39 protein-coding genes, 4 tRNA genes and 2 pseudogenes are annotated in these 44458 nt (G+C 68.7%); 26 read left to right on the forward strand and 19 right to left on the reverse strand.

All coding sequences use genetic code 11. The features are described from left to right. Positions 1–212: 212 nt before the first annotated feature. From ACEU5R_RS20765 to ACEU5R_RS20785, 5 genes and pseudogenes are all read left to right on the forward strand, one after another. A complete protein-coding gene (locus ACEU5R_RS20765; RefSeq protein WP_392411463.1) occupies positions 213–857 on the forward strand; it encodes a hypothetical protein in 645 nt (214 codons plus the stop codon). A gap of 136 nt (positions 858–993) precedes the next feature. After that, positions 994–2577 carry a TerC family protein gene (locus ACEU5R_RS20770; protein WP_392411464.1) on the forward strand — a complete coding sequence of 528 codons (1584 nt, stop codon included), beginning with the start codon at positions 994–996 and terminating at the stop codon, positions 2575–2577. Positions 2578–2596: 19 nt separating this feature from the next. Next, a complete protein-coding gene (locus ACEU5R_RS20775; protein ID WP_103275501.1) occupies positions 2597–3460 on the forward strand; it encodes an undecaprenyl-diphosphate phosphatase in 864 nt (287 codons plus the stop codon). A gap of 732 nt (positions 3461–4192) precedes the next feature. After that, positions 4193–4462 (forward strand): annotated as a pseudogene (locus tag ACEU5R_RS20780) (hypothetical protein); the annotation flags it as partial. A 414-nt stretch (positions 4463–4876) separates the two neighbouring features. After that, positions 4877–5920 (forward strand): annotated as a pseudogene (locus tag ACEU5R_RS20785) (YadA family autotransporter adhesin); the annotation flags it as partial. Positions 5921–5969: 49 nt separating this feature from the next. On the opposite strand, the gene ACEU5R_RS20790 reads toward ACEU5R_RS20785, so the two are convergent. The 3 genes from ACEU5R_RS20790 to ACEU5R_RS20800 all read right to left on the reverse strand — a co-directional run bounded on the left by ACEU5R_RS20790 (position 5970) and on the right by ACEU5R_RS20800 (position 8063). Further along, positions 5970–6743 carry a UDP-2,3-diacylglucosamine diphosphatase gene (locus ACEU5R_RS20790; protein WP_392411465.1) on the reverse strand — a complete coding sequence of 258 codons (774 nt, stop codon included), beginning with the start codon at positions 6741–6743 and terminating at the stop codon, positions 5970–5972. Then, the gene (locus ACEU5R_RS20795) at positions 6736–7245 is read right to left on the reverse strand and encodes a peptidylprolyl isomerase (protein WP_392411486.1); all 510 of its coding nucleotides are present in this window, start codon (positions 7243–7245) and stop codon (positions 6736–6738) included. Before ACEU5R_RS20795 ends, ACEU5R_RS20790 begins: the two co-directional genes overlap by 8 nt. A 134-nt stretch (positions 7246–7379) precedes the next feature. Further along, the gene (locus ACEU5R_RS20800; protein ID WP_392411466.1) at positions 7380–8063 is read right to left on the reverse strand and encodes a tetratricopeptide repeat protein; all 684 of its coding nucleotides are present in this window, start codon (positions 8061–8063) and stop codon (positions 7380–7382) included. 294 nt (positions 8064–8357) lie between these two features. Here ACEU5R_RS20800 and cysS point away from each other — a divergent pair, with 294 nt between their 5' ends. From cysS to ACEU5R_RS20840, 8 genes are all read left to right on the forward strand, one after another. Continuing rightward, the gene (gene cysS, locus ACEU5R_RS20805; RefSeq protein ID WP_103275498.1) at positions 8358–9812 is read left to right on the forward strand and encodes a cysteine--tRNA ligase; all 1455 of its coding nucleotides are present in this window, start codon (positions 8358–8360) and stop codon (positions 9810–9812) included. Positions 9813–9836: 24 nt separating this feature from the next. Next, positions 9837–10481, forward strand: coding sequence for a DNA-3-methyladenine glycosylase (locus ACEU5R_RS20810; RefSeq protein ID WP_103275497.1), 645 nt, complete (start codon positions 9837–9839; stop codon positions 10479–10481). Positions 10482–10517: 36 nt separating this feature from the next. Further along, positions 10518–11483: an acetyl-CoA carboxylase carboxyltransferase subunit alpha gene (locus ACEU5R_RS20815; protein ID WP_103275496.1), complete on the forward strand. Its 966-nt coding sequence runs from the start codon at positions 10518–10520 to the stop codon at positions 11481–11483. 152 nt (positions 11484–11635) lie between these two features. Continuing rightward, entirely contained in the window at positions 11636–12607 is a 972-nt protein-coding gene (gene tilS, locus ACEU5R_RS20820; protein ID WP_392411487.1) for a tRNA lysidine(34) synthetase TilS, read from the forward strand. A gap of 201 nt (positions 12608–12808) precedes the next feature. After that, positions 12809–14074, forward strand: coding sequence for an aspartate kinase (locus tag ACEU5R_RS20825; RefSeq protein WP_103275495.1), 1266 nt, complete (start codon positions 12809–12811; stop codon positions 14072–14074). 90 nt (positions 14075–14164) lie between these two features. Continuing rightward, positions 14165–14257: transfer RNA gene (locus tag ACEU5R_RS20830), tRNA-Ser, on the forward strand. Positions 14258–14599: 342 nt separating this feature from the next. Then, positions 14600–14676 (forward strand) — tRNA-Arg (locus ACEU5R_RS20835). A 156-nt stretch (positions 14677–14832) separates the two neighbouring features. Then, positions 14833–14909 (forward strand) — tRNA-Arg (locus ACEU5R_RS20840). A 162-nt stretch (positions 14910–15071) separates the two neighbouring features. On the opposite strand, the gene ACEU5R_RS20845 is transcribed toward ACEU5R_RS20840, so the two are convergent. Next, on the reverse strand, positions 15072–15296 hold the full coding sequence (locus tag ACEU5R_RS20845; protein ID WP_392411468.1) for a DUF3079 domain-containing protein: 225 nt from the start codon (positions 15294–15296) through the stop codon (positions 15072–15074). A gap of 197 nt (positions 15297–15493) precedes the next feature. Here ACEU5R_RS20845 and ACEU5R_RS20850 point away from each other — a divergent pair. Both ACEU5R_RS20850 and ACEU5R_RS20855 read left to right on the forward strand, forming a co-directional pair. Next, positions 15494–15570: transfer RNA gene (locus tag ACEU5R_RS20850), tRNA-Arg, on the forward strand. A gap of 209 nt (positions 15571–15779) precedes the next feature. Next, positions 15780–16235: a GNAT family N-acetyltransferase gene (locus ACEU5R_RS20855; RefSeq protein WP_158658465.1), complete on the forward strand. Its 456-nt coding sequence runs from the start codon at positions 15780–15782 to the stop codon at positions 16233–16235. A gap of 29 nt (positions 16236–16264) precedes the next feature. Here ACEU5R_RS20855 and ACEU5R_RS20860 read toward each other — a convergent pair whose 3' ends face one another. Then, entirely contained in the window at positions 16265–16861 is a 597-nt protein-coding gene (locus ACEU5R_RS20860; RefSeq protein WP_392411469.1) for a short chain dehydrogenase, read from the reverse strand. Positions 16862–16987: 126 nt separating this feature from the next. Here ACEU5R_RS20860 and ACEU5R_RS20865 point away from each other — a divergent pair, with 126 nt between their 5' ends. After that, positions 16988–17872 carry a LysR family transcriptional regulator gene (locus ACEU5R_RS20865; RefSeq protein ID WP_392411470.1) on the forward strand — a complete coding sequence of 295 codons (885 nt, stop codon included), beginning with the start codon at positions 16988–16990 and terminating at the stop codon, positions 17870–17872. A gap of 12 nt (positions 17873–17884) precedes the next feature. Here ACEU5R_RS20865 and ACEU5R_RS20870 read toward each other — a convergent pair whose 3' ends face one another. After that, positions 17885–18112 (reverse strand): hypothetical protein, encoded by a 228-nt coding sequence (locus tag ACEU5R_RS20870; protein ID WP_103275490.1) that lies wholly within the window; start codon positions 18110–18112, stop codon positions 17885–17887. Positions 18113–18200: 88 nt separating this feature from the next. Next, complete coding sequence (locus ACEU5R_RS20875; RefSeq protein WP_103276588.1) at positions 18201–18800, reverse strand: helix-turn-helix domain-containing protein; 600 nt, start codon at positions 18798–18800, stop codon at positions 18201–18203. Between the two features lie 281 nt (positions 18801–19081). Between ACEU5R_RS20875 and ACEU5R_RS20880 the strand changes: the two genes are divergently transcribed. Further along, positions 19082–19717, forward strand: coding sequence for a hypothetical protein (locus tag ACEU5R_RS20880; RefSeq protein ID WP_392411471.1), 636 nt, complete (start codon positions 19082–19084; stop codon positions 19715–19717). A 105-nt stretch (positions 19718–19822) separates the two neighbouring features. Here ACEU5R_RS20880 and ACEU5R_RS20885 read toward each other — a convergent pair whose 3' ends face one another. Further along, positions 19823–20686: an NAD-dependent deacetylase gene (locus ACEU5R_RS20885; RefSeq protein WP_392411488.1), complete on the reverse strand. Its 864-nt coding sequence runs from the start codon at positions 20684–20686 to the stop codon at positions 19823–19825. Between the two features lie 262 nt (positions 20687–20948). Between ACEU5R_RS20885 and ACEU5R_RS20890 the strand changes: the two genes are divergently transcribed. After that, positions 20949–21572, forward strand: a complete 624-nt coding sequence (locus ACEU5R_RS20890; RefSeq protein ID WP_392411472.1) for a cysteine dioxygenase — start codon at positions 20949–20951, stop codon at positions 21570–21572. Positions 21573–21657: 85 nt separating this feature from the next. After that, complete coding sequence (locus tag ACEU5R_RS20895) at positions 21658–22422, forward strand: IclR family transcriptional regulator (RefSeq protein WP_103275486.1); 765 nt, start codon at positions 21658–21660, stop codon at positions 22420–22422. Here the strand turns inward: ACEU5R_RS20895 and ACEU5R_RS20900 are convergent. Together ACEU5R_RS20900 and ACEU5R_RS20905 are read right to left on the reverse strand one after the other, a co-directional pair. After that, positions 22322–23977, reverse strand: coding sequence for an FAD/NAD(P)-binding protein (locus ACEU5R_RS20900; RefSeq protein ID WP_392411473.1), 1656 nt, complete (start codon positions 23975–23977; stop codon positions 22322–22324). The genes ACEU5R_RS20895 and ACEU5R_RS20900 overlap by 101 nt on opposite strands. Further along, entirely contained in the window at positions 23974–24942 is a 969-nt protein-coding gene (locus tag ACEU5R_RS20905; protein WP_103275484.1) for a tripartite tricarboxylate transporter substrate binding protein, read from the reverse strand. The genes ACEU5R_RS20900 and ACEU5R_RS20905 overlap by 4 nt, the downstream gene beginning before the upstream one ends. 277 nt (positions 24943–25219) lie before the next feature. Here ACEU5R_RS20905 and ACEU5R_RS20910 point away from each other — a divergent pair, with 277 nt between their 5' ends. From ACEU5R_RS20910 to ACEU5R_RS20930, 5 genes are all read left to right on the forward strand, one after another. Further along, positions 25220–26386, forward strand: a complete 1167-nt coding sequence (locus ACEU5R_RS20910) for a CaiB/BaiF CoA transferase family protein (RefSeq protein ID WP_392411474.1) — start codon at positions 25220–25222, stop codon at positions 26384–26386. After that, positions 26383–27120, forward strand: coding sequence for an enoyl-CoA hydratase/isomerase family protein (locus ACEU5R_RS20915; protein WP_392411475.1), 738 nt, complete (start codon positions 26383–26385; stop codon positions 27118–27120). Before ACEU5R_RS20910 ends, ACEU5R_RS20915 begins: the two co-directional genes overlap by 4 nt. A gap of 30 nt (positions 27121–27150) precedes the next feature. Continuing rightward, the gene (locus ACEU5R_RS20920) at positions 27151–27984 is read left to right on the forward strand and encodes a CoA transferase subunit A (protein WP_392411476.1); all 834 of its coding nucleotides are present in this window, start codon (positions 27151–27153) and stop codon (positions 27982–27984) included. Beyond that, positions 27977–28711, forward strand: a complete 735-nt coding sequence (locus tag ACEU5R_RS20925) for a CoA-transferase subunit beta (RefSeq protein ID WP_392411477.1) — start codon at positions 27977–27979, stop codon at positions 28709–28711. Before ACEU5R_RS20920 ends, ACEU5R_RS20925 begins: the two co-directional genes overlap by 8 nt. Positions 28712–28815: 104 nt before the next feature. After that, positions 28816–30297 (forward strand): class I adenylate-forming enzyme family protein, encoded by a 1482-nt coding sequence (locus ACEU5R_RS20930; RefSeq protein ID WP_392411478.1) that lies wholly within the window; start codon positions 28816–28818, stop codon positions 30295–30297. Positions 30298–30328: 31 nt separating this feature from the next. Here ACEU5R_RS20930 and ACEU5R_RS20935 read toward each other — a convergent pair whose 3' ends face one another. Then, positions 30329–32182: an ABC transporter ATP-binding protein gene (locus ACEU5R_RS20935; protein WP_392411479.1), complete on the reverse strand. Its 1854-nt coding sequence runs from the start codon at positions 32180–32182 to the stop codon at positions 30329–30331. 136 nt (positions 32183–32318) lie between these two features. Next, the gene (locus ACEU5R_RS20940) at positions 32319–32837 is read right to left on the reverse strand and encodes a MarR family winged helix-turn-helix transcriptional regulator (protein WP_103275477.1); all 519 of its coding nucleotides are present in this window, start codon (positions 32835–32837) and stop codon (positions 32319–32321) included. Between the two features lie 219 nt (positions 32838–33056). Between ACEU5R_RS20940 and ACEU5R_RS20945 the strand changes: the two genes are divergently transcribed. Together ACEU5R_RS20945 and ACEU5R_RS20950 are read left to right on the forward strand one after the other, a co-directional pair. After that, positions 33057–34037 carry a tripartite tricarboxylate transporter substrate-binding protein gene (locus ACEU5R_RS20945; protein ID WP_392411480.1) on the forward strand — a complete coding sequence of 327 codons (981 nt, stop codon included), beginning with the start codon at positions 33057–33059 and terminating at the stop codon, positions 34035–34037. A 14-nt stretch (positions 34038–34051) separates the two neighbouring features. Continuing rightward, positions 34052–35620, forward strand: a complete 1569-nt coding sequence (locus ACEU5R_RS20950) for a sulfatase-like hydrolase/transferase (RefSeq protein WP_392411481.1) — start codon at positions 34052–34054, stop codon at positions 35618–35620. A 67-nt stretch (positions 35621–35687) separates the two neighbouring features. Here ACEU5R_RS20950 and ACEU5R_RS20955 read toward each other — a convergent pair whose 3' ends face one another. The 7 genes from ACEU5R_RS20955 to ACEU5R_RS20985 form a co-directional block, all read right to left on the reverse strand. After that, complete coding sequence (locus ACEU5R_RS20955) at positions 35688–37379, reverse strand: AMP-binding protein (protein ID WP_103275474.1); 1692 nt, start codon at positions 37377–37379, stop codon at positions 35688–35690. Between the two features lie 17 nt (positions 37380–37396). Continuing rightward, positions 37397–37987 (reverse strand): chalcone isomerase family protein, encoded by a 591-nt coding sequence (locus ACEU5R_RS20960; RefSeq protein WP_392411482.1) that lies wholly within the window; start codon positions 37985–37987, stop codon positions 37397–37399. Next, positions 37951–38496: a DUF4442 domain-containing protein gene (locus ACEU5R_RS20965; RefSeq protein ID WP_103275472.1), complete on the reverse strand. Its 546-nt coding sequence runs from the start codon at positions 38494–38496 to the stop codon at positions 37951–37953. The genes ACEU5R_RS20960 and ACEU5R_RS20965 overlap by 37 nt, the downstream gene beginning before the upstream one ends. A 15-nt stretch (positions 38497–38511) precedes the next feature. Next, positions 38512–39708, reverse strand: coding sequence for an acetyl-CoA C-acyltransferase (locus ACEU5R_RS20970; protein ID WP_392411483.1), 1197 nt, complete (start codon positions 39706–39708; stop codon positions 38512–38514). Between the two features lie 136 nt (positions 39709–39844). Next, positions 39845–42235, reverse strand: coding sequence for a 3-hydroxyacyl-CoA dehydrogenase/enoyl-CoA hydratase family protein (locus ACEU5R_RS20975; RefSeq protein ID WP_392411484.1), 2391 nt, complete (start codon positions 42233–42235; stop codon positions 39845–39847). A 223-nt stretch (positions 42236–42458) separates the two neighbouring features. Next, entirely contained in the window at positions 42459–43787 is a 1329-nt protein-coding gene (locus ACEU5R_RS20980; protein ID WP_103275469.1) for an OmpP1/FadL family transporter, read from the reverse strand. Positions 43788–43880: 93 nt separating this feature from the next. Next, positions 43881–44458 (reverse strand): 3-hydroxyacyl-CoA dehydrogenase family protein (locus ACEU5R_RS20985; RefSeq protein ID WP_392411485.1); only part of this gene is annotated, 578 nt, incomplete at its 5' end.

Here is a 44458-nt window from a genome sequence, read left to right on the forward strand (position 1 = left end):
GCCCCCCCCCCCCCCCCCCCCCCCCCCCCCCCCCCCCCCAACCCAGCCGGGCCCGGCCGCCGTCGGGCAAAGTGAACCACGCGCGCAGCCCCAGGCTGCGCGCGATTTTTTTGGGATCCTCCAGCGGTATGTGGGAAAAGGCGGTCGACAAAGCGCCGCCCGCGCGGGCTTTTTAGGTACGATGGCCCGCTACGCGCATGCGGGAGGAACTGATGGGGTGGATGACTCCGATGGAGTGGATGGGCGGACTGCAAGCCTGGGTGGGCGTGCTGGGGCTGACCGCGATCGAGGTCCTAGTGGGGCTCGCCAACGTGGTCTTCATCGCCATCCTGGCCAATGAGTTTCCCGCCGCGCAGCGCAACCGCGCGCGCCTGTTCGGCCTGGGCCTGATGCTGCTGATGCGCCTGTGGCCGCTGGCCCAGGGGCTGGACTGGCCGGTCAAGTTCCTGAACCGGTCCCAGCTGTCCGTCGGACCGTATGACTACACCGGACAGCATCTGGTGCTGATGGCGGGCGGCGTGCTGGTGCTGTCGCTGCTGTTCCAGGGCGCTAGGTCCGGATGGCGGATCTGGACGGGCGCGCCGGATCCGGCGGATTCCGGCGGGGGCGCCGGGTTGAGGGCGGTGCTGGTCCTGTTCCAGATCGTGGCGCTGAACGCGGTGTTCGCGGCCCGGTCGATCGTTACCGTCTCGGCCATGACGCACCGGGTCGAGATCGCCATGGCCGCGATGCTGGCCGCCTTCTGGTTCTTCCTGCGCCTGTCCCGGTCGCTGGCGCGCATCGCCGAGACGTCCCCGGGGCAGATGATGGCCTGGACCGCGCTGCTGGTGTTCGTCAATCGGATGGACTGGGCCTGACGTCCAGAGATGGCTCCGGGTATGGCATGCAGGTATGGCATGCGGGCCCGGCGCCTTGCCGGGCGGGGGTTTCATGACCGGCGTGTCATGGATTTTCCAGGTACGATTGTCGGCTGAGTAACTTTTGGAGCTCCTGATGGAGTGGCTGCTGGACCCCGCTGCGTGGGTCGGCCTGCTTACCCTGGTCGTTCTTGAGATCGTCCTGGGCATTGATAACCTGATTTTCATCGCCATCCTGGCGGACAAGCTGCCCCCCTCGCAGCGCGACCGCGCGCGCATCCTGGGGCTGAGCCTCGCGCTGGTCATGCGCCTGGGCCTGTTGTCCGTCATGTCCTGGCTGGTCACGCTGACCACGCCGCTGTTCTCCATCGGCCCCCTGGCGCCGTCCGGACGCGACCTGATCCTGATGGCGGGCGGCTTCTTCCTGCTGTTCAAGGGCACCATGGAGCTGCACGAGCGGCTCGAGGGCGGCGGCCACGGCTCTTCGTCGGGGCCGCGCGTGTACGCCAGCTTCTGGGTCATCGTGACGCAGATCGTGGTGCTGGACGCGGTGTTCTCGCTGGACTCGGTCATCACCGCGGTCGGCATGGTGGACCACCTGGCCATCATGATGATCGCCGTCATCATCGCCATCGGCATCATGCTGCTGGCGTCCAAGCCGCTCACCCGCTTCGTCAACGCGCACCCCACCGTGGTGGTGCTGTGCCTGGGCTTCCTGTTGATGATCGGCTTCTCGCTGTTGGCGGAAAGCTTCGGTTTCAAGGTGCCCAAGGGCTATCTGTACGCCGCCATCGGCTTCTCGGTCGCGATCGAGGCGCTGAACCAGCTGGCGCGGCGCAATCTGCTAAAGCTGGATGCGCGCCGCCCCATGCGCGAGCGCACGGCGGCCGCCGTGCTGCGCATGCTGGGCAAGCGTCCGCCCGCCGACGAGCCCGATCTGCCCAGCGCCAACGCGCCGGCCATTCCGGCTTTCGGCGTGGAGGAGCGCAACATGGTCAGCGGCGTGCTGACGCTGGCCGAACGCTCCATTCGTTCCATCATGACGCCGCGCACCGACGTGTCGTGGATCAACATCGACGATGACGCCGACACCATCCGAGGCCAGTTGATCGAGGCGCCGCACAGCTTCTTCCCGGTGTGCCGGGGCTCGCTGGACGAGGTGCTGGGCATCGGCCGCGCCAAGGACCTGATCGCCGATCTGCTCACCGAGGGCCGGGTGCGCCGCAACCGGCTGCGCGATCCCATCATCGTGCACGAGGCCATCGGCATCCTGCGCCTGATGGACACGCTCAAGCGCTCGCGCGGCCAGCTGGTGCTGGTGGCGGACGAGTTCGGCGCCATCGAGGGCCTGGTGACGCCGATCGACGTGTTCGAGGCCATCGCCGGCGAATTCCCCGACGAGGACGAGCTGCCCGACATCGTGGCCGACGGCGAGCACACCTGGAAGATCGATGGCGCGGCCGACCTGCACCATGTCGAGCAGGTGCTGGAAACCGAGGGCCTGATCGACGAGGCCCAGGACTTCTCCACGCTGGCCGGCTACCTGCTGTCGCGCTTTGGCCATCTGCCCAAGCCGGGCGACGCCTGCGAGTATGAAATCCACCACGATCATTTCCGCTTCGAAGTGCTGGAGATGGACGGACGCCGCATCGCCCTGGTGCGGGTCGAGAAAAAGCCCCAGGAGCCGCTGTCCGACGAAGCGTCCCTGACCAACGACTAACCCCGGACCCGCCCATACCGTGACCGAAAACACCCTGTATCTGATCAAGGCCTTCTTCCTGGGCATCGTCGAAGGACTGACCGAGTTCATTCCGGTGTCCAGCACCGGCCACCTCATCCTGATCGGTGACTGGATCAACTTCGAATCCAGCCAGGGCAAGGTGTTCGAGGTGGTGATCCAGCTCGGCTCCATCCTGGCCGTGATGTGGGTGTTCCGCGCGCGGCTGCTGCAGCTGATCCGCGGCACGCTCACCGGCGTGCCCAGCGAGGTCGCCTTCACGCGCAACCTGCTGATCGCCTTCCTGCCGGCGGCGGTGATCGGCGGCATCTTCATCAAGTCCATCAAGCAGGTCTTCTACCACCCGGGCGTGGTGGTGGTGACGCTGGTGCTGGGCGGCCTGATCATGCTGTGGGTCGAGCGCAAGACGCGGCATACGCCCGGCGACGTGCCGGGCGCGGCCGACGACACCGCTTCGGACGAGCGCGCCACCGCGCGCAGCCTGGAGCAGATCACCTGGAAGCAGGCGCTGGGCGTGGGCGTGGCGCAATGCCTGGCCATGATCCCGGGCACCTCGCGCTCGGGCGCCACCATCATCGGCGGCATGATCGCCGGCATCCAGCGCAAGACCGCGACCGAGTTCTCGTTCTTCCTGGCCATGCCCACCATGCTGGGCGCGGCGGTGTACGACATGTACAAGAACTTCGGGCTGCTGACCCAGCACGACCTGTCCGGCATCGCGGTGGGCTTCGTCGCGGCCTTCCTGAGCGCGATGGTGGTGGTGCGGGCGGTGCTGCGCTTCGTGGCCAACCACACGTACCGCGTGTTCGCCTGGTATCGGATCGTGTTCGGCGCCATCGTGGCGGCGTGGATCTGGATGGCGTGATCGCCCGTCCGGCAAGGCGCCTCGCGGGCGCGACATCGCCGCGCGCTCGCTGAATCGTTCGCTGAATCGTTCGCGCATTGCGGCCCAAGGGTGGGATATCAGTCCAGCCCTTGGGCTTTTTTACGCGCGCGCGCTCGGCGTCGCCGCGCTTGACCGTTGTCGCGCCGCGATGCCCCGGAAGCCTGGAATCCCGGGCTCCGTCCTAGGACATCCGGTACGCCAGCATGGCGGCAAGCCGATGGAAAAGGTGATTTCCGTGTCATTACGCGCAACGCTTGCATGGAAATATGCCTTTTGACGACGCACTGTTGCTCGGCGCCGTCAACAACTGTCAAGAGGAAAAAATCCAACACGAACTGCGCTGTATTGTCCGGGCGTTCATGGCGTGCCAGGCAGGTTTCCATCGCTTGGCATGCGCTGGACGGAATGGGCGATAGCGCCGCGCGAGCCTTGCCGGACAGGCTGCGATGCGCATCGGTGAACGGCTTGAATCAAGGCGGCGGGCATGGCCCGCGTCGACGCCAGTCTGGCGTCCGTCGCGGGGCGCGTGCCCGGCATGCGGGATTCGGCATTGCGGATGTCTCGGGGTCTTGCCGCGTGGCGACAACAGAGCTTCCAAATCGATGTTGGAGAGTAAGGATGAAGTCAGTGTCTAGAGCGGCCCAGGGCCGCGCGGGCCAGCCGGCTGTTGGCGTCCCGGTTTCGTCGGCGACGGGCGGCAAGGCCGGCCCGATGCGGGTCGCGGCCTGTGCGCTGGCGATCACGGCGGCGATCGCGGCGAGCCCCGCGCATGCGCAGTACTACAGCGTGGACGACGGCGGTACGCCGAGCGGGAATAGCACGAATAACGGCGCGACCGGCGCCGGCTCCCTGGCCGCCGGGACGGACGCGACCTCGACCGGGCGTGCGGCGACGGCGGTGGGATCCAAGGCGCAGGCATCGGGAGACCATACCATCGCCATCGGCTATCAGGCGCTGGCGATTGGCGAGGATAGCGTGTCGATCGGAACAGCCGCCGGCATCAACTCGCTTGTTGGCTCCGCGGGCAACGTCGCGGTGGGCGCGATGACGGGTAACTCGGTGCAGGGCATAGGCAACGCGGCGGTTGGCACGGGCGCTGGGGCGCTCGTGCAGGGCAACCACAACACGGCGACGGGCAACACCAGTGGCGTCTCGGTGACGGGCAACCACAACAGCGCCTTTGGACTCAGCGCGGGGATATCCGTCATCGGGGATAGCAACACGGCGATAGGCACGAGTGCCGGCATCGGCGTTGGTCGCATCGGGGCGCCGGTACTCAACAACGCGGCGTTTGGCGCCCTGGCTGGCAACGGCGTATCGACCAGCGCCAACGTGGCCATTGGCTACGTCAGTGGCACTGCCGTCTCTGGCGGAGACAACAACGTCTCGATCGGTACCTATTCCGGTACAGCAGTGGCCGGCGGCAACAACGTGAGCATCGGCTCCCGGGCGGGGCTGTACGCGACGGGCAACAACAATATCGCGATCGGCATGGACGCGGGCAGTTCCATAGGCTCGTCGGCCGCGCCGGTCAACGACGCGATTGCCTTCGGCAACGCGGCCCAGGCCACGCAGAGCACCGGCGTTGCGCTGGGTTATCAATCGAGCGCGACGACGGTCGGCGGGGTCGCGCTGGGGGCCGGCTCGGTGGCCGACCGGGCTGCCGGCGCCTACGTGGATCCGGTCAGCGGCAACGGCTTCACGACGACGGCCGGCGCGGTGTCGGTCGGCGCGGCAGGCGGGGCGCGGCAGGTCATCAACGTCGCGCCCGGCGTGCAGATCACCGACGCGGTCAACCTGGGCCAGCTCCAGAGCGCGGTCAGCACGCTGAACCAGACCATCAACGGACTGCCGCCGGGTGGCGGCGGCAGGACCTGGGCCACAGGCAATCCGACGACCTACACCGCGCCATCCGCAAGCGGCCGGAACGCGACGGCGACGGGCAGCGGCGCGGTGGCGTCGGGCGACGCCAGCACCGCGATAGGCGATCACGCCTACGCCAGCGGCGCGAATTCGGTCGCGGTGGGGGCGAATTCGGTGGCGAGCGCGCCCAACACGCTGTCGGTGGGCTCGGCCGGCAATGAGCGCGGCATCAGCAACGTGGCGCCGGGCGTGAACGGCACCGATGCCGTCAACCTGAACCAGTTGAACAACGCGGCGGCGCAGTCGAACCGCTACACGGATCAGCAGATCAAGGGGCTGAAACGCTATGTGGACGGCGGCGTCGCCGCGACGATGGCGGTCGCGGGCCTGCCGCAAGCGACGGAACCGGGCAAGAACATGGTGTCGATGGCCGGTTCGACGTGGCAAGGGCAGCAGGGCATGGCGATCGGCGTATCCCGGGTGTCCGAGAGAGGCCGCTGGATCTACAAGGGTTCGCTCGCGACCAGCACCCGGGGGCACGGCGGCGCGGTGATAGGCGCCGGCTATCAATGGTGAGATCGGGCGCCCGCGCCACGCAGTGGCGCGGGCGGATGCGGCTGCGCGTTCAGTCCTCGGTATCGAGGTCGTAGAACGTCAGGCCATCCTGGTCGATCACCAGCCAGCCGCCGCGCGGCGGCTGGGCGTGGTCGCAGTCCCAGTCGGGCAGCACCCAGCGCTCGCGCTTCTTGCCGTCGACCTCCAGCACGTGGCGGGCCGGGCGGTGCGTGTGGCCATGCACCAGCAGGCTCACGCCCGTGTCGCGGAAGACGGCTTCGATGGCGTCGGCGTTGACGTCCATGATTTCCTGCGACTTCATCTGGTTGGCGGCCTGGCTTTCGCCGCGCGCCTGCTGGGCCATGGCCAGGCGTTCCGGAATGGTCTTGGCCAGGAAGGCGGCCTGCCATTGCGGATCGCGCACCATGGCGCGGAACTGCTGGTAGGGGGCGTCGTCCGTACAGAATTCGTCGCCGTGGGTCAGCAGCACCGTGCCGTAGTCCGTTTCCAGCAGGGCCGGTTCCGGCAGCAGCTTGGCGCCGATCGCGGCCGCGAGTTCCTCGCCCATGAGGAAATCGCGGTTGCCGCGCCCCAGCCAGACCGGAATGCCGGCGGCCGTCTCGCGCAGCGCCTTCAACACCGTCGCCAGCCAGGGCGGGGCGACGCGGATCGCGTCGTCGCCGATCCAGGCGTCGAAGATGTCGCCCGGCAGCAGCAGCGCGCCCGCTTCCTCGCGCGCGGCCTGCAGAAAGGCCAGGAAGGCCTCGGACGTGGCCGGCGTGGCCGGCCCCAGGTGCAGATCAGAGGCCAGCCAGACCGGGCCGGTCAGGGCGATCTTATTCAAGAACTTCGGCCTTCTCGATGATCACGTCCTCGTTCGGGACGTTCTGGTGGAAGCCCTTGTTGCTGGTCTTCACGCCCTTGATCTTGTCGACCACGTCGGTGCCTTCGGTCACGGTGCCGAACACGGCATAGCCCCAGCCATTGGGCGTGGGGGCGGTGAAGTTCAGGAAGTCGTTGTTGGACACGTTGATGAAGAACTGGGCGGTGGCCGAGTGCGGGTCGCTGGTGCGGGCCATGGCCAGCGTGTACTTGTCGTTCTTCAGGCCGTTGTTGGCCTCGTTCTCGATCGGGGCGTGGGTCTGCTTCTGCTTCATGCCGGGCTCGAAACCGCCGCCCTGGACCATGAAGCCGTCGATCACGCGATGGAACACCGTGCCGTTGTAGAAGCCTTCCTTGGTGTAGGTCAGGAAATTGGCCACCGTCTTGGGCGCCTTGGCGGCGTCCAGGGTGATGACGATGTCGCCTTGGTTGGTGTGCAGCTTGACGCGGGGATTGGTGCTCATGGATTTCGTGCCTTCAGTGGTGGAGGGGGTGGAGGAGGCCGCGGGCGCGGCGCTGGCGAGCGCGGGCGCGACAGCGGCCAGCGTGAATGCGCAGGCCGTCAGGCGCAGCAGGCGCAGGGGAGAATAGCTCGACATCATTTGCCTTGTTTTTCCTTCAACATGGTTTCGACTTCGCGGGCCTTGTCCTGCATGCCCGGCACGCCATCGCTGGCGGCCTGCTTGTAGGTGCGCAGGGCCTGCAGCAATTGCAGGTCGCCCAGGTTGGCGCGCGCCGCGGCGTAGCCGGGATCGGCGCGCAGCGCCATTTGCAGGGCGTCCTGCGCTTTTTCCAATTCACCGCGACCCGCATATAGAGCGGCAAGGTTGTTCCAGGGTTCCGGCAATTCGGGGTAGCTGGTGGTCATCTCGGTGTAGACGTCGATGGCCTCCGCCGTGCGGTGCAGGGCGGCCAGGGCGCGCGCGTGCTGGAACATCAGTTGTACGTCGGTGCCGCGCTGGCCCTTGGTCTCGGCCAGGCGCTTTTCGATCATGTCCAGCGCGGTGGCGTTGTCGCCACGGTTGAGCAGGCGCTCGATATGGTCGGTGACCTGCGACGCGGTCGGCGTCAGGCGGGTGTCGACGCCGGGTTGGACGGCCTTGAGCACGTTGGCCAGGCCTTCCCAGCCGCCTTCGGGGGGGATGGGATCCAGGGTGGTGCGGCTGGCGTTGGGATTGGCGGCGCCGCCGCCGGACATGGATTGGGCGAACGAGGGACCGGCCGATCCGCCGGCCAGGGCCAGGGCGATCAGGGCGACGCAGAAACGCGGCTTGAGAGTCACGTGGGCATCCGTTAAAAGTCGCGAACCGGCCGCGCTTACGCGCGCGGCCGGGCCGCTTGCTATACTTGTCGGTCGCCATTTTAGCCCCGGAACCGTTTCTTGCCGGAAGACCGGGCGGATATGGCGGACAGCCTCCTGGAGATGATCCTCCCGGCGACCTGGAGCACAGGCCGGGGCAGGAGCCGGCGGCTTGCGGCGCGAGATTCTCGAGCGTATCCGTGCCATATGGGGATGCCGCGCCGGAGCGCAAGACCTCGCGGCCATCCCGGAAACCCACACGAACCCAATAGCGCCATGCTGCAAATCTACAACACGTTATCGCGTACTAAAGAACCGTTCAAACCGGCCCAGGCCGGCCAGGTGCGCATGTACGTGTGCGGCATGACCGTGTACGACTTCTGCCACCTGGGCCATGCCCGCATGCTGGTCTCCTTCGACGTGGTGCAGCGCTGGCTGCGCGCCAGCGGCCTGGCGGTCGACTACGTGCGCAACATCACCGACATCGAAGACAAGATCATCCGCCGCGCCGTGGAAACCGGCCGCCGCATCGGCGAGGTCACCGAGTTCTACATCGACGCCATGCACGCCGACGAGCGGGCGCTGGGCGTGCAGAAGCCCGACCGCGAGCCGCGCGCCACGCAGTATGTCGGCGACATGCTGGACATCATCGGCAAGCTCGAACAGAAGGGCCTGGCCTACCAGGCCGATGACGGCGACGTGAACTACGCCGTGCGCGGCTTCGAGGGCTACGGCAAGCTGTCGGGCAAGTCGCTGGACGACCTGCGCGCCGGCGAGCGCGTGGCGGTCGGCTCGGCCAAGCGCGATCCGCTGGATTTCGTGCTCTGGAAATCGGCCAAGTCCGAGGAGCCCGAGGACACCAAATGGGAATCGCCCTACGGCCTGGGGCGTCCGGGCTGGCACATCGAGTGCTCGGCCATGAGCAAATCCTTGCTGGGCCTGCCGCTGGATATCCACGGCGGCGGTCCCGACCTGAAGTTCCCCCACCACGAGAACGAGATCGCCCAGACCGAGGGTGCTTTCGGCGGCGTGCTGGCCAACGTCTGGATGCACTGCGGCCCGCTGATGGTGGACTCGGACAAGATGTCCAAGTCGCTGGGCAATTTCCGCACCATCCGCCAGACCATCGCGCTGGACGACGCGCCCGCCGACCAGGCCGGCTATCGCGTCAATCCGCGCGAGGCCGAAATGGTGCGTTTCTTCATCGTGCGCAACCACTACCGCAGCCCGCAGAACTACACGCCCGACAACCTGGTCGACGCGCAGAACGCGCTGGACCGGCTGTACCAGGCGTTGCAGAACGTGCCCGCCGACGGCCAGGGCGTGGACTGGAACGAGCCGCAGGCCCAGGCATTCAAGGCCGCGATGGACGACGATTTCAACAGCTCGGGCGCCGTCGCGGCGCTGTTCGAGCTGGCCTCCGAGGCCAACCGGACCAAGAGCGCCCGCAGCGCCGGCCAGCTGAAAGCGCTGGGCGACCTGCTGGGCCTGCTGCAGCAGGAACCGGCCGCCTATTTCCAGTCGCCCACCCGCTATTCGGCCGTGGGCATGGAGCAGGGCGGCCGCCCGGCGCTGGACGCCGAGGCCATCCAGGCCCGCATCGACGCCCGCGCCGCCGCCAAGGCCGCGCGCGACTTCGCCGAAGCCGACCGTATCCGCGCCGAGTTGCGCGATGCCGGGATCGAGCTCGACGACAAGCCCGGCGGCGTGACGCAGTGGCGCCGGGCCTGATGAGCCGGCAGGAATAAGCCCGACATGTCCACCGCAGATACCCCGATTCCCAAGCCCGACTATTGGGAAGCCGCCGTCGCGCACCTGATGCGCCGCGACCGCATCCTGAAGAAAATCATCCCGCAGCACCCGGACGCCTGGCTGACCTCGCGCGGCACGCCGTTCGTGACGCTGGCGCGCGCCATCATCGGGCAGCAGGTGTCGACCAAGGCGGCCGACGCCGTCTGGGACAAGTTCATCGAAGCCGCTGGCAAGCGCCCCACGCCGGTGGCGGTGCTGCGCGTCGGCATCGACGGCCTGCGGCAGGCCGGCCTGTCGCAGCGCAAGGCAGAGTACGTGCTGGACCTGGCCGCCCATTTCGGCGAGCGCCGCGTGCATCCCGAGCGTTGGGCGGACATGGACGACGAAGCCGTCATTTCCGAGCTGGTCGCGATCCGCGGCATCGGACGCTGGACGGCGGAGATGTTTTTGATTTTCAATCTGCAGCGACCCGATATCCTGCCACTGGATGATCCTGGGTTGCTGAAGGCAATCTCGTTACACTACTTCAGCGGCGAGCCCGTCTCTCGCTTCGAGGCCCGCGAGGTCTCGTTGGCGTGGCAGCCCTGGCGTACCGTGGCGACCTGGTATCTGTGGCGCAGTCTGGAACCGGATCCGGTTCAATACTGACGTTCATCAGGCCGCCCATCTACGGAACCACACTACATGCGCAATACTTTCCTGGAATTCGAACAACCGCTCGCCGAGCTTGAGAACAAGATCGAGCAGCTGCGCTACGTGCAGGCCGATTCCGCCGTGGACATCTCCGATGAAATCGGACGTCTGCAGCAGAAGAGCCAGACGCTGGCCAAGGAGATCTACGCCAAGCTGACGCCGTGGCAGACGGCGCTGGTGGCGCGCCATCCCCAGCGTCCCTACACGCTGGACTACGTGCGCGAGATTTTCACCGACTTCCATGAGCTGCACGGCGACCGCATGTACGCCGACGACCAGTCCATCATCGGCGGCCTGGCCCGCTTCAACGGCATGCCCTGCATGGTCATCGGCCACCAGAAGGGCCGCGACACCAAGGAACGCGCCGCGCGCAACTTCGGCATGCCCCGGCCCGAGGGCTATCGCAAGGCGCTGCGCCTGATGCGCCTGGCCGAGAAATTCAACCTGCCCGTGTTCACCTTCGTGGACACGCCCGGCGCCTATCCCGGCATCGGCGCCGAAGAGCGCGGCCAGTCCGAGGCCATCGGCCACAATCTGTACGCCATGGCCGAGCTGAAAGTGCCGGTCATCGTGACCATCATCGGCGAGGGCGGCTCCGGCGGCGCGCTGGCGATCGCCGTGGGCAACGCCGTGCTGATGCTGCAATACGCCACCTACGCGGTGATCTCGCCCGAAGGTTGCGCGTCCATCCTGTGGCGCAGCGCCGACAAGGCGCCCGAGGCCGCCGAGGCGCTGGCCATCATCGCCCCGCGCCTGAAGGACCTGGGCCTGGTCGATCGCGTCGTCAACGAACCCGTGGGCGGCGCGCACCGCGACCCCCGCGTCATGGCCCGCCTGCTGCGCCGCGCGCTGGGCGACGCCCTGCGCCAGCTGCAGGGCATGACGCCCGAGCAGCTCGTGGAGCAGCGCATCCAGCGCCTGCTGTCCTACGGCGCCTTCCAGGAAGTGCGCGCCTGATCCGCGCGGGCGCCGGCCTTGTCGCCGGCGCCGCGGCCGAGGTCCACGCGCCCCGTTCCGCCATGAACACGCCGACCGCGCCCGACGCCATGCCCTCGGGCGCGCCGGCTGGTTGCCATTCCCATGTGCTTTCCCCGGCCCTGGCCGAGGCGCTGCGACAGGCGCTGGCCGGCCTGCCCGCGCGCCCGCCGCGCATGGCCGTGGCCGTCAGCGGCGGCGCCGATTCGGCCATGCTGGCGCTGCATGCGGCCGCCATCGCCCGGGAGCAGGGTATCGACCTGCTGCTGTTCCACGTGCATCACGGCTTGCAGGACGCCGCCGATGCCTGGAGTGAACAGACGCGGGCGCTGGCCCGGCTGCTGGGCCTGCCGGCGCACGAGGCGCGCGTGACCGTGGCCGAAGGCGCCGGCAAGGGCATCGAGGCGGCGGCGCGCGATGCGCGCTACCGCGCGCTGGCCGGGCTGGCCCGCGAACACGGCGCGCCGCTGGTGCTGCTGGCGCATCACCGGGGCGATCAGGCCGAGACCGTGCTGCTGCGCCTGTTGCGCGGCACCGGGCTGGCGGGCATGGCCGCCATGGCGCCGCTGTCGCGCCGTGACGAGGTGGACTACCTGCGGCCCTGGCTGGACCAGGACCGCGATGACATCCTGCGAGCCTGCGCCGCCTTCGAGGCGGCCACCGGCTGGCGCGCGGTGCAGGACCCGACCAATTCCGATCCCCATTACACCCGCGCGGCGCTGCGCGAGTTGCTGGCGCCGGCGCTGGACGCGCGCTGGCCCGGCTGGCGCGGCATCGTGGCGCGGCATGCGCGCCACATGGCCGAGGCCGCGTCCATCCTGGACGAAGTGGCGCGCGAGGATTTCACCGCGCTGGAGCCGGGCCCGGACGGCGCCAGCTTTTCGCTGCGCGCGTGGCGCGAGCTGTCGCCGGCGCGGCAGGCGCAGGTGTTGCGCTGGTGGCTGGACGCCAATGGCGCGCGCATGCCTTCGGAAGCGCGCATGCGCGACCTGCTGCGCCAGCTGCGCGGCCTGCACAGCCTGGGCCATGACCGCCAGCTGCGCGTCGAGCAGGCCGGCCATGCGATCCGCTGCCACCGTGGCCGGGTCTGGCTGGAGCGTCGCTGAATCCAGGTCGGGCTTGGCTGGAACGCCGCTGAATCTCCAGGTCGGGCCTGGCTGGAACGCCGCTGTCTCCGGGGCGGGCAGGGCGGTGTTGCGGGTAAACCCGAGGGAAAGCCCCAGGCTGCGCAAATTTTCACCGTGGCGCTAGAATATGAGGTTTTGCCCGTCAACATACTTGGGGCGGGTTCCCAGCCAGAGTACGAGATGTCCCTCATCGTTCACAAATATGGCGGTACTTCGATGGGCTCGGTCGAGCGCATCAGGAATGTGGCGCGTCGCGTCGCGAAGTGGCACGCCGCAGGCCACCAGGTTGTCGTGGTGCCGTCGGCCATGGCGGGCGAGACCAATCGCCTGCTGGGCCTGGCGCGCGAGATTTCGCCCGTGCCGGACGGCCGCGAGCTCGACATGATCGCCGCCACCGGCGAGCAGGCCAGCAGCGGCCTGCTGGCCATCGCGCTGCAGGCCGAAGGCGTGGCCGCGCGCAGCTACGCCGGCTGGCAGGTGCCCGTGCGCACCGACTCGTCCTACACCAAGGCCCGCATCACCTCGATCGACGACGCGCGCATCCGCGCCGACCTTGACGCCGGCCGCGTGGTCATCGTGACGGGCTTCCAGGGCGTGGACGCCGACGGCCACATCACCACGCTGGGCCGCGGCGGTTCCGATACCTCGGCCGTGGCCGTGGCGGCGGCGATCAAGGCCGATGAATGCCTGATCTACACCGACGTCGACGGCGTCTACACGACCGACCCGCGCGTCGTGCCCGAAGCGCGCCGCATGGCGGTCGTGTCGTTCGAGGAAATGCTCGAGATGGCCTCGCTGGGCTCCAAGGTCCTGCAGATCCGCTCGGTCGAATTCGCCGGCAAATACCGTGTGCCGACGCGGGTGCTGTCCTCGCTGACCGACCCGCTCATCCCGCTCGAAGAAGAAATGCATTCGGGCACGCTGATTACTTTTGAGGAAGACGAAAAAATGGAAGCCGCCGTTGTCTCCGGCATCGCCTTCAGCCGCGACGAAGCCAAGATCACCTTGCTGGGCGTGCCGGACAAGCCCGGCATCGCCTTCTCCATCCTGGGTCCGGTCGCCGCCGCCAACATCGACGTCGACATGATCGTGCAGAACCAGTCCGTGGCCGGCACGACCGACTTCTCGTTCACCGTGAACCGCAACGAGTTCGCGCGCGCCGTGGACCTGCTCAAGCGCGAGGTCATCCCGGCCGTGGGCGCCCGCGAGCTGTCCACCGACGAGAAGGTCGCCAAGGTCTCCATCGTCGGCATCGGCATGCGCTCGCACGTCGGCGTGGCCAGCCTGATGTTCCAGACCCTGTCGCAAGAGGGCATCAACATCCAGATGATCAGCACCAGCGAGATCAAGACCTCGGTGATCATCGACGACAAGTACATGGAACTGGGCGTGCGCGCGCTGCACAAGGCCTTCGGCCTGGACCAGGCGCCCGCCGCCAAGGCCTGAGGAACAAGGATCCGGCGCAAATTTTTTTTGTGATTCGTACCCGATTCCGGGCAAGGTCCAAAAAAGTCGTGCTAGAATCTCGTTCTCTTCGGAGACGTGCCCGAGAGGCTGAAGGGGCTCCCCTGCTAAGGGAGTATGTGGCTAAAAACTGCATCGAGGGTTCGAATCCCTCCGTCTCCGCCAGACGCCTCTTCGGTCCAGTCTGACTGGATCGAAGACAAAAACCCGCAACAGTGCAAGCTGTTGCGGGTTTTTCTTTTTCAGGCGGCGTTTGCCTGTCCGGCCTGTGGTTCGCGTGTGCCGCGCATGCCTGGGGTTGATGCCGTTGCCAAGGGATCATTCCGCATGCGCCAGTGAGTAGATCGGAATCTGCGTGGCATGTGCGACGCATGCGCGGAGCGCTTGTACGAACCTGTCTGCGCGGCTGTGCGGGTCGCCGTTCCTGCGTCATGACATTGTGCGGCGGAACCAGTCGACTTGCGCAGTTTCCGAAACAACGCTATTATTCAAGGCTTGCTTTGAAACGCGCCCGTAGCTCAGCTGGATAGAGTACCTGGCTACGAACCAGGGGGTCGTAGGTTCGAATCCTGCCGGGCGCGCCAAGCTCTTGAAAAAAGAACCTGGATGCCGAAGCAAGCGCAAGTAGCATGCAATTCGTAGTATGCAATGCGCAATATGCAGTTCGTAGTATGGCAATGCCGTGACGAATTGCCAGAAGTACGGCGAATTATCTGATATAATTTTGCCTCTTTACCGGAGCGCCCGTAGCTCAGCTGGATAGAGTACCTGGCTACGAACCAGGGGGTCGTAGGTTCGAATCCTGCCGGGCGCGCCAAGTCTTGAAAGAGACAGATGAGAAGGCCTTTGATCATTGATCGAAGGCCTTTTTGTTTTGGTTCCTGTCCTTGTCCTTGCGCTGCTCTTACCAGCCCCGGAGCGCGCGCAGGCGGCGATAGTCAGCTTTCGCGGGCCTCGCGTCCGGAAGGCCGGCCCGAGCCTATCGCTCCAGCGTCTTGCCGTTCGCATCGCGCGATGCCGCGTCGGCTTCCACTTCCAATCCCCAGTTGCCCACCGTGTACCAGTCATCGCCCAGCAGTTCGGCCGGATGCATGCTGCGGTCGGAGCCGTTGCCACAGGCCATGGCGTCGGCCGCGCAATAGCGGTCGCAGCCCCAGCAGATGCGCTCGGGGTGTTTGGGATGGAGCGGAAATTTCTTTGCCATGGGGTCTCCTCGTGCTTCATGCGAGCCTGGGGCCGCGCGCGCGTTGCGCCATGGCATCCCGGCCTGCTTGTCCCCAGACTACGCCTGGCCCGTGGCGCGCCATTTGCGCTGGCGCAAGGCCGCGAGGTTGTGCGTGGGCCTTATGCGTTTCATTTGCGAGCCCTGCTTTATTCATGGTATAAACACGCCTCTTTAGCGCGCCCGTAGCTCAGCTGGATAGAGTACCTGGCTACGAACCAGGGGGTCGTAGGTTCGAATCCTGCCGGGCGCGCCACCAATACGCGGCACCAATACGAAAGCGGCTTGATGACATTGCGCATCAAGCCGCTTTGCTTTGGGCATTTTGCTTTAGGGCCCAGTCACGGTGATTTACTTCTGACACGCGCTCTGCCTATAGTGCGCGTCTTGCCGCCGGCTTGCGCAGGGATTCGACATCGCGCCGGCGTTTTTCATCGCCTCCATGACAGGATCGCCGCTACATCCATGAGCCAGCTCGACATCCGCCACGCCAGCGTCGCCGACGCCGCCCGCATCGCGCCCTTGTTCGATGCGTATCGCCAGTTCTATGAGCAGCCGGCGGACGCCGCCGCCGCGCTGGCCTTCATCAGCGCGCGCCTGGAACGCGGCGAATCGGTGATCCTGCTGGCCAGCGTGGACGGCGCGCCGGTGGGCTTCTGCCAGATGTACCCGTCGTTCTGCTCCGTGATCGCCGCGCCCATCTACGTGCTGTACGACCTGTTCGTCGCGCCGGCCGCGCGCCAGAGCGGCGCGGGCCGGGCCTTGCTGCGCGCGGCCGAGACGCATGCGCGCGAGCGCGGCTGCAAGCGCATGGACCTGACCACGGCCCGGAACAACGCCACCGCGCAGTCGCTGTACGAATCGCTGGGCTGGGTGCGCGACGAGGTCTTCTACACCTACACCCGCGACCTGGCGGCCTGACGCCGCGGCGTTGTGTCCGGCCCCGGCGCTTACCAGACCTGGAATACGCGTCCGGTCTGCGCGCCTTCCACGCTGCGGCTGTAGGCCAGCGCCACGCGCTGGGCAGGCACCGCCTCGAAGCCCAGGAAGTATGGGCCGTAGCTGCCCCAGGACTCTTGCAGCACGCTGGGGCTGACGGCGTTGATGCGGCGGCCTTGCAGTTCCACCGCCGCGCCGCGCACGAAGCCGTCAATGGCCGAGTTCACGGCCGAGGCGTTGGCGCCGTAGCGGATCGGTTCAGCGCTGACGATGCCGCTGGTCAGCGTGATGGAGCCGCCTTCGTTGAGGTAGTGCTGTCCGATCAGCGCCAGGTCCACCTGGCCCAGCAGCTTGTCGTGCAGGCCGATCTTGAATTGTTCGGCGGTCATTTCCGACAGGGGGCCGAAATGCAGGCCGCCCGCCGCCGATACGATGGCGTCGACCTTGCCGATGCGCTCGAACAGCGCGCGGATGCTGTCGCTGCGGGTAATGTCGACCTGATGCTGGCCGCTGTTCCTGCCGACCGCGATGATGTCGTGGCGCTGGCCCAGTTCCTGGACGATGGCGCTGCCGACGGTGCCGCTGGCGCCGATGAGTACGATTTTCATGGGATCTCCGTGAGTGTGGTTGCGGGCGCTGGCGGAAGGCCGGCGCATGCAAGCATTCTGGCCGCCCGATTCCTTTCGAAAAATCCTAGAATGGTTGGAATACTTCATACCTGGAGTCAGTAATTCATGGACCGCCTGCTCAGCATGGAAGTGTTCGTGGCCGTCGTGGAGCTGGGCAGCCTGACCGCCGCGGCCGCGCTGCACGAAATGTCGCCGGCCATGGCCGCCAAGCATTTGAAGAACCTGGAGACGCGTCTGGGGCTGCGGCTGATGGTGCGCACCACGCGCCGCCAGAGCCTGACCGAGGCCGGGCAGGCCTACTTCGCGCGCTGCAAGGACATCCTGGCCGAGATCCGCGATGCCGAGCAGGGCGCCGAGGCCATGCGCGAGGCGCCGCGCGGCAATCTGCGCATCACCTCGACCGTGTCCTTCGGTTCGTTCGCCCTGACGCCGGTCATCGCCGACTACCTGTCCACCTATCCGGACGTGAGCGTGGAACTGTCGCTGAGCGATCTGGTGGAAGACTTGGTCGCCTCGCGCTACGACCTGGCCGTGCGCATCGGCGAGCCGGCGGATTCAGGGCTGATCGCGCGTGGGCTGGGCCGCTATCAGATGATGGTCTGCGCGGCGCCTTCGTATCTGGAGCGCTACGGCACGCCGGCCACGCCCGCCGATCTGGTCCGGCATCAATGCCTGGATTTCTCGTACTGGAGCCGTCGCACCGGCTGGCGCCTGGGCAATGGCGATGGCGGCGAGACGGGCTATCCCAGCGGCCGTTTCGTGTCCAACAATGGTCAGGCGCTGCGGCAGGCGGCGCTGGCGGGATTCGGCATCGTGCTGCAGCCCGAGCTGCTGCTGGCCGATGATGTGCGCGCGGGCAGGCTGACGCCGATATTGCGGCCCTATTGGCCGGCGGCGCGGCCGATCTCGTTGCTCTATCCGAAGGACAGGCAGGCGCTGCCCAAGCTCACCACTTTCGTGAACTTCGTGGTGGCGCGTTTCACTCCCTAGCAGGACCGGGGGTCAGCCGCGTCGTCGGTCGACGGCGGTCAGCGAGGTGCCGCTCTTGAGCAGCTGGTAGGTTTGTCCGCCCAGCCAGGCGACCTTCTCGCCGGAGCTGGTGCGGCAGACGCAATGCGTCCGGGGGTCGAAGCGCGAGGTGCCCATGGCCGAGTAGGCGTCGGGGTCCGAGACGAAGCGCTCGATCCGGTATAGCGTGCCGTCTGGCGCGGTGGCCAGGACGTCGGTCAATCTTCTTGCTGTTCCGAGCATTTTTTCCATCCCCCTCATGCGCGGGCCATTTCCTGCTACGGCGCCGAAACCGTCCCGCCAGCGGACATCAATGCATGTGTCCGCCAAAAGACGAGTCGTCGAGCTGTTCGGGCGATACCCCCAGCGCTGCCGATACCCGCTCCAGGATGATCTGGCGGGGGCGCGGCCGCGGCCGTTCCAGTTCGATATAAATGGAGTGGTCCACTCCCAGCCGGGCAGCCATGTCAGCGGTGCTGATGTTCAGGTGCTCGCGCCAGGCGCGGATCAGGCTCCAGTCGTTGCCGGTTTTCAGGTTGATCACAGCCAATGGTAACTCGGTCCTGGGCGGAGGCGACGCAGCGGGACCCGCCTGCGTGCGGCAGGCGTCCAGCGCGGGCTCGGCGTCAGGATTCTGCTTGCGGGCGTCGCCCTGGGCTTGTTGGGGCCGCACCGCCGTGTAGACCTTGCCACCATCGACCTGGCGATAGCGGTTGTCGCCGATCCAGGTCAGGGCTTCCCCATTGTCGAGCATGCACTGGCAATCCAGGTGATAGTCGCTGGGAATGCTCTCAAGCTTGGCAATGGTCTCCGTGGTCGTGGCATGCCGCACCACGCGGTGCAGGGCACCGTCGGGCGAGCGCACGAACACGTCGGGAAGTCTCCAGGAAAATGGAATGATGCTCTCCAGGGCCGGATGGTGTCTTGCCACTTTAAGTCCATCGCGAGCGCCCTGGAATTTGGGGTTTCCCCTCGTTTCGTGGCGGCGCGCGCGTAGCGCTCACAGGACTCGGCTACAACTTCACAAATCTTCACCGGCGCGAGGGCTATCATCCCCCGGTCGCCCGTGGAATCGGGCTTGTCAGTCGAGTATTGCAGATGGTCCCGATGCTTGCCGCCGGCCATGTCAACGGCCTGGGCTGGGATGGCGGGAATGCGCGCGGCAGGCGCGCAACGTCGTGGATCGCGGCCTTGCTGGCCTGCGCCTTGCATGTGGGCATCGGAAGCCTGATCTGGCGCGGCATGACGCCGTCGCCGATTCCGCCGGCCATGCCGTCTGATTCCGAATCCATGTTCGTGGAGCTGCTTGCGCCGCCGACTCCACGCGTCGAGCGCAGCGCGTCGCCACGCGGCGAGAGCGGGCAGGTTGCGGCGCCCGCGCGGGGTTCCGTGGAGACGCCGGCGGCGAAGGTGCCGCGAGCACAGCCCGAGCGCGCCGAGCCATCGCGTGCGCAGCCGTCGCCCACGCAGACGAATACTCAAAAAAACATGCAGACAGACACGCAGCCAGCGGCAGCGCGACCTCGCGTCCAGTCCGAGCCTCGCGCGGGCAAGCCGGCTGATGCGCCGTCCGCCGGCGCGTCAGCGCCTGCGTCGCGCGATTTCGGTTGGCAGCCGTCGGACTCGGCCGCGCCCGGCGAACGGCGCGCGCGCGGCGAACCCGTGCCCAGGCTCGCGCCCAAGGCGCCGGCCGAACGCACCGTGCTGTCGCGCGAGATGGAGAAGGCCGCGCGTCCGCCTTGCCGCGATGCGCATGCATCCAAGGGCCTGCTGGCGCTGCCCTTTCTTTTGGCTGATACGGTCACGGACAGCGGCTGCAAGTGGTGATCGCCGCAGGCGCGGCAGGGCACGCATGATGCGCGTGGCTGATAGCCATGCGGGCGCCATGTGCGGATGATGCGCACGGCGTGGCTCGCGTTCGCGGTCGCCGGTTCAGATCCCCGCGCTTTGCAGCAACCTGGGCAGCACGTCGGCGGCCTGGCCGCGCAGATTGAACTTCACGCGCGCATCCATTGGCGTGGTGGCCGGATTGACCTGCGCGACGACGGCGCCCGCGGCCAGCGCGCGTTGCGGCAGCTCCGCGGCGGGATAGACCAGGGCCGAGGTGCCGATGCTCAGCAGCAGATCGCATTGCTCGGCGGCGAGCTGGGCCGCGCGCCAGGCGTCGGCGGGCAGGCTTTCTCCGAACCAGACGACGCCTGGCCGCACGGGACCGCCGCAAGTGGCGCAGCGCGGCGGCTCGATGCGGCGGCCTTCGTCCTGTTCCCCGCTCGGCGCGCCGGACGCGGCCGCGCTGGCGGTCGCGGCGTCGGCTGTCCGGATATCGGCTGCCGTTGTGCCGGCTGCCGCGGCGTCAGCGCTCGCGGGCTCGGCGCGGCTCCAGGGCGCGCGGCAATCGGCGCAGCGCGGCGCGTGCAGGCTGCCATGCAGATGCAGTACTTTCGGACTGCCCGCGCGCTCGTGCAGATCGTCCACGTTCTGCGTGATCACGGTGAGCGCCGGCGCATGCGCGGCCAGTCTGGCGATGGCCAGGTGCGCGGTGTTCGGCCGGGCGCGCAGGGCCTGCTCGCGTCGCCATTCATACCAGCCCCAGACCAGGTCGGGATGGGCGCGGAAGGCCTCGGGCGTGGCCAGGGCCTGCGCGTCGAAGCGCGACCACAGCCCGGTGAGCGCGTCGCGGAACGTCGCGATGCCGCTTTCGGCGGAGACGCCCGCGCCTGTGAAGACCACGGGCCGCCTGCTTTGCCGCAGGGCCTGCGCCAGCGGGGCGGGGATGTCGTGCCGCGGGCCGGTCATCGCGGACGGGCGCAAGCGGGGCGCGTGGGGAAGTCGGTGGCGTGATGCATATTCAACCTGATCGATGGTTCACTACGCTGCCTGTACGCGGGCATGCCTGTCAAGCGGGGGAGCAATCGCCATGTTTGTTGCAATCGCCGCGAGCGGCGCATGGGCATTGCGCTTGCGGGGTCCCGAATCGTGGATACTGGCGCCAGGATTTTGGGAACATCAACGGGGCCAGGGCGGATTCGCCCGCCGCGCCCGACCTGGGAGACTAGCAATGCCTGAACCGATCGCGGGCCTGGACCGGCTTCGTTCCTTCATCGCCACCGCCACGCGGCTGGCCGGCCCGGCGGGACTGGCGCAAAGCCCGGCGCTGGAGTCCGCGTTCGCGGAGCTGCTGCGGCATGATGACTGGCTGCCCGAGGCCTGTACCGTGCCGCATCCACAGTATTACCAGCAGTACCTGCTGCATTGCGACCCGCTGGAGCGTTTCTCCATGGTCAGTTTCGTCTGGGGGCCGGGCCAGAGTACGCCGGTGCACGATCACGAGGTCTGGGGCTACGTGGGCATGCTGCGCGGGGCGGAGATCAACCAGCGCTACGTGCGCGAGGCCGATGGCGGCCTGCGGCCGGCGGGCGCGGCATCGACCCTGATGCCGGGCGACGTGGAGCGGCTGGCGCCCGAGGAAGGCGATATCCATCAGGTATTCAACGCGCATGCCGATCGCGTGTCGATCAGCGTGCACCTGTATGGTGGCAACATCGGCGCGGTATCGCGCCATGTCTATGATCCGGCCACCGGCGTGGCCAAGCCCTTCGTGTCGGGCTATTCATCGGCCAGCGTTCCCAATCTCTGGGACCGTTCGCTAGCGGTGCGGGCCGGGCTGGCCGCCTCGGCCTGACAGGCGCGACCCCAGGGCGCGCGGACCTGTCCGCGCTTGACGTCTCATGCTATGGTCTCGTCCTAAATATTAGGAAATAGACGATATGGACAAGACGCTGCTCAAGGGGCTGATGGTGCTGGAGGCGGTCACCGACGTGGACAATCCGCCGCGCACCATCGACGCGCTGGCCGCCCGCGTGGGACTGACCCGCAGCAATACCCATCGCACGCTGCAGACGCTGATCCATGCCGGCTATGTGATCAAGGACGACGAGGGCGGCGGCTATCGCGGCGCGGTGCGGCTGTTCGAACTGGCCGCGCGGCAGCTGGCGCAGCTGGACGTGCGCAAGCTGGCCGCGCCCTACATGCGCACGCTGGCCGACCAGACCGGCGAAACCGTGCACCTGTCGGTGTTGGATGGGTTCGACGTGGTGTACGTGGACAAGATCGACAGTCCGCAGCCCATCCGCGCCTATTCCATGATCGGCGGACGCGCGCCGGCCTACGCCGTGGCCACCGGCAAGGCGCTGCTGGCCTATCAGTCCGACGGCTATGTCGAGCGCTATGCGGACCAGTTGCAGCGGCACACGCCGGCCACCATCGTCACCATGCCGCTGCTCAAGGACGAGCTGCGCAAGGTGGTGCGCGCCGGCTACGCCATCAATCGCGGCGAATGGCGCGAAGGCGTGGGCGGGCTGGCCGTGGCGCTGTTCAACAGCCTGGACCAGCCCGTGGCGGCCGTGGGCATCTCCGGGCCGCTGGACCGCCTCAGCGCGGCCCGGATGAAGCAGCTGGCGCCGGACGTGGCGGCCTGTGCGCAGGCGATATCCCAGGGCATGGGGTATCGCGGCGGCTTCCTGGGACAGTAGCGCCCGCGTCCGCCAGCGCGGCGGCGATGCGCCGCGCCTGGTCCCGCGCCAGGCGGGCGTTCACGTCCATGGACGTGGTCCAGAAGTAGGTGCCGCCGGCCAGGCTGCCCAGCACGGTGATCGCGGGTTGCACGACGCCGTAAGCGTCCAGCAGGCTGCCGGTGGCGTAGTCCAGCGCCAGCCCGCCATGCGGGTGCGCCTGCCCGTGGCCGTCGCGCAGCAGCGCCGACACCAGGGGATCGGCGGCGCCGGCCGCGTCCACAGAGAAACTGGTGGCGTTGATCAGATAGCGGCTGCGCAGCTCGCGCTCGCCCGCCGGCGTGCGCAGGCGGGTCACGAAGCTGCCGGCGGCGTCATGGCGGCTGTCGACGTAGCCGCTTAGCACCTCGAGCTGGCCGGCGCGGAACAACGCCTGCAGCTTGCGCGCGTTGCGCATCGGAAAGTTGGCGCGGCGCGCCATCCACAGCGCGCGCCATTGCGACTGGAAGCGCGCGCGCTCGGCGTCCGGCAGCAGATGCCAGATCAGGTCCACGGCCGCGTTGGTCGCCGCGGCCACCGCCTGCCATGGGCGCGCGTCGTGTTCGGAACGGCGGATTTCATCGTCCAGCGCGGCCCGCGCGTCGCCATCGACGCCCAGGATGTCCTCGGCGTCGACCGCGCCGCCCAGCGCCCGCACCTCGCGGCCCAGCGCCGCGGCGATCCGTTCCAGCGTCAGCGCGCCGCCGTGCGCGTGCGCCAGCACCTGCGCGCCATCGCGGCTCAGTTCGGTCAGGCCCCGCGGCGGCCGGTTATGCGGACTGCGCACCGAGGGCAGCCGGCCATTGCGCGACACGCAGATGAGCGGACCGCGATGCCCGGCCTGCTGCAGCGCGACCACGGCGTCGACCGCGCTCAGGCTGGTGCCGATCACGCAGACCGTGGCGTCGGCGGCGATGCCCGCCGCCAGCTCGCTGACCGGATAGGGGCTGTTGAAGTAGCCGGGCGCGGCTGCCAGCGCTGGGAAGGCGCGCGAGGGCAGGTTGCCGTTGCACAACGCCACGCGGCGCGCCACACAGGGCTGCCCCGATTCCGCCAACACCCGCACGCGTCCGTTGGCCAGCGGCGTGACGCCGGTGACGCGCGCGCGCACGTGTTCCAGCGTCACGCCCCGGCTTGGCGCCAGCGCGCGCGCCCGCTCGTAGGCGTCGGCCATGTAGGCGCCGAACAGCGGCCGGGGCAGGAAATCTCCCGGATCGATCGCGCCTTCCACCCCGTGGCCGGCCAGCCAGGCGGGATCCTGCCGGCGCAGCCAGCCCACGAAGTCCAGGCGCTCGTCGGCCAGCGACGACATATTGCCGGCCGGGATATTGAGCAGGTTGCTGCGCAGGTCGTCCTGGTAGGCGCCGCCCGGCCCGGGGCGCTCCTGCGGTTCGTACAGCCGCAAGCTGAGCGGCCGGCCGCCGCCGGCGGGCAGCGACAGCAGGAACTGGAGCAGCAGGCTGACGCCGACCGATCCGCCGCCGATGATGGCCAGGTCGACGGCCTGCGCGTCATGCGTGTCGGGGGCGGCCGTCATTTGGCCGCCGACAGGCGCACGACCTCGGCCCAGCGGGCAGTCTCCTGCTGCAACATGCGGCGGGTGTCGGCCGGCGACGTGGCGACGGCGTCGGCGCCGAGCTTCTGCGCCGCCTGCTTCACGGATTCCATCGCGGCGGCCTTTTGCATGCCGGCCGAGAGCTTGTCCACGATGGCGGCCGGCGTGCCAGCCGGCGCCAGCAGGGCATAGGTGGTGGCCACCGAGTAGTCCTTCACGCCCTGTTCGATCAGCGTGGGCAGCTCGGGCAATGCGGCGGCGCGCGTGGGCGTGGTCACGGCCAGCAGCCGGATCTTGCCGCTGGCGGCCTGCGGCAGCAGCGCGGGCAGGGTCTCGATGACCATGTCGATCTGGCCGCCCAGCAGGTCCGTGATGGCCGGCCCGCTGCCGCGGTACGGCACGTGCATCAACCGCGTGCCGGTGACCACCTGGAACAGTTCGCCGGCCATGTGCTGCGAGGTGCCCGGCCCGGCCGAGCCGTAGGTGATGGACCCAGGCTTGGCCTTGGCCAGCGCGATCAGCTCCTGCACGTTGCGCGCCGGCACCTTGCTGTTGACCGCCAGCGCCATGGGCATGCTGGTCGCCATCGACACGCCGACGAAGGCCGTGCCGAAGTCATAGCCGGGCTTGTCGGGCATGGCGGCGTGGATCGCATGGCTGCCCACCGCGCCCATCAGCAGCGTGTAGCCGTCGGGAGCCGACTTGGCCACGTACTCCGCGCCGATCTCGCCGCCGGCGCCGGCCTTGTTCTCGACCACCACGCTCTGGCCCAGATAGTCGCCCAGGTGCTGGGCGTAGATGCGCGCGGCGGCGTCGGTGGCGCCGCCGGGCGGGAAGGGCACGACCATGCGCACGGGCTTGCCTGGCCAGGCGTCGGCCGCCTGCGAGGGGCCGGCCGCCAGTCCCAGCGCCAGGGCGGCAGCGGCGAATACGGCGAGTGTTCTCATGACTGTCTCCTTGGGGGATGCGGACCTGCCTGCTCGGGGTGGGTCCTTATATGTCCTAAAAAATAGGACTTGAATTCCAATAAATGGTTTACCTAGAATTCCACACGGTGATATGCTGGTCAACAATTAAGCAATGGACCTAGGGAATGTTCTAGGTTTCATAGGGACGCCCGGCACGGCCAGGCAAGCGGGACGCTCATGGTGCCATTGCCGGATTCGCCGCTATAGATTATTTTTCGTATCCCAAATATTGAATTTTCATAACGAGAGGTCAGACATGACACCCAGCTCGGCACTGGCCGGCATCACGGTGCTGGAGATTTGCAATGTGGCGGCGGGGCCGTTCTGCGGCATGCTGCTGGCGGACATGGGCGCCGACGTGATCAAGGTCGAGAACCCGGACGGCGGCGACACGCTGCGCAGCTGGCCGCCGATCTCCGACGGCTACAGCGAGAACTTCGCCTCGCTCAATCGCAACAAGCGCTCCGTGACCTTGAATCTGAAAGACCCCGGGGACCTGGAGCTGGCGCGCGAGCTGGCGCTCACCGTCGATGTGCTGATCGAAAACAACCGTCCCGGCGTGATGGACCGCCTGGGCCTGGGTTACGAGGCATTGAAGGCGCGCAATCCCCGGCTGGTGTATTGCTCGATCTCGGCCTACGGACAGTCCGGCCCGCGCGCGCAGGAAGGCGGCTTCGACCTCACCATCCAGGCCATGAGCGGCATCATGAGCGTCACCGGCGAGGCCGGCGGCGAACCCGTCAAATGCGGCGTGCCGCTGGCGGACTTCTCGGCCGGGCTGTACGGCGCCTTCGCCATCGCCTCGGCGCTGCGCGCCGCGCAGGCCAGCGGGCAGGGCGCGCACATCGACGTGCCCATGCTGGGCGCCACGCTGGGCATCGCCGCGCTGCAGACCTCCGAGTTCTTCGGCAGCGGGCGCGATCCGGTCAAGCTCGGCTCCGCCCATCCGCGCAACGCGCCCTACCAGGCGTTCCGCTGCAAGGGCGGGTACTTCGGCATGGCCGCCGGCAACCAGGCGCTGTGGAAGAGCGTGTGCGCGGTGGTTGGCCGCGATGACCTGCTGGCCGACGCCCGTTTCGCCGACACCAGCCTGCGCGCCCGCAACCAGGACGCGCTGCGCGAGATCCTGGAAGCCATCTTCGCCGGCGACGAGGCCGCGTCCTGGCTGGCGCGCTTTCGCGAGGCGGGCGTCCCCTGCGCGCCGATCAACACCTATTCGGAAGTGCTGGCCGATCCGCAGGTCGAGCACATGGGCTGGGTGCAGCCGCTGGAACTGCCCAACGGCGTGCGCACGCGCACCTTCGGCCTGCCGGTGCGCTTCGACGGCCAGACCACGGCGCTGCGTCGCCGCCCGCCAGCGCTGGGCGAGCACAACGAGGAAGTGCTAGGCGCGCTGCGCGCGCGGCGCAAGGAGCCGGCATGAGCGACATCACGGAAACGGACGGCCTGCGGGTCGAGCGGCGCGGCGCGCTGCATCTGCTGACGCTGGCGCGGCCCGACAAGATGAACGCACTGTCGGCCGGGCTGGTCGAGGCGCTGATCGCGGCGGTGGATCAGGCGCAGGCCGAGCAGGCGCGCGCCATCGTGTTCCAGGGCGAGGGCCGCAATTTCAGCGCGGGCTTCGACTTCGGTGATTGGGAATCGCACAGCGAGGGCGACCTGCTGCTGCGCTTCGTGCGCATCGAGATGCTGCTGCAGCGCGTGGCGGCCACGCCCTGCCTGACGGTGGCGCTGGCGCATGGCCGCAATTTCGGCGCCGGCGTGGATCTGTTCGGCGCCTGCAAGTGGCGGCTGGCCACGCCGGACGCCAGCTTCCGCATGCCGGGGCTGAAGTTCGGGCTGGTGCTGGGCACGCGGCGCTTCGCCGCGCTGGTGGGCGCCGAGCGCGCGCGGACCATCCTGGAACAGGCCGCGACCTTCGACGCCGAATCGGCCTTGCGCGACGGTTTCGTCAGCCGGCTGGCGGCGCGGGACGAATGGCCGGCGGCGGCGGACGAGGCGCTGGCCGTCGCGTCCGCGCTGACCGATGCGAGCCGCGCGCAGCTGTACGCCGCGCTGTCGCTCGAAGCGCCGGACGCCGACCTGGCGCGGCTGACGCGCTCGGCCGCCGAGCCGGGGCTCAAGGCCCGCGTGGCCGCCTATTTGCAGGCCCGTTAGCCGCGCGGCGCGGCGGGGCAAGGAGACAAGATGGGTTCGGGATACAACCAGAAGAACAAGCAGCGCACGCTGGCGGAACTGGCCGCCATGGTGCCGGATGGCGCCAGCATCGCGCTGGGCGGCAGCTTCCTGCATCGCGGGCCGTTCGGCTTCGTGCGTGAACTGATCCGCCAGGGCAAGCGCGACCTGGAACTGATCAAGCAGTCGCCCGGCTACGACGTGGACATCCTGTGCCGCGCCGGCGCGCTGCGCCGCGTGCGCGCGGGCATCGTGGCCATGGAAGGCAACTTCGGGCTGGCGCCCTGGTATCGCAAGGCGATCGAGCGTGGCGAGGTCGAGCTGGAAGAGCATGCCTGCGCCAGCCTCACGGCCGGCCTGCGGGCGGCGGCGTTCGGCGTGCCATTCCAGCCCTGCGGCGGCCTGCATGGCAGCGGCCTGCCCGAGCTGAACGGCTGGAAATGCATCGACGATCCCTACGGCAGCGGCCAGCGGACCTGGGTGGTGCCGGCGGTGCGGCCGGACTTTGCCGTGATCCAGGCGTCCGAGATCGACGCGCTGGGCAATGTGCGCGTGAGCGGCACCGCGCACTGGGACCGCATCATGTCGCGCGCCGCCGGCAGCGTGCTGGTGGTGGCCGAGAAACGGGTCGACAGCGCGGTGTTCGAGGCCCAGCCCGAGTCCACGTTGGTGCCGTACTTCATGGTGCAGGCCTACGCGGTGGCGCCGGGCAGCGCCTGGCCCGGCTCCTGCTGGCCGGCCTACGCGATCGACTACCCGGCCGTCGAGGCCTACATGGACAAGAACAGCGAACTGGCCGCCCACCTGGCGGCGGCGCCGGAAGCGAAGGAGGCCAGCCATGGCTGAGCAATGGTCGGGCTTTTCCTACATCGTGACCAACCTGGCGCGCTTCATCCGCCCGGACGAGATCACTTTCAGCGGCGTCAATTCCACCATGCCGATGCTGGCCTGCCTGCTGGCCAAGCGCGCCTATGACTGGGACTACGTCTACATCAACGTGGCGGGCGGCGTGGATCCCAGGCCCTCGCACGTGCCGCTGTCCAGCTCCGATCCGGTGCTGGCCGAACACACGGCGTCGATCTTCGCCAACGAGGATTTCTACGATCTGTGCACGCGTGGCCGCATGGACCTGACCTTCCTGGGCGCGGCCCAGATCGACGGCGAGGGCTGCGCCAACAACTCCTGCATCGGCGACTGGCACGCGCCCAAGGTCCGCCTGCCGGGCGGCGGAGGCGGCGCGGTCATGCTGCCCACGGCGCGGCGCGCCTGCACCTGGCGCACCGAGCACTCGACGCGCACGCTGGTGCCCAGGCTGGATTTCGTCACGTCCTGGGGCGGTTTTCATGGGGTGGTCACGCCGATCGCGGTGTTCATCAAGCGCGACGGGCGGCTGGCCCTGCAGTCCTGGCATCCCGAGGCGAGTCTCGCCGAGGTGCGCGAGCGCACCGGCTTCGCGTTCGACGCCAGCGGCGCGGCGCCCACCGAGCCGCCCACGCCGGCCGAGGCGCGCGCCTTGCGCGAACTGGATCCCGAAGGCCAATTCGAACGCGATGCGGCGGTGACGCTGCGCTGAAGCAGGACCACCCCCGAGCGCTGGCGCGCTCCCCCCTCAAGGGGGCGCCGCGATGGCCCGGCAAAGCCGGATCCATGCGGCCCCGATCGCCTGGAGACACTGGTATGAACGACACCGATGCCACGCTGGTGGCGGCCTACGCCCGCAGTTGGACCCGGCCGGACCGGGCGCGCCTGCCCGCCCTGGTCGCCGAAGACGCCACGTTGGACTACGCGGCGCTGCATGAGCGCGTGGCCCGCGCCGCGGGCGCGTTGCGCGCGGCGGGCGTGGCAGCGGGCGACTTCGTGGCGGTGGCGATGGAGCGCTCGTTGGAGCAACTGATCGCGATCCTGGGCGCGATGGCGGCGGGCGCCTGCCCGTGTCCGCTGGAACCCCGGTTGGCCGACGAGGAGACGGCGCGTCGCGTTGCCGCCGTGGGCCTGGGCTGGATGCTGCACGACCCTGCGCACGCGGGGACGGCCGCCGCGTCCGGGCTGCCGGCCGTCCGCCTGTTGCCCGCCGCGTGCCTGGCGCGGGGCGAGCCTTTCTGGGCGCCGGCGCTGGCGCCGGACGCGCCGGCGCTGCTGCTCTTCACCTCCGGCAGCACCGGCCATCCCAAGGGCGTGCTGCTGAGCCATCGCGGGCTGATGAACAATGCGCACGGCGTGCTGGCGCATAGCGGCCTGACGCCGGACGACCGGCTGCTGCACGTGATGCCGCTGCATCACACCAACGCGCTGAACAACCAGGTCTTCACGCCGCTGCTGGCCGGGGCCTGCGTGGCGCTGGCCGGGCGCTTCCGCGCCGAGGACATGCCGGGGCTGCTGGCGCGCTGGCGCCCCACCATCATGACCGGCGTGCCGACCATGTACGCGCGCATGCTGGACCTGGTATTCGAACCCGCCAGCCTGGCGGGCCTGCGCTACGCGCGTTGCGGCTCGGCGCCGATCACCGAGGCGCTGCACCGGCGCATCGAGGCCTTCCTGGGCTGTCCGCTGCTGGTGTCCTACGGCCTGTCGGAGGCGACCTGCACCTCGACCATGAATCCGCCCGGCGCGCGGCGCGTGGGCACGGTGGGCACGGTGTTGGCCGGCCAGCGCGTGGTCCTGCGCCAGCCGGACGGCAGCGCGGCGCCGGCGGGCGGCGAGGGTGAGATCTGCATCGAGGGCGACAGCCTGATGCTGGGCTACCTGGGCGCGCAGGGCCAGATCGGCGTGGCCGACGGGCGGCTGCGCACCGGCGACGTGGGCCGCTTCGACGCCGACGGCTATCTGACCATCACCGGGCGCATCAAGGAGGTGATCATCCGTGGCGGCGAGAACATCTCGCCGGCGCTGGTGGAGGGCGTGGTGGCGGCGCTGCCCGGCGTGGCGGCCTGCTGCGTGGTGGGCGCGCCCGATGCCGACCTGGGCGAAGTCCCGGTGGTCTTCGCGACCCGCGCGGCCGGCGCGCCGCCGACGGACGAGGCGGGGATCCGCGCCGCCGTGCTGGCGGGCCTGGGCCGCATCTATGTGCCGCGCGACGTGCTCTGGGTGGACGCGCTGCCCGAGAACGCGGTGGGCAAGGTGGATCGCAAGGCGCTGGCGGCAAGGGTGGCGGCCGTCTGAGCCCTCCGCGTCTGCTGACGCGGGCGCACGCTCAATCCAGCCCCACGAACCCCCCCGTCTGGTGGCTCCACAGCCGTGCATACAGCCCGCCCCGGGCCACTAGCTCGGCATGCGTGCCGGCCTCGACGATGCGGCCCTGGTCCAGCACCACCAGCCGGTCCATGCGGGCGATGGTGGACAGCCGGTGCGCGATGGCGATCACGGTCTTGCCCTGCATCAGCGTTTCCAGGCTTTCCTGGATCGCGGATTCGACTTCCGAGTCCAGCGCCGAGGTGGCTTCGTCCAGGATCAGGATGGGGGCGTCCTTGAGCAGCACGCGGGCGATGGCGATGCGCTGACGCTGGCCGCCGGACAGCTTGACGCCGCGCTCGCCGACGCGCGCGTCCAGGCCGCGGCGGCCCTCGCCGTCGACCAGCCCGGCGATGAAGTCGCCGGCCCGCGCGCGCCGCACCGCGTCTTGCAGCTGTTCCTCGGACGCGTCGGGGCGGCCATAGAGCAGGTTGTCGCGGATGGATCGGTGCAGCAGCGAGGTGTCCTGCGTGACCACGCCGATCTGCGAGCGCAGGCTTTCCTGGGTGACGCCGGCGATGTCCTGGCCGTCGATCAGGATGCGTCCGCCCTGCAGGTCGTACAGGCGCAGCAGCACGTTGACCAGCGTGGACTTGCCGGCCCCGGACGGGCCGATCAGGCCGATCTTCTCGCCGGCGCGCACCGTCAGGTTCAGGTGCGGGATGACCTCGCGGGCGCCGCCATAGTGGAAGGACACGTCGTCGAAACGCACCTCGCCGCGCTCGATGCGCAGCGGGCCGGCCGCCGGCGCATCGAGCACCTGCTTGGGCTGCGAAATGGTGCTCAAGGCATCCTGCACGATGCCGACGTTCTCGAAGATGCCGCTGACCTCCCACATGATCCAGGCCGACATGTTGTTGATGCGGATCACCAGGCCCAGCGCCAGCGTGATCGCGCCCAGCGTGATGCTGTCCTGGCTCCACAGCCACAGCGCCAGGCCGGCGGTGCCGACGATCAGCACGCCGTTCAGCGTATTGATGGACACGTCCATCGCCGTGATGACGCGGGTCGACAGCCGCTGTTTTTCCGTCTGTTCGGCCAGCGCCTGACGCGCGTAGTTCTCTTCCTGCCGGGCATGGGCGAAGAGCTTGAGCGTGCCGATGTTGGTATAGCCGTCGACGATGCGGCCCATGAGCTTGGAGCGCGCTTCCGAGGCGGTCACGGCGCGCGCCTGCATGCGCGGCACGAAATAGCCCAGCATGCAGCAGTAGCCGACGATCCACAGCACCAGCGGGATCACCAGCCGCCAGTCTGCCTCGGCGAACAGGTACAGCGCGCTGACCACGTACAGGATGACGTGCCACAGCGCGTCCACCGACTGCACGGCGGAATCGCGCAGCGCGCTGCCAGCCTGCATGACGCGGTTGGCGACGCGGCCGGCGAAGTCGTTGTGGAAGAACGCCAGCCCCTGGCCCAGCACGTAGCGGTGGTTCTGCCAGCGCACCAGCGTGGTCAGGCTGGGCGCGATGGTCTGGTGGGTCAGCAGGTCGTGCGCGGCGATCGCCAGCGGGCGCAGCACCATCACCACCAGCGCCATCCACAGCAGCAGGCCGGCGTGGCGCTGGAAGAACTCGGCGGGCGGCGTGTCACGCGCCAGGTCGACGATGTCGGCCAGGAAACTGAACAGCGCCACCTCGACCAGCGCGCCCGCCAGCCCCACCACCAGCAGCACGGCGAAGATCGGCCAGACCTGCAACAGGTAGTAGGCGTAGAAGCGCAGCACGCGGCCGGGCGGGGTGATGTCCGGAGCGTCCTTGAAGGGGTCTATCAGGCCTTCGAAACGACGGAAGATGGATGTGCGCTGGACGCCGGGCATGGAATATCCGTAGGGGCGCCCGGCCGGCTTCGTGGGCGCGGCGGGCGTGGACGGCCGTGGCGCGGCTGCGCGGACGGCAGACGCCTAGCGTAGCAAATGTTTGTGGAGACCCGGTTGAACGAGGCGGGGTGGGCTTCTACCTCGCCCGGCGGGTGCCGCCGGCGCGCCGGCTGGCCTTGTCCGACACGATGTTGTCCTCGGCCATGCGCCGGCCGCGTTGCTCGATGCGCGCCAGGAAGCCGCGCAACTGCTCGACCTCGGTCGCGCTCAGGTCCTGCACCAGCATGTCGTTCAGGCGCGCGACCTCGGGCAGCAGCGCCAGGTAGCGTTCCTGCCCGCGCTCGGTGGCCTCGACCCGGACCACGCGCCGGTCGGCGCTGTCGTGCAGCCGGCGCAGCCAGCCCTTCTCGCACAGCGTGCCGAGCGTGCGCGACGTGCGGGCCAGGTCCAGCTTGGCCGCCGCCGCCAGCTCGGCCGAGGTCATGATGCCGCCCTCCACCGCGCAGGCCAGCAACCGCCACTCGCGCCGGGTGATGCCGTAGCGGCCTTCGCACAGGCGCACGAATACCGGGTTGGATTGCGACCAGGCCTGGTAGAGACGGTACATCAGCATATCGGACAGGCTGGCCTGGCCGGGGGCAGGGGGCGTTGCCATGGCGTCTCCCGCGGGCCGAGCTGTTGCCCGTCGCGCATGCATATCGTTATGGAAAGTACTGGATTAGATCAACAAAGCGTCGCGTTGCTAAATTCATTTTGCCCATTTGGGCATGCGCCGGGCATAGGGAATAGCCCCCGGAGCAACCACGGGGAATGGCCCCGGCATCCGGCCAACCGGCCGGGGAGCGCCATGGCCGCGGCGAATCAGGAGAGAGCGATGCGCAAGAGATTGAGCGGCTGGGCGACGGGCCTGGTCTTGGCGGCAAGCGTGGCGGCCTGTCCCGCCGTACAGGCTCAGCCGCCGCTGGACGGCGCGCTGACCATCGTGGTGGGTTATCCGCCCGGCGGCAGTTCCGACCGCGTCGCGCGGCTGGTGGCGGACCGGCTCAAGGAGCGCATCGGTGCGCCGGTGGTGGTCGAGAACAAGACCGGGGCCGGCGGTCGCATCGCCGCCCAGGGCCTGCATGCGGCCGGGGCGGCGCAGAACGTGCTGATGCTGGCCAATCCGGCCGTCATGGTGGTGGCGCCGCTGGTCTACGACAAGCCAGGCTACGACGCGCAGCGCGATTTCAAGCCGGTGTCGCTGGTGAGCCGCTACAAGTTCGCGCTGGCGGTGGCGGCGGATTCCAAGGTGCGCGACGTGGCCGGCCTGCGCCAGGTCCTGCGCGACGATCCCCGGCTGTTCTCGGTGGGCGTGCCCGCCACCGGCAGCCTGCCGCATTTCTTCGCGCTGATGCTGGGCCGCGCCATCAACCAGGAGCCCGAGATCGTCGGCTACCGGGGATCGGCGCCGCTGATCTCCGAGCTGATCGGCGGCGTCCTACCGCAGGCCATCGACACGCTGGACACGCTGCTGCCGCAGCACCGCGCCGGCAAGATCCGCATCCTGGCGACCTCGGGCGAGGCGCGCGATCCCGACCTGCCCGACGTGCCGACCTTCCGCGAGGCCGGCGTGGACCTGGCCGCCGATGGCTGGAACGCCTTCTTTGCGCCGGCCGCCATGCCGGCGGACAAGGCCGAACGGCTGGGCCGCGACATCGCAGCCGTGCTGGACGAGCCGGCCCTGCGCGAGGCCGTGCGCGCCGCCTACCTGGAACCGGTGTCGGCCGACGCCGCCCGCAGCGCCGAGGCGCTGGACGCCTATCGCAAGCAGTGGGAGCCGGTGGTGCGCGCGTCCGGCTTCACGGTCACGCAGTAAGAAAAGGGGCAGACATGGGCGCCGTCCAGAACGTGTTGTTCATCATGGCCGACCAGCTGCGGGCCGACCACCTGGGCTGCTACGGCCATCCCTACCTGGAGACGCCCAGCCTGGACGGGCTGGCGGCGCGCGGCGCGCGTTTCACGCGCGCCTTCGTCAACTCCGGGGTGTGCGGCCCGTCGCGCATGAGCTACTACACCGGCCGCTATCCATCGCGCCACGGCGCGACCTGGAACCGCGTGCCGCTTTCGGTCAACGAGATCACGCTGGGCGAATACCTGGCGGGACAAGGGCGCGATCTGGCGCTGGCCGGCAAGACCCACGTGATCCCGGACAAGGCGGGCATGGAGCGTCTTGCCATCGACGGCGCGTCCGAACTGGGCATCCTGTTGAGCCGGGGCGGCTTCGTCGAGCTGGACCGCTACGACGGCCATCACGAGCCCGGGGCCGAGAGCGGCTATCCGGCCTTCCTGCGGCGTCACGGCTACGACAGCGCCGATCCCTGGACCGACTACGTCATTGCCGGCGTGGACGCGTCCGGGCAGGTGGTGAGCGGCTGGAACATGCGCAACGTGCATCTGCCCTCGCGCGTGGCCGAGGCACATTCCGAGACCGCCTACATGACGGACCAGGCGCTGGACTTCATGAAGCGGCGCGGCGGCCAGCCCTGGGTGCTGCACCTGAGCTATGTGAAACCGCACTGGCCCTACATGGCGCCGGATCCCTATCATCGGCGCTACCGCGCGGACCAATGCCTGCCCGTGCGGCGCAATCTTGCCGAGCTGGAGAATGCGCATCCGGTGGTGGCCGCCTACCGGCAGCATGAGGAAAGCATCAGCTTTGCCAACGACGATTGCGTGCGCGTGGTGCGTCCGGCCTACCAGGGCCTGATCCGGCAGCTGGACGACCATCTGGGACGCCTGTTCGACTACATGGAAGGCGCGGGCCTGATGAAGAACACGCTGATCGTGTTCACCGCTGACCACGGCGATTTCCTGGGCGACCATTGGCTGGGCGAGAAGGAGCTGTTCTACGACACCGTGCAGCGCGTGCCCTTCATCGTCATGGATCCGTCCGGCGAGGCCGACGCCACGCGCGGCCAGGCGCTGGACCACATGGTCGAAAGCGTGGACCTGGTGCCCACCGTGCTGCGCGCGCTGGACGCGCCCCGGCCGGCGCACCGGCTGGAAGGACGCGAGCTGCAGGAAGTGCTGCATGGCCTGCCGGACGGCCAGCCCTGGCGCGACTGCGTGTATTCGGAGCTGGACTACAGCTTCCGCCAGGCCCGCCTGCTGCGCGGCAAGACGCCGCGCAATGCCCGCGCCTGGTCGCTGCGCACGGACCGGTGGCGCTATGTGTACTGGCTGGACGAGCCGGAGCAGCTGTACGACCTGCGGGCCGATCCCGAAGAGTTCCAGGACCTGGGGACCAGCGCCGCGCACGCCGAGGTGCGCGGGGCCTTGCGCCACCGTCTGCTGGAATGGATGCTGCGCGGCCGCACCCGCACCACGATGAGCGACGAGGCGGTGGAGCGGGCCACCAACGCGCACAAGCGCGCGGGCGTGTATTTCGGGCAGTGGTAGGCGGCGCGCCGTCGCGGCGGCGCCAATTCGAAGCGGGCCGGCGCCGCCGGCCCGCCGCGACGCGGGATCAGGCCTGGGCGGGCGCCTTGGCCTGCGCCTGGGCTTCCGGCTTGAGTTCGCGCCGCAGGATCTTGCCGACGTTGGTGCGCGGCAGGTCGTCGCGGAACTCCACGTAGCGCGGCACCTTGTAGCCGGTGAGCTGGGTGCGGCAATGGGCGATCAGCGTCTCGGCGTCCAGGTTCGGATCCTTGCGGATGACGTAGAGCTTGACCGCCTCGCCGGAGCGTTCGTCCGGCACGCCGACCGCCGCCACCTCGCGCACGCCGGGGTGCAGCGCGGCCGCATCCTCGACTTCGTTCGGATAGACGTTGAAGCCGGACACCAGGATCATGTCCTTTTTGCGGTCCACCAGGAACACATAGCCGGCCTCGTCCACGTAGCCGATATCGCCGGTGCGCAGGAAGCCGTCCGCGTACAGCACCAGCGCGGTCTCGTCCGGGCGCTTCCAGTAGCCGCGCGTCACCTGGGGGCCTCGCACGCAGATCTCGCCGCGCTCGCCGATGGGCAGTTCGCGGCCCTCGTCGTCGCGGATGGAGATGTCGGTGGACGGCACCGGCAGGCCGATGGAGCCGGTGAATTCCTTCACGTCCAGCGGATTGATGGTCACGGCGGGCGAGGTCTCGGTCAGGCCGTAGGCCTGGGCCAGCGAGCGGCCGGTGACGGCGCGCCAGCGCTCGGCCACCGAACGCTGCACCGCCATGCCGCCGCCCAGCGTCAGGCGCAGGCGCGAGAAATCCAGCTTGGCGAAATCGGGGTTGTTCAGCAGCGCGTTGAACAGCGTGTTGACCCCGGTGAAGGCGCTGACCGGCGCCTTGGACATTTCCTTGATCAGCCCCGGTATGTCGCGTGGGTTGACGATGAGCAGGTTGCTGGCGCCGATCTTCATGAACGTCAGGCAGTTCGCCGTCAGCGCGAAGATGTGATATAGCGGCAGCGCCGTCACGATGAGTTCTTCGCCGTCCCGGACCAGCGGCGTCACCCAGGCGTGCGCCTGGCTGACGTTGGCCATCAGGTTGCCGTGCGACAGCATGGCCGCCTTGGCCACGCCGGTGGTGCCGCCCGTGTATTGCAGGCAGGCCAGGTCGTCCTGGTTCAGCTCGACCTCGGTGAAGGGCAGGGCGCGGCCGGCGCGCAGCGCCTGGCCCAGCCGCTGCGCGCCGGGAATCGACCACGCCGGCACCATGCGCTTGACGCGCTTGACCACCAGGTCGACCAGCCGGCCCTTGAGCGGGCCCAGCAATTCGCCGATGGAGGTGACCAGCACGCGCTCGATGGCGCTCTTGGGCAGCGCCTGCTGCAAGGTTGCGGCGAAGTTGTCCGCCACCACGATGGCGCGCGCGCCCGAGTCGGCCAGCTGGTGCTCAAGCTCGTGCGCGGTGTAGAGCGGATTGCAGTTGACCACGACGCAGCCGGCGCGCCAGGCGCCGAACAGGCAGACCGGGTATTGCAGCAGGTTGGGCATCATCAGGGCGATGCGGTCGCCCTTGCCCAGCCCGTTGGCGTGCAGCCAGGCGGCGAAGTCGCGCGTCAGCGCGTCCAGTTCGGCGTAGCTGATCGACTTGCCCATGCTGATGTACGAGGTCTTGCCGGCATACTGCCGGCAGCTGTCCCGCACCACCGTCACCATCGTCGACACGCCGTCGAGCTGGATGTCCGTGGGCATGCCGGGGGGGTAGCTCTTTTGCCAGATTCGTTCCATATCGTTGGGGATTCCGCCTAGTTGCCCAGCAGGGCCTTCTTCAGGGAGGACTGCGACGGGTTTTCGCCCAGCCATACACGCAGCAGCGCCCGGGCGAAGGCGGGATCGTCGATGCGTCCGCGCGCCTTGCCGTTGTCGCTGACCGATACGCCCTTGGCGTCGAAGTCCAGGTCGATCACGTCGCCTTCCTTGGCCGAGCCCACGCTGGCCATCAGGGCCGAGAGGCGTTGGGCCGGTTCCTTCAGCGCTTCCAGCTCCTGCTTGGGCGTATTGTCGCGCAATCCGTCCTGCAGCGCCCCGTCCAGGCTCTTGCTGTCGACGTCGCGCAGCATGTGCAGCCGCATGCGGCGGGGTTCGGCGCTGTTGACCAGCGCGGCGGCGTCGCCGGTCTTGGCGGTCGCGTATAGCGCGGCCACGTAGACCTTCACGACGAACTTGGTGCGCACGCCGGCGCCGTTGAGCACCAGCGCGCGGCCGCCCTCGGACAACTGGTCCGGGACGCGCAGGCCGCCGACTTCGACGTCGGCCGCCAGGGCCGGGGCGCCCGCCAGGGCGGCGGCCAGGATCAGGCTCAGGGCGGCGGTTCGCCCTCCGGGGATGCGATGCATTTGTCACCTCCTTGGGTCTTCTGCTTGTAGAACTTCTTGTTTGCGATATAGATCGTTCGTTCCACGACGGCGTAGACGACGCCGTCCTTGTCCTGCAGTTCCACCGTGTACGTCCGGGTGGTTTCATGCTCGCGCGCCAGGATCTCGCGGATTTCCGCGATTTCCCCGGCAGGCAGGCGGAAATCCACGTACAGGGTGGTGTAGGCGGGCTTGCGGTAGCGGATGGACGCCGCCTTGTCCCATACGATGTGATCCGAGCCTAGCGCGGACATCAGCATCGTGGGGTGGGCGCCGTCGGTCACCGCGAACAGCGAGCCGCCATACATCGAGCCAACGATATTGCGGGTGCGCCGCAACAGCGGCAGCTTGATCCGGATGTGATGAAAATCCGGAGACACGTGCAGCACCCGCCCGCCGGTGGCGCGGAACGCCGGATGCAGGTTGAACCCCACCCGCATCAGCCGCGCGCGCCATTCGGGGGACAGGCGCTTGAACCAATAAGGCTTCACTGGATACCCGCCGTCCTACAGCGCCTCGAACAGGCCAGCCGCGCCCATGCCGGTGCCGATGCACATCGTTACCAGCCCGTGCTTGCCGCCGGTGCGGCGCAGGCCATGGACCAGCGTGGCCGTGCGGATCGCGCCGGTGGCGCCCAGCGGGTGGCCCAGGGCGATGGCGCCGCCCAGCGGGTTGACCTTGGCGGGGTCGAGCTTTAGTTCGCGCATCACCGCCAGCGATTGCGCGGCGAAGGCTTCGTTCAGTTCGATCCAGTCCAGCGCATCCTGCGTGATGCCGCCGCGCTCCAGCACCTTCGGGATCGCGGCCACCGGCCCGATGCCCATGACCTCGGGCGGCACGCCGGCCACGGCGAAGCTGACGAAGCGCGCCAGCGGTTGCAGGTTGAATTCGCGCAGGATGCGGTCGGACACCAGGATCACGGCGGCCGCGCCGTCGGACATCTGCGAGCTGTTGCCAGCGGTGACGCTGCCGCGCGCGGCGAACACCGGGCGCAGCTTGGCCAGCGATTCCGCGCTGCTGTCGGGGCGCGGGCCTTCGTCCGTCTCGACCAGCCGGCGCGCCACGCGCACCGCGCCGTTGGCGTCGGGCAGGTGCGACACCACCTCGAAGGGCGTGGTCTCGGCCCTGAAATGGCCTGCCGCGATGGCGGCGCAGGCTTTCTGGTGGGAAGCCAGCGCGAAGGCGTCCTGGTCTTCGCGCGACACCTTCCAGCGCTCGGCGACCTTCTCGCCGGTCAGGCCCATGCCAAAGGCCATGCCCAGGTTTTCCTCGTGCGCGAAGATGGCCGGATTCATCGACACCTTGTTGCCCATGATCTGCGGCATGGCGCTCATGGACTCGGTGCCCGCGCCGATCATGATGTCGGCCTCGCCGGTGCGGATGCGGGCGGCGGCGTCGGCCACCGCCTGCAGGCCGGAGGCGCAGAAGCGGTTGACGGTGACGCCCGCCACGCTCTGCGGCAGTCCCGCCAGCAGCAGCCCGATGCGCGCGACGTTCATGCCCTGTTCGGCCTCGGGCATGGCGCAGCCCGCGATCACGTCCTCGATGCGCGCGGGATCCAGCCCCGGCGCCTGCGCCAGCGCCCCATTCAGCGCCGCCGCAAGCATGTCGTCCGGCCGGGTGGTCGCATAAGCGCCATTGCGCTTGCCCACCGGCAGCCGCGTCGCGGCAACGATATACGCGTCTTGAATTTGCTTGCTCATCTCATATCCTCAAATATTCATGGACCCAAACTCTCCCAACCCACAACGGCGCCCCAAGATCGGGGCCGCGCGGATCCGGCTCCGCCGGTCCGCAGCCGGCGCCCCTGGGGGAGGCGCCGAAGGCGCTCGGGGGGGCTCAATTCCGCAGAGGCTTGCCGGTTTCCAAGGTGTGGCGGATGCGGGCCTGGGTCTCCGGCGTGCGCAGCAGCGCCACGAACTCCTTGCGCTCCACGGTCAGCAGCCATTCCTCGTCCACGCGCGTGCCGGTCTCGATCTCGCCGCCGCACAGCGCCACGGCGGCGCTGCGCGCCACGCGGTAGTCGTGCGCGCTGATCATGCCGCCTTCGCGCATGTTGACCAGCATCATCTCGAAGTTGGCGATGCCATTGCGGCCGGCGACCGGCACGTTCTGCAGCCTGGCCGGCGGCACGTAGCCGGCCTGGGCGGCGGCGCGGGCCTGGCCGATGGCCACGAACAGCAGCTCGTCCGGATGGAACAGCACGATGTCCTGCTCGCGGGCGAAGCCGGTCTCGATGGCCTCGCGCGCGCTCTTGGCGACCTGAGCGGTGGCGATGGTCTGGAAGATCGGTTGCAGGAACGGGAAGACTTCGCCGGGCGTGGCGGTCTTGGCGGCCAGCGCGGCCGCGCGGCCGGCGAATTCCTTGCTGCCGCCGCCGGCCGGGATCAGGCCCACGCCGGCCTCGACCAGGCCGATGTAGCTTTCCAGCGCCAGCACGCGGTGCGAGGCATGCATCAGGAACTCGCAGCCGCCGCCGAGCGCCATGCCCTGCACGGCGGCGACGGTAGGGATCTGCGCGTACTTGAAGGCCTGCGAGGCGCGCTGGAACTTCTCGACCGTGGCTTCCAGCATGTCCCACTGGCCGGCGGCGCAGGCTTCGACCACCTGCTGCAGGTTGGCGCCCACGGCGAAGGGAGCCGGATGCCAGATGACCAGGCCGTCGAACTCGCGCTCGGCGCGGGCCACGGCCTGCAGGATGCCTTCCAGCACCTCGGCGCCCAGCGTGTGGTTCTTGGAGATGACCGACAGGATGGCCACGCCCGGATCCACGTCGGGCAGGTTCCACAGGCGCACGCCTTCGTTTTCCCAGACGGTGACGCCACGGTTGTCGGGCGCTTCGCCGAACACGCGCTCGGGATAGATCTGGCGGCGGTACACCGGCAGGGACGAGCGCGCATGCAGCTTGCCGCTGCGCGCCGAATACGAACCCTCGGGCGCGTGCACGCCCTGGCGGGCGGGCTCCAGCGCCCAGGCGGGCAGGGGGCTGTCGCTCATGGCGCGGCCGGCGGCGATGTCCTCGGCCACGGCCTGGGCGATCTGTTGCCAGCCGGCGGCCTGCCAGGTCTCGAACGGGCCCTGGGCCCAGCCGAAGCCCCAGCGCATGGCCAGGTCCAGGTCGCGGGCATTGTCGGCCACGTTGGCCAGCTGCGCGGCGCTGTAGTGGAAGATGTCGCGGAACAGGCTCCACAGGAACTGGGCCTGCGGATGGCTGCTGGCGCGCAGCGCGGCGAAGCGCTTGGCCGGATCGCGTTCCTTGAGGATCGCGCCCACCTCGTCTGCCAGCTTGCCGGCGCTGGGGCGGTAGTCCTGGGCTTTCAGATCCAGCACCTGGATCTCGCGGCCGGCCTTGCGATAGACGCCTGCGCCGCTCTTCTGGCCCAGCGCGCCCTTGGAAATCAGCGCGGCCAGCCACTCGGGCTGCTTGAAATAGCGGTGCCAGGGATCGTCGGCCAGGTTCTTGTCCATGGTGCCGATCACATGCGCCAGCGTATCCAGGCCGACCACGTCGGCGGTGCGATAGGTGGCGCTCTTGGGACGGCCGATCTTCGGGCCGGTCAGCGCGTCGACTTCGTCGAAGCCCAGGCCCAGGCGGGCGGTGTGATGCATGGCCGCCAGGATCGAGAACACGCCGATCCGGTTGGCGACGAAATTGGGGGTGTCCAGCGCGCGGATTACGCCCTTGCCCAGCGTCGACGTGAGCCAGGTTTCGAGCTGGTCCAGCACGCGCGGTTCGGTGTGCGAGGTGGCGATGATCTCGACCAGCCGCATGTAGCGCGGCGGGTTGAAGAAATGGATGCCGCAGAAGCGGTGGCGCAGCTGCTCGGGCAGGGCGTGGCCCAGCGCGTCGATCGACAGCCCGGAGGTGTTCGAGGCGATGATGGCGCCGGGCGCCACGTGCGGCGCGATGCGCTCGTACAGCGCGGTCTTCCAGTCCATGCGCTCGGCGATGGCCTCGATGATCAGGTCGCAGCCCTGCAGCCGTTCGATATGGTCGTCATAGTTGGCGGGCTGGATCAGGGCCAGGCGCGCGGCGCCGGCCAGCGGCGCGGGTTCGAGCTTCTTCAGGCCGGCCAGCGCCTTCTTGACGATGCCGTTGCGGTCGCCTTCTTTGGCGGCGAGGTCGAACAGCGTGACGGGCACGCCGGCGTTGGCCAGGTGGGCGGCGATCTGCGCGCCCATGACGCCGGCACCCAGCACGGCGACGTGTTTAACGACGAACTTGCTCAAGGAAGTCTCCAAAAAATGCCCAAGGCTGTGCGCCTTGTTGCGCTTGCCGTCCCCGTGCAGGAAGGGACATGTTGCTCCGGTCCTTCACGAAACGGGCGCCACCCGCCGCGCATACAACGGGTGGCCCCTATTCCTGTCCAAACCGCGCGGAGCCGGCTTTGCCGGTCCGGTCCGCGGCGGCGCCCTTGGGGAGCGTGTGGCGCTCCAGGGTGGGCAGCCCCTGCTAGAAACGCGACGAGACCTGCAGGCCGAAGATGTGGCCGCTGCTGTCGTAGCTGCCCGCCACGCGACCCTTGGCAAGGGCGTTGCCGGAGTTCGTGTCGATGTACGTCTTGCGCAGGTACAGGTAGGTGTAGCCCACGTCCAGTGTCGTGTTCTTGGTGGCCTGCCACTGCACGCCGGTCGAGAACCAGTAGCGGTCGTTGTCCGGCAGCGAGGTGGGGCGGTCCTGTTCCTTGTGGACCGGCGACTGGTCATAGGCCAGGCCGAACTTCCACTTCCAGTCGGGCGCGAACTTGTAGTTCGCGCCGACGGCCAGGCGCCACGTGTCGCGGAAGTTCAGCGGCAGCTCGTCATCCTTGGCGCCGGTGCCCGAGTTGCGGATCTTCAGCGCGGGGATGCTGCTCCAGCCGGTCCACGAGATGTCGCCCAGCAGTTCCCAGCGCTCGTTCAGCTGGTGCGCGGCGCTCAGGATCAGCGTGTCGGGCAGGTCCACGGTCGCCTTGGCGTCGAACGAAGCGGACTGACGGGTCGGCCCGATGTTGTCGATGTCGGTATCGCCCTTGGCCGTCTGGCGGATCTTCGAGCGGTACGACAGGCCGATGCGGGTGTCCTCGGTGGGTTGCAGCATGAAGCCCACGTTCCAGCCCCAGGCGTCGCCCTTCAAATTGAGGTCGGCATCGCCATTGGTGAAGACCGGGCGGCCCGGCACGGGCAATTGCACCACGGTCTTCTTTTTGTACTCGGCGTCGATGCGCTGCCAGTTCAGGCCAAAGCCCATCGAGAACTTGTCGTTGACCTTATAGGCCACCGAGGGGTTCACGTTGATGGTCTTGATGTCGAACTTGTTGGAGTGGTACTGGCCGGCCCAGCCTTCGTCGTACTTGGTCATCAGGCCGAACGGCGCGCCGATGCCCAGGCCGATGAACCACTTTTCATTGAGCTGCAGCGAGGCGTAGAGGTTCGGCACCACGCCGAGCTTGCCGGCGTCGCCGCCGTTGCCGCCGGTGGGACGCGAGCCGCCCAGGCCGGAGCCGGGTATGCCGGGCACGCCGGGATTGCGGCTGTCGCCGTTGTCCGAGAACTTGAACGAGGGCTTGATCAGGTTGACCCCGCCCGAGAAGTTGAAGCCCGGCAGGTACGTCATGCCGGCCGGGTTGTAGTAGATGATGCTGGCGTTTTCCGGATTTGCCGCCGAGCCCGCGTATGCGTTGCCCAGGCCGCTGGCGTTCTGCTCAAGGAGCTGGAAGCCGGCGGAGTGGGCGACGGTGGACGCGCCCAGGCCGGCCACGATGACCGACAGGGTGCTCAGGGACAATGAACGTCTGCTCATGGTACTGCCTCCTCGTGTTGGATAGGTGTCGTTATGGCACTGCCGGGCTCGGCGGCCCGGTCTATCGGCGTGAGCCGTATTTCCTCTACTGCGCTACGTCTTGGTCCTGCCTTGATAATGCAAGGGACCGCCCGTGAAGGGGGCGAATCCCGTTCCGAAAATCACGCCGGCGTCGGCCAGGTCGGCGTCGGCGACGATGCCCTGATCGACCCGCTGCCGGGTCGCGTCGATCAGGGGCTGGATCAGGCCGGCCGCGAGGCCGGCGGGGGCGGCGGACGCCTTGTCCTTGACGGGCTTGCCGTCGCGCCAGGCATAGAAGCCCTGGCCGGTCTTGCGGCCCAGCTGGCCGCGCGACAGCCGGTCCGCCAGGCAGCGCGGCGGCTCCTGGCCGCCGGCCAGCTCCTCGCCGGCGGCGCGGGCGATGTCCAGACCCACGGTGTCGGCCAGCTCCAGCGGTCCCATCGGCATGCCGAAGGCCACCAGGGCCGCGTCGATCGCGGCCGGCGCGACGCCCGCGTCCACGCCGCGCATGGCTTGCAGCATGTAGGGCGCCAGTACCGCGTTGACCAGAAAGCCGGGCGCGCTCTTGACCGGCAGGGCGAGCTTGTCGATCTGGCCGACGAAGGCGCTGGGGCGCGCCAGCGCATCGGCCGCCGTGCCGTCCGCGTGCA

The sequence above is a fragment of the Achromobacter sp. 413638 genome, assembly GCF_043119405.1.
GTDB lineage: Bacteria > Pseudomonadota > Gammaproteobacteria > Burkholderiales > Burkholderiaceae_B > Achromobacter.

Coding starts and splice junctions, on each gene's coding strand:
- ACEU5R_RS20765 (WP_392411463.1), top strand. CDS start 213: ATGGGGTGGATGACTCCGATGGAGTGGATGGGCGGACTGCAAGCCTGG.
- ACEU5R_RS20770 (WP_392411464.1), top strand. CDS start 994: ATGGAGTGGCTGCTGGACCCCGCTGCGTGGGTCGGCCTGCTTACCCTG.
- ACEU5R_RS20795 (WP_392411486.1), bottom strand. CDS start 7,245: ATGAGCACCAATCCCCGCGTCAAGCTGCACACCAACCAAGGCGACATC.
- cysS (WP_103275498.1), top strand. CDS start 8,358: ATGCTGCAAATCTACAACACGTTATCGCGTACTAAAGAACCGTTCAAA.
- ACEU5R_RS20810 (WP_103275497.1), top strand. CDS start 9,837: ATGTCCACCGCAGATACCCCGATTCCCAAGCCCGACTATTGGGAAGCC.
- ACEU5R_RS20815 (WP_103275496.1), top strand. CDS start 10,518: ATGCGCAATACTTTCCTGGAATTCGAACAACCGCTCGCCGAGCTTGAG.
- ACEU5R_RS20825 (WP_103275495.1), top strand. CDS start 12,809: ATGTCCCTCATCGTTCACAAATATGGCGGTACTTCGATGGGCTCGGTC.
- ACEU5R_RS20845 (WP_392411468.1), bottom strand. CDS start 15,296: ATGGCAAAGAAATTTCCGCTCCATCCCAAACACCCCGAGCGCATCTGC.
- ACEU5R_RS20855 (WP_158658465.1), top strand. CDS start 15,780: ATGAGCCAGCTCGACATCCGCCACGCCAGCGTCGCCGACGCCGCCCGC.
- ACEU5R_RS20860 (WP_392411469.1), bottom strand. CDS start 16,861: ATGAAAATCGTACTCATCGGCGCCAGCGGCACCGTCGGCAGCGCCATC.
- ACEU5R_RS20865 (WP_392411470.1), top strand. CDS start 16,988: ATGGACCGCCTGCTCAGCATGGAAGTGTTCGTGGCCGTCGTGGAGCTG.
- ACEU5R_RS20885 (WP_392411488.1), bottom strand. CDS start 20,686: ATGACCGGCCCGCGGCACGACATCCCCGCCCCGCTGGCGCAGGCCCTG.
- ACEU5R_RS20890 (WP_392411472.1), top strand. CDS start 20,949: ATGCCTGAACCGATCGCGGGCCTGGACCGGCTTCGTTCCTTCATCGCC.
- ACEU5R_RS20895 (WP_103275486.1), top strand. CDS start 21,658: ATGGACAAGACGCTGCTCAAGGGGCTGATGGTGCTGGAGGCGGTCACC.
- ACEU5R_RS20900 (WP_392411473.1), bottom strand. CDS start 23,977: ATGACGGCCGCCCCCGACACGCATGACGCGCAGGCCGTCGACCTGGCC.
- ACEU5R_RS20905 (WP_103275484.1), bottom strand. CDS start 24,942: ATGAGAACACTCGCCGTATTCGCCGCTGCCGCCCTGGCGCTGGGACTG.
- ACEU5R_RS20910 (WP_392411474.1), top strand. CDS start 25,220: ATGACACCCAGCTCGGCACTGGCCGGCATCACGGTGCTGGAGATTTGC.
- ACEU5R_RS20915 (WP_392411475.1), top strand. CDS start 26,383: ATGAGCGACATCACGGAAACGGACGGCCTGCGGGTCGAGCGGCGCGGC.
- ACEU5R_RS20920 (WP_392411476.1), top strand. CDS start 27,151: ATGGGTTCGGGATACAACCAGAAGAACAAGCAGCGCACGCTGGCGGAA.
- ACEU5R_RS20925 (WP_392411477.1), top strand. CDS start 27,977: ATGGCTGAGCAATGGTCGGGCTTTTCCTACATCGTGACCAACCTGGCG.
- ACEU5R_RS20930 (WP_392411478.1), top strand. CDS start 28,816: ATGAACGACACCGATGCCACGCTGGTGGCGGCCTACGCCCGCAGTTGG.
- ACEU5R_RS20935 (WP_392411479.1), bottom strand. CDS start 32,182: ATGCCCGGCGTCCAGCGCACATCCATCTTCCGTCGTTTCGAAGGCCTG.
- ACEU5R_RS20940 (WP_103275477.1), bottom strand. CDS start 32,837: ATGGCAACGCCCCCTGCCCCCGGCCAGGCCAGCCTGTCCGATATGCTG.
- ACEU5R_RS20945 (WP_392411480.1), top strand. CDS start 33,057: ATGCGCAAGAGATTGAGCGGCTGGGCGACGGGCCTGGTCTTGGCGGCA.
- ACEU5R_RS20950 (WP_392411481.1), top strand. CDS start 34,052: ATGGGCGCCGTCCAGAACGTGTTGTTCATCATGGCCGACCAGCTGCGG.
- ACEU5R_RS20955 (WP_103275474.1), bottom strand. CDS start 37,379: ATGGAACGAATCTGGCAAAAGAGCTACCCCCCCGGCATGCCCACGGAC.
- ACEU5R_RS20960 (WP_392411482.1), bottom strand. CDS start 37,987: ATGCATCGCATCCCCGGAGGGCGAACCGCCGCCCTGAGCCTGATCCTG.
- ACEU5R_RS20970 (WP_392411483.1), bottom strand. CDS start 39,708: ATGAGCAAGCAAATTCAAGACGCGTATATCGTTGCCGCGACGCGGCTG.
- ACEU5R_RS20980 (WP_103275469.1), bottom strand. CDS start 43,787: ATGAGCAGACGTTCATTGTCCCTGAGCACCCTGTCGGTCATCGTGGCC.